Raw genomic sequence first — 51,361 nt, forward strand, 5'->3', positions numbered from 1 at the left:
CCGGACACCCGGTCCCGGCGGCGCCACCGCCCAAGTCGCCCCGCAGGCGCGGGTCCTGGCGCGCGCTGGAGCCGTTGCTCTGGCTCGGCCCCGCGATCCTCCTGATCCTGACCATGGTGGTCTGGCCGGTGGTCGAGATGGCCCGTACGTCCCTGACGCGGGTGAGCTCCACCGGCCTGTCACAAGGGTTCGCCGGACTCCGTAACTACACGGACCTGTTCGCCGAGGACGACCTGCCCGGAGTGCTGCTGCGCACCCTCGTCTGGGTCAGCGGCGTCGTCACCGTCACGATCCTGCTCTCTCTCGGACTGGCCCAGCTCCTCAACTCCCGTTTTCCCGGCCGCCGGTTGGTGCGGTGGGCGCTGATCGTGCCCTGGGCCTCGTCCGTGCTGATGACGGCTCTCATCTGGCGCTGGATGCTCAACGACTTCTACGGCGTGGTCAACCGGCTGCTCATGGACCTCGGCGTGCTGGAAGCCCCCGTCAACTGGCTGGCCAACCCCACACAGGCGCTGGTCGCGATGATGGGCGTGGCGGTGTTCGTCTCGCTGCCGTTCACCTCGTTCGTCCTGCTGGCCGGTCTGCAGGGCATCCCCGCCGAGGTGTACGAGGCGGCGCGCGTGGACGGCGCCGGTCCGGTCCGCGGCTATCTGGGCATCACCCTGCCGCTGCTGCGTCCCTCACTGGTGGTCGCCGCGATCATCAACGTCATCAACGTGTTCAACTCGTTCCCCATCATCTGGGCCATGACGCGCGGCGGTCCCGGATTCGCCACCGACACGACCACCACCTACCTGTACAAACTCGCATTCGACAACCAGTCGGTGGGGGAGTCGGCCGCCATGGCCGTCGTCAATTTCGGGCTGGTCCTCGCCGTGGTGCTGGTCTATCTCCGCGTCGTCCGCAGGCAGGAGGACACCGCGTGAGCACGACCGTCGGCACACCTGGCAAGGCCGCGCCGCGCCGGAGACGGCCCCGGCCGATGAGGCTGCGCACCGTCCTGCTCACCGCCGCCGGATGGCTGGTGGCGGTGGCGTTTCTCGCGCCCTACGCGGAGATGCTGCTGACGGCGCTCAAACCGACCCCCGAACTGATGAAGTCCCCACCGACCTACCTGCCCTCCCGCTGGCAGTGGTCGAACTTCACGCACATCTGGTCGCTCACCGACCCGCGGGTGGGGGACGCGCTGCTGTTCTCGCTGTACGTCGCCGGGGCGGCGACGCTGCTCACCCTGGCCGTCGGCCTGCCCGCCGCGTACTACACCGCCCGGCACCGCTTCCGCGGGCGCGGCGCCTTCCTGCTGCTCGTACTCGTCACCCAGATGTTCGCGCCGACCGCGCTGCTGGTCGGCATCTACCGGGAGATGGTCAGTCTCGACCTGACCGACACCGCCGAGGGCCTCATCCTGGTCAACGCCGCGTTCAACCTGCCTTTTTGCGTGTGGATCCTCAACGCGTACTTCGCGAGCATCCCCCGGGAGCTGGAGGAGGCGGCGTGGCTCGACGGCACCGGGCGGTTCGGCGCGCTCACCCGTGTCGTCCTGCCGCTCGCGATGCCCGGTGTGGTGACCGCGCTCGTTTACACCTTCATCGGCGCGTGGAACGAGTACGTCGTGGCGCTCACCGTCACCTCGTCCAGCAACCGGATGACCCTGACCAGGGCGATTCCCGGCTTCGTCACCTCGTACCACGAGCAGTGGCAGTACCTGTTCGCCACCTCGCTCATCGCGATCGTGCCCGTGGTGGCGCTGTTCGTCTTCGTGGAGCGCCACCTCGTCGCCGGGCTGACGGCCGGCGGTGTCCGCGGGTGACGCCGGAATCCCCATCACGGCCTCGACCGTCCTCGAGCAGGACTGTCACGGCGGCGGCGTGCGATGTCAGGCGCGGATGACCTCGACGCCGACCGCCGTGAACGACTCGGTCAGCTGATCGGAGGCGGCCTTGTCGGTCACCAGGACGTCGATGTCCTCCACCGGACAGATGCGGGCGAAGGCCCGCCGGTCCAGCTTGGAGGCGTCGGCGACCGCGACGACCTGCTGCGCGCGGCGGGCCAGCGCCCGGTTGATGCTGGCCTCGCCCTCGTGGTGGGCGGTCGCCCCGTGGGCCACGTCGATGGCGTCCACCCCGATGAAGACCTGGTCCAGCGCGATCTCCGCGAGCAACTCGGTGGCCAGCGGCCCGATCAGCTCGTACGACGCCGGCCGGGCCACCCCGCCGGTCACCACGAGCTTCACATGGCGGCGTACGACCAACTCGTTCGCGATGTTCAGCGCGTTGGTCACCACGGTGACCGCCGTCTCCGCACCGCCGGAACTCAGGTCGGCGCGGGTGGCCAGCGCCCGCGCCACCTCGGTGGTCGTGGTGCCGCCGTTCAACCCCACCACGGCGCCGGCTTTCACCAGTCCTGCGGCCGCGTGCGCGATCCGTTCCTTCTCCGGAGCGTTGCGTGCGGCCTTGTAGCGCAGCGGCAGGTCGTAGGCGATGGCGTTGATCACGGCTCCGCCGTGCGTGCGGGTGACCATCTGCTGACGGGCCAGCTCGTCGAGGTCACGCCTGATCGTCGCGGCGGAGACCTGCAACTCCTCGGCAGCCGCCTCGACTTCGATCCGCCCGTCGCGCGTCAGCATCTCGAGCAGCGCGCTCCACCGGGCCTGCGGTGCCGCCATGTCCCACAACCTTCTGTCGCTGGTGAGCGCCACTATGTGCGCGCCTCCATGAAAGCACAGAGCACGATCGGGCATGTTATGGACACCAAACGAGCAAAAGTCTGCACCTTTGCCAGACTTTCCATGCGGCCGCGACGGACGGCTGTCCCGTACCGGAACCAACTGAAACAGCACAAAACCCCAGATTCATGGGGTACCCGGACCTTCTCCGCGGTTGAAGACTGAAGTCATGAACACCTCGGACATCACCCTCAGCAAGAACAAAGACATCGTCCGCGCGTTCATCGACGCGCTGTTCACCAAGGGCGACCTCGGCGCGGTCGACGACTACCTGGCCGAAGACTTCGTCAATCACGACCCTCCCTTCGACGCGTCCGCCGACCGTGAGGGCATGCGCATCGCCGGCGCGCTGTTCCGCGAAGCGTGTCCGGACTGGCGCAGCGAACCCCATCTGATGATCGCCGAGGGCGACCTGGTCGTAGAACACTTCACGGCGACCGGCACACAACACGGGGCGCTGTTCGGAGTGCCGGCGCCCGCCGGGGGCCGCACCGTGACCCTGCGCGGAATCAACATCTTCCGAGTCCGGGACGGACACCTCGTCGAGCGGTGGGGCAGGCTCGACGAACTGGGCCTTCTGCGGCAACTGGGGCTCACTCCGTCGGCGGCGTAACGTGGAAACCATGGCAGGGGCGACGGCCGCGGCGGCGCGGCAGGAGCGCCAGGTGTCGCGCATTCTGGCGCTGTGCCGGGCGGGCCTGGACGCGGACGCGTTCCGCGCCGGCGTCCTGTCCCGTCTGCGCGGGATCGTGCCGGTGGACGCGGCGTTCTTCGCCACCGTGGACCCGCAGACGCTGCTGTTCACCTCCGCGATGGCGGAGGACCCGCTCGGTTCCGCGACACCACAGTTCCTGGAGAACGAGTTCGGGCAAGCGGACGTGAACAAGTTCGCCGCGCTGGCAGAGGCCGCTGATCCGGTCTCCTCCCTCGACCGGGCCACCGGCGGCCACCGCGAGACCAGCTCGCGCCACCGCGAGGTGATGGCACCGCTCGGGCTGGACGGCGACGAACTGCGTGCGGCTCTGGTCGTCCGAAACCGTTGCTGGGGCGTGCTGTGCCTGCACCGCCAGAAGTCGCCCACCGGTTTCAGCGCCGACGAACTGCGCCTGCTCCACCGTCTGGTCCCGCACCTCGCCGAGGGGCTGCGCGAAGCCCTCACCGGAGCGGCCTTCCAGGCGGCACAACCCGCTCCACCCGGCGGCAACACGACACCCGGAATTCTGATCCTCGACAGCACCCTCGCCCTGGTGTCCATGACCCCCGAGGCCGAGCAATGGCTCGCCGACTTCCCCGCCCGGCTGTGGCCCGGTTCGAGTGAGCTGCCGATACCCGTCCGCTCGGTCGCCGCCCACTTGTCCACCGCCGAGCAGGCGGAACCCTGGTCGTCGCGGCAGCCGTCGTCCGTACGTCTGCGCGGTCGCTCCGGCCAATGGCTCTCCCTGCACGCGACCCCCCTGCCCGACCCGGCCGGCCCCCGGATCGCCATCGTGATCCAGCCCGTCCCCCCGACCGAGCTCGGCTCCATGCTGCTCAGCGCCCACGGCCTCACCACGGCTCAACTGCGCGTCGCCGCCCTCATCCTGAGAGGCCATTCCACCCGCCAGATCGTCGCCGAACTGCACATCTCCGCCAACACCGTGCAGGAACACCTCACAGCGGCCTTCGACAAGTTCGGTGTCCGCAGCCGACGGGAACTGGTGGCCGCGGTGCTCGGCGGAGGTGAGGGACCACGCTGACCGCATCCGGCGGCGGGAGGAACCCGCAGGTGGCGGGAGTTGTCACCATCACCTCCGCCGACGTGGCACGGTCCGCGACATGACCGTCTCGGCGTGCGGTCCCGATACGAGGCCCGGCCTGCATGGTCACCATGAGACCGGCAGCTCGCGGACCCCGTGGACCGTGGTCCCCTGCCGATAGGCGATCCGCTCGTACGGCACAGTGACCCGCAGCCCGGGGAACCGCGCCAACAGAGCGGGCAGGGCTATCTGCAGCTCGACGCGGGCCAGGGGTTGTCCCAGACACTGGTGGACGCCGTAGCCGAAAGCGATGTGACGGCGAGCGTCGCGACCCAGGTCCAGCCGGTCGGGGAGGTCGAAGACATCCGGGTCGCGGTTGGCGGACTGGAGCGGCATGATGAGGCCTTCGCCGGCCCGGACGGTGACGCCACCGATATCGAAGTCGGCGGTGGCGACGCGGCGCAGCCCGAAATGCGCGACCGTCAGATAGCGCAGCAATTCCTCGACCGCGCCCGGCACCGACTCGGGTTCGGTGAGCAGCCGACGCGACTGCGCGGGTTCACGGAGCAGGGCCAGCGTGCTCAGACCGATCATGTTGGCGGTGGTCTCGTGTCCGCCGACCAGCAGGAGAGTGCCCATGCCGGCGGCCTCCTCCCTGCTCACCTCTCCGGTGCGGACGCGCTTGACGGCGAGTTCACTGAACAGGTCGTCGCCGGGATCGCGGTCCTTCTCGTCCAGCAGTCCGATGAGGTAGTCGCCCAGGGCCTGGCGGGCGGCGGCCACGTCCTCGTTGGTCGCGTTCATGTTCACGATGGTCCGGGAGTGCCGCTGGAACACGTCGCGATCGGCATAGGGGACACCGAACAGTTCACAGATCACCAGTGAGGGCAGTGGCAGCGCGAAATGCTCGATCAGGTCGACCGGCTGCGGGAGGCGGGCCATGCAGTCGAGCAGGTCGTCGGTGATGCGCTGGATGGCCGGTCGTAGCCGCTCGATGCTCTTGACCATGAACGTACGGGTCAACATGCGGCGGAGCAGGCTGTGGAGCGGAGGGTCGGTCGCGATGAACGTACCCGGGGGCGGTGCGGGCTCGTCCGGGCGGATGCCGGGGAACCCTGGTCTGGTGCGGTCGGCGCTGACCCGGGTTTCTGCGAGGACGGCGCGAATGTCGTCGTAGCGGGTCACCAGCCAGTGGCTTCGGCCGTCGACCAGCGACACGCGGCGGATCGGCCCGTCCTCGCGCCACTGGGCGAATTGGGGCGGTGGATCGAGGGGCGAGGAACCGCGGTCGAAGGGCAGCGGCGGGGCGTCGGACGCGAAGTCGGTCATGGGGAACCTCCGGTCGCGGAGTCACCTAACGGCGTAAGGTGACTGGAGGTGAGGCTACCCCGGCCAGGCCCCCGATATCGGCGTTATCCGGTCAAGAGGGAATCCACCAGATCGTCGGCGAGGCCGCACATGCTCTCCAGGTCGGGTGCGAGGGGCATCGCCGACCACAATCCGACGATCCCGTGCAGTCCAGCCCACAGCAGGCTCGCCGCCCGCTCGGCGGACAGCCGGCCGTTCCCTTCCGGCCCGGCCTTGCGGCAGGCGTCCACCGCCAGGGTCCACTCGTCCAGTACCTCGTGCACGGGGTGGCCGGGCAGCCGATGGCCGGTGGGGCCAGGGGCCGCGGGCGTCTCGATCTGCTCCACACCGAACATCAACCGGTACCGGGCGGGATTCTCCAGAGCGAACCGGCAGTAGCCGTGCGCCATCGCGCGCAAGGCGTCGACAGGATCGCCCGCGGGCTCCAGCAGCCGGGTGCGACGCAACTCGGCCGCGTGTGCCCCGTAAGCTCCTCGCATCACGGCGGCGACCAGTTCTGACCGGTCCTTGAAATGCAGGTAGATGCTGGGCGCGGCGATACCCGCCTCACGCGCCACCGCACGCAGCGACAGTGCATCCTCGCGCCCTGACTCCGCCAGCAACCGCGCGGCAGCCGCGAGGATGTCCCCGCGCAACCGCGCCCCCTCGCCCCAGCGGTTCGGTGTGCGAGGCTCGGACCGTCCGGACATGGGTCCCCTTCCGTTCCCGCACATCATCCATCGCCGGCGCGGCCATGTACGCCCCGATGCTGGTTGAGGCGGCAGTCCTGCCTCCGGCCCATGGGGTACGGGTCCCTGGCGTACAGCCGGTGGTGCCGGTCCGGGCGCAGGCGGAGCCTCCACTGCCGCCGGCGGGGTGGTGTTCCGGGACCGGCGTCGTTGGGCCGCATCCACGTCCACGCGCTGCGCCCTGGGTGTGACCAGGAGCATTTTGACCAGATCTAGATAGTTGCTCATGATATGGGAAGGCGCTGTCCGCATCCGGCAGAACGGCTTCGCCGGGGTGAGATGAGGAGCAACTTCCTCCTCAACAGCGCAGTGGTCACCCTCGGCGCGACACTGCTGACCCTCGTGGTGTCCTTCCTGGCCCCCTACGCCATCGTCCGCGGGACCAGCCGGGCCCTGCGCTGGGCGTTCAGCGTGGTCCTCCTGGGCCTCGCCATCCCGCTGCAGGCCACGATCATCCCGGTGTACTACCTGATCGCCAAGGCGCACATGTACGACACCCTGCCCGCGATCGTCCTGCCCTCGGCGGCGTTCACCATCCCGCTCACGGTGATCATCCTGGTCAACTTCCTGCGGGACATCTCCGACGAGCTGTACGAGTCCATGCGCGCGGACGGCGCGGGACACTGGCGCATGCTGTGGAACCTGGTCCTGCCGCTGTCCCACCCGGCCCTGATCACGGTCACGATCTACGACGCCCTGAACGTCTGGAACGGCTTCCTCTTCCCCCTGATCCTCACCCAGAGCCCCGACAAGCGGGTCCTGCCGCTGTTCGTCTGGAGCTTCCAGGGCGAGTTCACCATCAACGTCCCCGCGATCCTTGCCGCGGTCGTCCTGTCCACGCTGCCCATCCTCGCCCGTACCTCGTCGGCGGGCGCCAGCTGATCGGAGGACTCACGGCGGGCTTCGGCAAATGAGAAGCCGGGAGCCGGCGGCGACAGCGGGGCCACCGGCTCCCCCAGGGCGTCAGAAACAAGACAGTGGCCGCTGTGAGCGGCCCGAGCCGGCCCCGTGGCCGGCGGTCGGCGGGTCCGGGCGGACGGAAATTCCGTTGCCGTAACAACAGCGTCGTCGATCGAATGGGTCCATGACTCAGGACGCCCGGGCGGACCACGTGGAGCAGAACCGACGCTTTTGGGATGACGAGGCGGCTGCGTGGCATGGGCCGCTCGCCCGCGAACACTGGGCGCAGGTGGAGCCGTCCTGGGGACTGTGGGCCACCCCCGAGTCACAGGTCTCCCTGCTTCCCGACGGCATCGAAGGGATGCGCACCATCGAGTTGGGCTGCGGCACCGCCTACGTCTCCGCTTGGCTGGCCAGAGCAGGAGCCCACCCGGTCGGGATCGACCTCTCGGAGAAGCAGCTCGCCACCGCGCGCGCGATGCAGGCGGAGTTCGGCCTCGACTTCCCCCTGGTCCTGGGCGATGCCGAGAAGGTGCCCTACGAGGACAACACGTTCGACCTGGCGATCAGCGAATACGGCGCCTCGCTGTGGTGCGACCCCTACCGGTGGATCCCGGAGGCGGCCCGGCTTCTCGTTCCCGGAGGCCGGTTGGTGTTCTCGCGCTACTCACCACTGTTCGCGCTGTGCGTACCGCCCGAGGGACCGGCATCCACGACCCTGTCCCGCCGCCAATTCGGCCTGACTCGGTTGGACTGGGGGAGCCATGTGGAGTTCGTCCTGCCGCACGGCGAGATGCTCCGCTTGCTGCGAGCCTGTGACTTCGTCGTTGAGGACCTGATGGAGATTCAGGCGCCGCAGTCTGCGCGGGACTACCTGGAAGTCTCCGCCGACTGGGCCCGGCAGTGGCCCAGCGAGGAGATCTGGAAAGCCCGTCTGGCAGGCTGACAGCACCGCAGGCGCCGTCCATCGCCCCACCCGGATCAGCTTGGATGGGCCTGTGTCTCGGGTTGCGTGGCTAGGGCTCTTCGACGGGGTGCCGGAAGTGTTCGCCCACAACGTCGCGGAGCCGGCGTTCAGGATGCACGACGGGACACCGCGGGCGACCGTGTGCTTCTGGCGTGAACAGGCCGACTCCCTTTGGAGGGCCGGTACTACGAGTTCACCGTGGACATCGAGCCGCGTGATCACGGAGTTGGAAGGTGCAGTGCATGCCCTGACCGCACTGGCGCTCGCGGACGTTGTCAGGTTCTCCGCGACAAGGTGCTCTGGACGCCGGCGATCAGCGAGTCGATCTTCTGCATGCGGGGCACCCTGCCGGGGAAGAGCAGGGGGTGCCGGGGAGCGGTCTCGAGAACGATCGATTCTCCGGTGACGCTGATGGTGACGCGGGCGAACCACCGGACCCACGCACCCAGGTCGATTTCCCAGGAATCCGAGCGGTGGGGCCTCAACCCTCGTACGCCGGGCATGCACCGGATGGATTCGAAGATGTGATCACTGTGTTCGGAGGCACCGGCTGAGTCGAATGTGAGCCGCTGGACTGACCGCAAAGAGGCCCCTGTGATCGGCGGCGTCCGAAGTACGCGTACGAAATGCGCTCCGGTGAGGACTATCGAGGTCGTGGCAGCCGTGATGGGAGCCCTCTCCACGGCGTGCAGTGCGGCCTCGGGAACGGAGTAGTAGAACATCCCTTCCGGGAGCAGCAGGGCCGTCATGAGGACGAAGAGGAAGGCGAACTGCGCGGCCAGCATGACGATGCCGAACCCTGCCATGCTCCTCGCCCCCTTGTCTTCGCTGGGCGTCATCATCATCTCGCTCACGCTCGAAGGGTAAGACGCTGCTGAACAGGGCCGCCACTCAGCAAGCAGGACGCGGGGCACCGTATCCATATTTCGCTCGTGGCCTCTGCCCCGGCTCATCTACGGTTTCCGCGTGTCCGCTACGACAGCGTTGCCGCCCGCGGTGGCCGAGGAACTCCTGCATCCCCTCTTTCCCGCAGAGCCCGTCAGGGAGACGGTCCCGCGCACGGGCGGGGAGTTGAGCACCATCTTCGAGATCCGGTTCGCCGGGGCGGCGGAGCCGGTCGTCATCAAGATCTATGACGATCGATGGCGCTGGAAACAGGAGAAGGAGATCTACGTCTACGGCCTCCTCCGGCAGCACGGTGTCGGGCCGGTGCCCGCCGTGCTGCATCACGGGGACGCCGACAACACGCTTGGCCGCTGCTATACGGTGATGACGATGCTCAGGGGGCAGCCGTTGTCAGCCGTCAGTCACACCCTCGACAGGACGTCGTTGCCGGCGATCTATCGCCAGATCGGGGCCTGCATGGCCGCAGTCCACCAGATCCCGCAGGCCGCCTACGGGTACCTCACCACGCAGGTTCTGGATCCCGAATCGACGAACACGGCCTACATGACGCGGCAGTTCGACAAGAAGCTCAGGGAGTACGCCGACCACGGGGGCGATACGGCGATCGTGACGGCCATCGAAGCGAAGGTCGCTCGGCAGACCGAGCTGCTTGGTGCCTGCCGGCAGGCCGTGTTGTGTCACAACGACTTCCACGAGGGCAACGTCCTGGTCGCCGAGGACGGCGGCAGATGGCAGGTCAGCGGCTTCATCGACGTGGAAAACGCGATCGCCGCCGATCCGTTGACGGACCTGGCCAAGACCGACTACTACTGCGTCCACGACGACCAGGACAAGCGCGAAGCGCTGCGCGACGGCTACGGCACACTGCCCACCGACTGGAGCGAACGCGTCGGCCTCTACCGCCTCTACCACGCCCTGGAGCTGTGGGACTGGTTCGCCTCCATCGGCAACACGGCGCCGCTGAAGAGCATCGCCGACGACATCCGGCGGATGACGGCATGATCTTGGGTTTGAATACAAGCTCTGAGCTTGTCCTTTATCTACCCGCATGGCCTTGCAGCCGATCTAACGCTGATCGTGCGCTGGGTTGGGGAGCTTGGTGTATGTGCGGGTGTCGTGCGTATCGGTGACGTCGGTGACGACACCGGTTCAGTGTTCGGTGGGGATCTCGAGGATGCCCGTGGCGTAGATGCCGTCTTCGAGCATGTTCGCGGTCAGGTGGACGCCGGTGAGCTCTTCCGCGAGTGCGACGTAGTTCTCCAGGCCGTAGGCGCCCGTTTCGAGGTCGAACCCCGTCTCGCGCATGAGGTCAAGGAGGTGGTCCGGTGTGCTGCCTTCTCGATGGAGGGGACCTTCGAAGCGAGTGCGCAGCTCACCTTCCTCCCACCAGGAGAACAGAGACATGGCGTTCGGGCTGCGGAAGTGCGAGACACCGCGGGTGCCGCGAGTGGCGTGCTTCATCGCATCGGTGTGGATCTCGATGCCGCCGTTGATCTCGAGGGCCAGGACCCAATCGGCGCCTTCGTCGTGGACCAGGGTGACGCCGACGAACATGCGGTCGCCCCAGTCGTCCTGATCGTCCTGGAATTCGCGGTCCCGGGCGATGAAGTCATCGAAGCCCTCGCAGTCTTCCTGCGGCTGGGCGCCGATGCGATCGAGGTACTCACGCGGAGTGAGCCCGCGGACCAGCGTCACGGTGTAGCCCTCAAGCAGAAAGCCGCGGTGGAAGTCGCGGAGCCAGGAGCGGTCGGCCGATTCAGCGTTCATGGGTGGCCATGGTGCCAGGCGCCACTGACAGGCCACCGGCCAGCCGCCGCAGCCCGTCACGGCTGACTATCAGCCCCACTTGTTCTCCTGACCATCCATAGGCGCAGCGTGCTTGGCGACGGAACGGACGTGGCTTGCTCTGTATCTACCAAGATCTGCCGGGTCTGCCGATGGCCTTGAGGGTCTCGGGGCGTTTGAGGGTTTTGCCGACGTCGTAGCGGGGTGCGGGGTGCCGGTTCTTGGTGCCGGGTGGGCGTCCGGGGCCGGTACCGCGGAGTTGGGGAACACGGGCCGGACAGAGCAGGTGGGCGCGGATGTTCCTGAACCCCCGGCGGACCGACCCGGGCCGGGGTGAGGCGTTCGGGCTTGGTCGGCTTCTCCCAGGGCCGGCGGAGGTCGGCGGCTATCGGCCGGGCGAGCCTGAGCTGGGTGTGGGCGACGACCACGAGCCAGGTCCACCGGTCCGCGGCCTCGGGAGTACGGATCTTCGGAGTGGTCCAGCCGAGAATCTGCTTTCCGAACCTGAGGGCGGGGCGGGTCTGCCGCCGTCGTCGAGGGCGAGCGTCTCGCCCTACGACACCTCGGCCCCCTTCGCGCGGCACGGACACATCATCAGCTGGAAGGGGTTCACCGCTCACCTGACCGAGACCTGTGCTCCCGACGGCCCCAACGTGATCACGGACGTTGCCACCACCGCGGCCACCACCCACGACAGCCAGGTCCTGCCCGGCATCCATACCCGCCTCGCCCGACGCGGCCTGCTACCCGCCGAGCACCTGGTCGACACCGGCTACACCTCCCTGCCCCACCTGGAACAAGCCGCCCGCGAACACCAGGTCACCGTCTCCGGGCCGCTGAAGAGCAACCCCACCCGCCAGCACCGCCAAAACGAGGGCTTCGCCCGGGACGACTTCCACATCGACTACGACAAGCAGCAGGTCACCTGCCCCCAGGGACAGGTCAGCGCGGGCTGGCACGGCCCCTACCCGACCTCCTCGCCCACCGCGGCACCTCTGATCGTGGCACGGTTCACCAAGAGTCAGTACCGCCCCTGCCCGGCCCGCACCCAGTGCACCAGCACCGCCGACGACGCCGCACCGTGAGATTTCCCCCGCGAGAGCTCCGCGACCTGCAACTCCGCGTCCGCGCCGAGCAACAGACGCCCGAGTGGAAGACGCGTTACGCGGTCCGCTCAGGAGTGGAGAGCACCGTCAACGAGCTCGCCCACGGGCACAATATGCGGCGCTGCCGCTACCGAGGACAGGGAAAGGTCCACGTCCAGCACGTGTTGACGGCCATCGCGGTCAACATCGAGCGCCTCAGCGGACTGTCACCGGCTAAGGAAGCCCCCACACTCCGCCGGCCAACGGCCTTCCAGAACTACCTCGACCAGCGCGAGATCCTTCGCCTGAAGTCCTGGCGAACCCTGGGCAGTTGACTCCGCCGACACCAAGATTCCCGACAGAGTCAAGCTGAGCTTGAGTTTTGACCGCCGTCGTTGCAGCAGGGCCGGAGGTCAGTGCCTAAGGAAGAATCGGCGCATGCGCCTTTCCAGCTCGCTTGCTTCTGCCGATGAGATACGCACGTACCTCATCGGGCGGTTGAACCTCGCCCTACGCCGCCCAGGGATGTTCGGAAACAAGCCCGCCCTGCGGATGCTGCTGGACCACCTGCTGTTCGTCGAGGGGCAGCCCGAAGCCTGGCCGGAGCAGCAGAGGGCATGGGACGCGTGTGGGGCGTGGTCCAGCACTGGTGTGGCGGGCGCTTTTCGGGACTTCGTCCCCGCCCTCCCCTACGAGTACGGCATGGCGTCGGTCTATGCGGAGTTCGCGTACGACCGTGGATGGTTGAGGCCCGACCGGGTGCTGGCAGCCGACGAGTACCGTGCACTTCGAAGCGCGTGTGTCAATGGGCCGGGGAGGACCGTGTGTGGGGGGACGTCGTCGACGAGTTCGGAGCCCCGTCTGTGCTGTTCGGAGGGGCGAACCCTTTGTACGGCAAGACCCTCGGCTACCTCACGGAGGATCCGGAGCAATCGATGGTGTCCTTCCACCTCTGGAACGGAAGCACCCCGGATGCGGGGCCTTCATGGCCTCCGGGACGCGAGGAGCCCATTCTTCTCGCTGTGCGGTTTGGGGGCGGAGCCTTCCGCACGGCATTCATTTTCACCCCCGAGGGGGAGCGGCGCCGCCCGGAGCTCAGCGGACCGGTCGGGTAGCAGTTGATGGGTTACGGAACGTGGGCGGAACGAAGCGTTGAACCACCGGCGTTCCACAACCGGAGAACGACGACGGCCACGAGCGGTGGCCGAGTCAACCCTCAAGCTGAGTCACCGACACCTGACCGAAGGAAAAACGAAACCGTGCCGACGACCGCCCCGCCGGAACTCTCAAGGACGCCCAGGAGCGGGGCGTCGAACACCTCTGTCAACGGCACGAGAGGCTTGTCCGTTGCGGATGGCTATGTCGTCACGTGATCAGTGGCCAAGCTGGAAGACGTCATTGCGTGACATCCCAGCTGAACCGCTCCGGGACAGTCCGGAGCCTTCATCAGACCCGGAGCGGTCAGCCGTGGCCGGCCTGTCACCGGCCACGGTGACCCGGCTGACCAGGCAGTGGCAGGAAGACCACGCTGCCTTCCAGGACCGTGACCTGTCCCAGACCGATTACGTCCACGTGCGGGCCGACGGTGTGCACCCCAAGGTCCGGCTTGGCAAGGCCCACTCCTGTGTCCCGGTCCTGCTCGGCGTCCGGCCGGATGACAGCAAGGAGCTGATCGCCCTGGCGAGGGCCCGCGCGAGTCCACCGAGCCGCGGGCCGACCTGTTGTGCGACTGCTCACGACGCACCATGCACGACATGGAACTGGTCGCCGGACGGCGCCACGGGACTATCCAACGCACTGGCCGAGGGTTCCCCGCTGCCCGCCACCAGCGCTGCTGGGTCCACCAGCTCCGCAATATCTCGAAACCGTGCCGAAGTCGGCCCAGCCGGGCGCGACGAGGGTGATACAGAAGATCTACAAGGCTGAGGATCGGGACCATGCCGAGAAAGCGATCGAGGCGTTCATCTGCGCCTACTGCGCCTACTGCGCCTACTGCGCCTACTGCGCCTACTGCGCCTACTGCGCCTACTGCGCCCAGTGGCCCAAGGCCGTCGGGAAGATCACTGACGACACCGAGGAACTGCCGTCGTTCCACGGGTTTCCCGTTGAACACAGGAACCCTCTGCGGACCACGAATCCGGACGAGTCGACGTTCTCCACGGTCAAGCCCCGCACTAAGGTCACCCGCGGCGCCGACGGCCCGGCCGCGGCCCTCGCGATGGTGTTCAGTTCGTCGAGTCCGCCCCCGGCCCGCCGGTGCGCGATCGTTCAAGAACGATGTCCTGGTCGAGCGAGAGGGAGCAGCCGCGTGACTAAGATCCCGAGCGCCAGCAGCTTTGACAGCAGCGTCGAACTGGAGATTGTCCGGGTCGTCGTCGCGTCCCTTGAACAGGCCACTGTCAATGTGCGCTGCCTGAGGGGACCGGTCCTCATGGGTGCTCGCTTCAACTGCCTCGGCGATTCAGCACAAGCACTCGACCTGACACTGACGCGGGCCGTTGTCTACGGGCATCGAGTGCCACAACTGGACACCGGTCTCACCGCCTTCGTGACGCTACGAGGAGAAGGCGTCCAGCACGTCATGTCGGGCAGCCTGACCACCGGATGGCAGGTCCTCCGAGGCGACAACCCGATGCCTTGACCCAACGGGCCACAAGCATTGACTATTGCTCGTTGATCCGCTGGGCGCACTCCCCGGGGCCCGCCCCGGAGTAGTCCCGGATGCGTACCGACAGCTCAGCGGTGAGCCTGGCCGTATGAGGAAGCCCAGCGTGGTAGTCCATCCGTCGGACAGCAGGGGGTTGCGGGCGGTGACCGTCGATGGGGCCGCGGCCGGTAGCGCCTGGTCCCTCCGCGACCTCCGGAAGCAGCTTCGCCGGGCCGGGCTCTCAAGGGACATGAGTCTGGACGACGGCGCTTGGATTACCTGGAGCGGAGGCGGCAGTGATGTATGGCCGGACCGCTCTTGGCGCCGCCGCGTGGTCATATCCCTGATGGCCGCCGGGCTTCTCGCCTCCATGCTCCTGCTTGCCGACGTCGGCTGGGTGGACGCTGTTGGAGCGCCCACCTTCGCTGGACGCATCACGGGTTTTCTGTTCGTCTTGGCAGGTGTGACGCAGGGCCTCGCTGCAGCAGCTGTCTTCGACTATTGGGGCAAGCGGACACTGACTTACTCAGGGGCGCTGGTCCTCGTGGGCGTTCTCATTGCTCTCGCCACCGAGGGCGTCTTTCTAGCGGTTTGGCTCCAGGAGCGCGAGTACACGCCGTACGTCCCCGCCTTCTTCGTGATCTCCTTCTGGGCCCTGTGGGCTCTGTGGCTGTTGTGGCGGCAGCAGCCGTGGAAAGGACTCCCGCATCCCAAGGGCTTCACGGCGGGACTAACCGCCACCGCTGTCCTGGCCACCGCTAATTTCACCTATTCGGCTATTTATCAGCCTTCTGTGGCCAAGCTCGCCTTTTCTGTGGACATCGCATTTGGGAAGCCGGTGCCAGATCTAGGTCTGCCCGTTATCCATCTTCCGGTGCGAGTGAACATCAAGAACACCGGGACGGTACCTGCCTATGTGGTCGCGGCCGGATATCGTGTCACTGGAAGGACTTCCACATTTAAGGAGGATAGGAAACATTTCGAGCAGAATGAGTGGCGGGCTGCCGCAGAGGCGAACGTCGATACCGAGCTGCACGTCGACCCCGCCAGCTACCAGTCGCTGAATGTGGGGCTCTTCATCAGCCCCGGTCTGGTGCTGAACCCGGGTGAAACGGGGAGGTCTACAAATTTGGTCGAGATACCCAAGGATGCGAAATATGACGAGATCGCGGCTGTTGCGGGAATCGATCTAATTAGGGCCGATCGCGCAAGGGTCGACGGCCAATTCCTTGTTCCAGTATATTCATGGGCCGAGAAGGGGGATCGTCCGTTCGACTGCATCAATCCTTGCCCAGATTGCACCATGCATTATGGGCGACTCCACTATAGTAACAATCTTCTCAATGTGACGCGAAGGCCGCGTTATCTTGTCTCGATCCGTACATTGAACGAGTACGGCGGCGAGTCCGAGATCTACGTTAGTCCCTATAATTCCAGGGGGAAACTCTCGAAAGCGGAATCCCTTAGTCGATTCGGCGAGGCGGGTCGCATCAATGGGGCCACAGTGATCCCCTTCTCCGGCCTGCTTGCCCCGTAAGACCCTAATGCTCCCGTACATGCATGTGTACCAGGGATACTGCGGCGCCGGGCTGGATCCAGGTGGATGGGCGACGCGCGGTGCACGGGGAGATCGGTGGCCCGGGGTGTCGAGGCGCTCGGGGTCCTGGTGACGGCGATGAAGCGCCAGCCGCCGGACCCGCTCCGGCGTTTCCTCGGACTTGTTGTAGTGGGCCTGTTTGGCCACCATGCGTGCGGGGTCGCCGCGCGCCATCGTCCAGGCCGCCGGCGGTCGGCGGCAAGTCGGTCTCTACGGTCAGGCGGCTGGCCGTTGGCGTCGGCGACAACTGCAGGTGGAAGCGTAGATGCAGCGGCCGACGGTGCGTACAAGGTGCCGCGAACGACATGGGCGGTGTCCTGAACCGCGGCGCATAACGAGCCGTGGACGCCTCCTCCCGGCGCGGGCAGTGCCCGGTCGAGTGTGCTGCCGTACAGGCCATTGACTTGCCCGCAATCTGCCCCGACACTGGCGTGACTACGTAGTCAAAGCAGCCGCCCACCTGATCGCATTGTCTTGACTACGTAGTCACGGCATCGGACCGCGGGAGAGCGCATGGCCACGAGCAGAACCCAGGGGACCCCGGACGGCCCCGGGCGCCGCCGTCGCGGTCCTGGTATGACCGAGGTCGCCCGGGCCGCCGGTGTCTCGCAGAAGACCGTGTCGCGGGTGGTCAACGGGGAGCCTCATGTCAGCCCGGAGGTGCGCGACCGCGTGCTGAGGGTCATCAAGGAGCTGGACTACCGCCCCAACAACGCGGCGCGCGCCCTGCTCCTCGGCCGCTACCGGCGCATCGGCGTCGTCTCCCTCGGCACCGCCCTGTACGGCCCGTCGGCGCTGCTCATCGCGTTGGAACGGGCCATGCAGAAGGCGGGCTACTCCTTTGCCGTGTCCAGCACCCTGGAGGGACAGGGCATCTCCGTCGCCGTGGAGGCGCTGCTCGAACAGGGCGTGGACGGCATCGTCCTGTCCGAGCCCATCGACGACGGAACCCCGCTGACTCTCAGCGCGGACGTGCCCGTCGTCAGCCTCGCCGAAGGGCTGGAGCGCACCGGGGGTGCCAGCGCCGTCGTCGGCGCCGACGGCGTCACCGCCGCCCGGACCGCCACCGAGCACCTGCTCTCCCTCGGCCACCGCACGGTGTGGCACATCCCCGGCCCGCAGAACTGGTGGGCCGCCCGCGACCGCGTACGCGGCTGGCGGGAGGCCCTCGCCGCCGCCGGCGCACCCGAACCACCGCTGCCACCCGAGGGCGACTGGAGCCCGGCCTCGGGACACACGGTCGCCCGCCGGCTCGCGCAACTCCCGGACGTCACCGCCGTGTTCGCCGCCAACGACGACATGGCCATCGGCGCCCTGCGGGCCTTCGCCGAAGCCGGCCTGTCCGTCCCGCACGACGTGAGCGTCATCGGCTTCGACGACATTCCCGCCGCCGCCTACCTCTCACCACCCCTGACCACTGTCCGTCAGGACTTCGCCACCGTCGCCGAGCGCGCCGTCGAGGTGCTCACCGCGATGATCGAGGACCGACCGGCGCCCACCCAACACGCCACCACGGCAGTCGAGTTGACCGTACGGTCCTCCACCGGACCAGCCCGTCGGCCCGCCTCGCCCCGCCGCTGAACCCCCGGCGGAACGGCCCCGGCACGCCGGCCGCGGGCCCGGACCGCCCTGCCCGCCTGCGCCGCCCGGGACGGCCGCGCACGCCCACATCCCGTAGCCGCACCGCGTGAGGAGTCACGTGTGTATCCAGTACGCCCACTACCCCCAGTAGCCCAAGTACCCCCTCTTTCGCCGTCCCGCCGCGCCCTGCTGCGCGGCGCCCTCGGCCTCGGCACCGCCGCCGCACTCACCGCCTGCGGAGCCGGTGACACCACCGTCCGCACCTCCGGTGACGTGACGCTCTCCCTGTGGACCCATGACCCCGGATACGAGGCCTTCTTCCGCAAGGGCATCCCCGACGCCGACCGGCTCACCGACTTCCGCTACCACCTGAAGGTCACCCGCGCCGCCGCCCCCGACCTGGTCACCAAACTGCTCGCCCAGGCCGTCGCCGGCCGCGGCACCCCCGACACCGTCGGCTTCGAGATCGGCAGCTTCCCGCGCATGCTGCGCGGCGACATCGCCCCCCGCCTGCTGCACGACCTGACCCCCGACCTCGCCGCCGTCCCCGGCCTCAAGGAGGACCTGCTGCCCGCCCGTCTCGCCCCGTACAGCAGAGACGGCAGGATCTACGCCCTCGACTCCGACACCCCGATGGTCGTCTACTACTACCGCGACGACCTCTTCACCCGGTGGAACCTCCCCAAGAACACCGCCACTTGGGAGGAGTACGCCGAACTCGGCGCCCGTGTGCACAAGGACCACGGCGCGTCACTGTGCGTGGTCTCCACCGTGGGCAGCGACACCGGACAGGTCGTGCAGTCCTTCCAGATGCTGCTCTACCAGCGCGGCGGCGCCTTCTTCGACGCCGACGGAAAGCTCGTTCTCGACTCACCCGAAGCCGAGGAGGTGCTGACCTTCCTGGTGCGTGGCCTGCGCACCGGCTTCGTCATCGACATCTCCGACTACTACGGCGCCGCCATGCAGGCCGCCCTCAAGAGCGGCAAGGTCGTCGGCCTGCCCATGGCCATCTGGTACAAGAACTTCGGTCTGATCCCCAACGTGCCCGAACAGAAGGGGAAATGGCGGGTGCGGGCGCTGCCCCGGTTCGCGGGGGGCGGCGGGGCGACGGCAGCGCTCGGCGGCACCGGATTCGGCGTCGTCAAGGACAAGGCCAACACCGAGGCGGCCGTGGACTTCCTCCTCAACACCTGGCTCACCCACGACGGCCAGGTCCGCCGCTTCACCGAGACCGGCTATCTGCCCACCCGCCGCTCCGTGTTCACCGACCCCCGGCTCAACGCCACCGAGGACGCCTTCTGCGGCGGGCAGCGCCTCTTCAGCCTCTACCGCTCCCTGCTTCCGGACGTCCCGTCCTTCTACCAGAGCCCCGACCAGTCGATCCTCTTCGACGTCCTCGCCGGCAACCTCCTGCGCGCCTACCGCGGCGACCTCACCCCGCGCCAGGCGCTGAAACAGACCGCCGCCGACTACCACGACCAGGCCGGACGCTAGGAGGCCCCGCCATGACCACCGCCATCGCGGGCCACGCCCCCGCCGCCGACGACCGCACCGGGACGCAGGGCACCGCCCACCGCCCACGCCGCTCCTGGGCGCCGTACCTCTTCATCTCGCCCTTCTACCTCCTCTACGGCCTGTTCATGCTGGTGCCGGTCGGGGTGTCGGTGTGGCTGAGCCTGACCGAATGGGTCGGCCTCGGCACCCCGCACTGGGTGGGGCTGCGCAACTACCGCCTGCTCGCCACCGACATCAGCTTCCACCGAGCCCTGGGCAACACGGCCGTCTTCGTGCTCGTCGCCGTCTGCGTCGTCGTCCCGCTCGCGCTGCTGATCGCCCAGGCCCTCAACACCCGTGGCCTGCACGCCCGGGACCTGTGGCGCACCGCCTACTTCGTGCCGATCGTCGTCTCCCCGATCCTGGTCGCGCTCATCTTCGGGCTGCTCTTCGACCGGCAGTTCGGCCTGATCAACTCGGTGCTGCGGGCCCTGTTCGGCACCGGCGGGGTCGACTGGCTGGGCGATCCGAGCCTGGCCAAGGTGAGCATCGCCCTCGTCATGCTGTGGCGCTGGACCGGCTACCTCACCGTGTTCTTCCTCGCCGGACTCCAGAACGTGCCACGGGAGTTGTACGAGGCAGCCGCCCTCGACGGCGCCGGTCGCCTGCGCACCTTCACCACCGTCACCCTGCCCGCCCTCAAGCCGGTGACCGCGTTCGTCGTCGTCACCTCCTTCATCGGCGCCGCCCAGATCTTCGAGGAGCCCTATCTGCTCACCGGTGGCGGACCGGCCGAATCGACCCTCTCGGTGACGATGTTCATCTACCGGGCCGCCTTCCAGCGCCAGCAGTTCGGCTACGCGGCCGCCGCGGCCGTCGTCCTCTTCGTCCTGGTCTTCGGCCTCAGCCAGCTCTTCAACCGACTCCTCGGCATCGGGAGGGCCACCTCATGACACGCACCCGCATACCGCTGTACGGCTTTCTCGTCCTGCTGTTCCTGGCCTTCCTCGCCCCGCTGATCTGGGCGCTGAGCGGTTCCTTCAAACCACGCGGCGACATCTTCGCCAATCCGCCCGAGCTCATCCCCGACCCGTTCACCCTCGACAACTACCAACGCCTCTTCTCCGGGCAGCCGTTCTGGCGCTGGTTCGTGATGAGCACGGTCGTCGCCCTCGTCGCCACCACCGTATCCGTCTTCGTCTGCGCCCTCGCCGGCTACGGCTTCGCCAAGTTCCGCTTCGCCGGCAAACGCCTGCTGTTCGGCGTCATGTTCAGCTCGCTGTCGATCCCGTTCGCGGTGATCCTCGTGCCGCTGTTCGTGATCCTCGTCAAGACCGGCCTGGGCAGTCCGTGGTTCGCGCTGATCGTGCCGTGGGTGGCGCCCGCGTTCGGGATCTTCATGATGCAGCAGTACATCGTGCAGTCCGTCCCGGACTCGGTGCTGGAGGCCGCCCGGATCGACGGGGCGAGCGAGTTCGGCATCTTCCGCACCATCGTGCTGCCCCTGCTGCGACCCTCGCTCGGCGCGCTGGCCGTCTGGCAGTTCCTGCAGAGCTACAACAGCTTCCTGTGGCCGCTGGTGCTGGTCACCGACAGCTCCCAGTACACCCTGCCACTCGGCCTGCAGACCTTGTTCGTCTCCGAGCAGCGGCAGTACGACCTCGTCCTCGCCGGAGCCGTCATCGCCGTCGTACCCGCCGTCGCCCTCTTCGTCATCCTGCGCAAACAGCTCCTCGAAGGACTGTCCACGGGCGCCGTCAAGGGTTGACGAACCGTCAATCACCAATTGGAGAACGATGTTCCAGCTTCCTCGCCGGGTCCTGTTCGGCGCCGCCTACTACCACGAGTACCAGCCCTACGACCGCCTGAAGGACGACCTCGACCTGATGGCCGAGGCCCGCTTCACCGTCATCCGGGTCGGCGAATCGGTGTGGTCGACCTGGGAGCCGGAGAACGGGCGGTTCGATCTGGACTGGCTCCAACCCATGCTCGACGGCGCGCACGAGCGGGGCATCTCGGTGATCCTGGGCACGCCGACGTACGCCGTGCCGCCATGGCTGGCCCGCCAGTACCCGGAGATCACCGGCGAGACACGCACCGGTGAGCGCATCGGGTGGGGAGCCCGGCAGGAGGTCGACCTCACCCACCCGGCGTTCCGCTTCCACGCCGAGCGGATCATCCGCAGGATCGCCGCACGCTACGCCGACCACCCGGCCGTGATCGGCTTCCAGGTCGACAACGAACCGGGCCTGCATCTCCTCCACAACCACGGCGTGTTCCAGCGCTTCACGGACGAACTCCGCGCCCAGTACGGCGATGTGGAGACCCTCAACCGTGCATGGGGGCTCGTCTACTGGTCGCACAAGCTGTCCACCTGGGCCGACCTGTGGCGGCCCGACGGCAACGCCCAGCCGCAGTACGACCTCGCCTGGCGCCGCTTCCAGGCCCGACTCATCACCGAGTTCATCGCCTGGCAGGCCGACCTCGTCCGCGAGTACGCCCGCCCCGGCCAGTTCGTCACCACCTGCATCTCCTACGACCGCCCGGGCGTCGAGGACGACCAGCTCACCGCGAGCCTCGACGTCACGGCCGGCAACCCCTACTACACGATGCAGGATGCCCTCGCCCTGCCCGACCGGTCCCGCTCCGGCCAGGACTGGACCACCAACGGCACCTGGGCCCTGTACCGCAGCGCCGACCGCATGTACTCCTCCCGCCAGGAGCCGTTCCTCGTCACGGAGACCAACGCACAGGCGATCGGCTTTGCCTGGAACAACCGCCCGGCCTACGACGGCCAGTGGCGCCAGGCCGCCTGGGCACTGATCTCCCGCGGCGCCTCGATGATCGAGTACTGGCATTGGCACACCCTGCACTTCGGCGCCGAGACCTACTGGGGCGGCGTCCTCCCGCACAACGGCAGACCAGGCCGCGTCTACCGCGAACTGGCCGCCCTCGGCGCCGAGTTGGAGAAGGCCGGAGACCTGGTCGCCCAGCTCACCCCGGACGCCGACATCGCCTTCCTCTACGACGGCCCCAGCAAATGGGCGCTGCAAGGCCAGCCGCCCCTCCCGGACGAGGCCGGCGGCCCGGACGCCCGCTCGTACGAGAAGATCTTCGACGCCTTCTACCGAGGTGCCTTCGACGCGGGCCTGCAGTCCCGCATCCTGCACCCCGGCTCCCTCACCGACGCCGACGACAACCTGCCTCCGGTCCTGGTGGTCCCCGCCTACTACGCGGCCGACGACGCGATCCTCGACCGTCTGAAGTCCTACGCCGAGCAGGGCGGCCACCTGATCCTCGGCCCCCGTACCGCCTACGCCGACCTCGAGGCACGCGCCCGCGCGGACGCCCAGCCCGCGCGGCTGGCGGAAGCCGCCGGGGTGACGTACGACGAGTTCAGCAACCTCACCGAACCGCTGCCGGTCACCGGGACCGCCACCCTCGCCCTCCCGCCGGAGGCCCACGCCCTGCACTGGGCCGACGGCCTGTGTGCGCAGGGGGCCGAGGAACTGGCGGCGTACGTCCACCCGCACTTCGGTCGCTGGCCCGCGGCCACCACCCGCCCGCACGGCAGGGGCCGTATCACCTATGTCGGCACGGTCCCCGACCCGGCGTTCGCCCGCGCCCTGCTCGACTGGAGCACCCCGGCCGACTCCTGGCGTCCCACTCACCCGAGCGTCACCTCGACCTCGGCCACCGCCCGGGACGGCCGCCGGATCCGCTTCCTGCACAACTGGTCGTGGGAATCCGTGTCCGTACCCGTGCCCAAGCCCCTGCGGGATGTGCGGTCGGACGCCGTGTACTCCGACAGCGTGCCGCTGGGCCCCTGGGACGTGAAGGTGCTTGAGGAGGAGGGGGCGCGACCGGCCGAGCCGTCGGCAGGGTGAGTCTCGCCCCCCACGGAGCGGCCGCGGCCCGGCGGTGGCCGCTCGGTCCGGCACCCCCGGTCGGTCATGTTCTCCCCGCGTGCAGCGCGGAGTTGGCGCGCTCTGGTGCAAGCCAGCCGGGGGCACGGACACTGTGCACCATGGACAACAGCGCTTTGTGGGTGGCCGTGCTGACCGCGGCCACGGCGGTGGTCGCCAGTTGGGTGACGAACAGGGGCAACGCCCAAGCTGCGCGCATCCAGGCCCAAGCCGCCGCCCAAGCGGCGCACATCGCCCGGGAGCGCGAGGCGCGCAGAGCCACACAGCTGGATTTCATCGCGCAGGCCAACGAGATGGGGATCCTCTACCTGAGGATCCCCAAGTTCTTCGAGGAGGAGAACGATGCGGCGCGGGAGGCGTCGCTCGCCGAGCTCCGCGATCAACTGCGGGAATCGTACAGGCCGTTCCTGCGGTCCCTGGCTGTCGTCTCGTTGGAATGTCACCCCGAGCCGATAGCAGCGGCGAAGGCGGTCCACGCGGCCTCCAGCGCAGCCTACGGTCGTCTCATGGTCGTCGAGAGGGACGTACACGAGGCCGACAGTTTTCGCCGAGCCCTCGACACCTACCTGGCCTCGGTCGACTCGTTCATCGAAGCGGCACGCCAGGCCGAGCGCGAGACGTAGCCATCATGGGTCGCAGGACAACTCGGCACTCTCGGCGGGTCGTACCCCGGAGGGTAGGGCGGGCGAGGGGTGGGGGAGTATCTGCTCAGCCACCGTCTCTCTGTGAGGTTCCGTCATGCGCTCTGCCCGCCTCTCCGTGCCGCCGCTCGTGCTCGCCTGTCTGTTGTCGGCGGGGTGTTCATCCGTCCAACTCGGCACATCGACCTCGTCCAGTACACAGAGTCCGGCGGCAGGGGCGCCGCGCACGACGGCGCCGACCGGTAAAGGGAAGGCGATCGCGGTGGGGGAGGGCCCGCAGAAGCACTATGTGGTGCGGCAGCAGCCCGCCGCCCGCTCCTGCCACTACCGCTACGAGCACGGGGAGCCACTCGAGGACCCGGCGTGCACGCCGGGCGCGATATCCCCGGCGGTCACGCAGGCGAATCTGAAGTCGACCATATGCCGCAAGGGCGGCTACACCTCGGACATACGTCCCTCCGCCTATATAACGGGCAAGGAGAAGCGGCTCAACGCCGCGTCGTACGGCTACACCGGCCGCATGGGCGACGCGGAGTACGACCACCTGATAAGCCTCCAGCTCGGCGGTGACCCCAACGATCCGCGCAATTTGTGGGTGGAGCCCGCTGACCCGGGTCACAGGAAGGGCTCCGGGATCAACAACAGGAAGGACCCGGTGGAGACGAAGCTGCACACCGCGGTCTGCAAGGGCACCATAAGCCTCGCCGCCGCGCAGCAGGCCATAGTCACCGACTGGACCACCGCCCTCAGCCGCCTCCACCTGAACTGAGAAGGGGATCAGCCCTGCTTTCCCGCGCTGAGGTGTGTCCTGAGAACAACAGTCATCGCGGGTAGCAGGGCATCTCTCGGGTGGATTCCGGCTCAGTGGGCCATCACGGGCTCGCCCTCGGACGGCTCCAGAGCCCGGTTCGGGATCAGGAACGCTGTGATCAGCGCACCGACCACGAAGAACCCGGAGCCCCATGCCAGGGTGGCCGTGTAGCCCTCGACCCCGGCCTGCGCCGCGGCCAGCGCGCCGGGCTTGTGCGACGTCAGGTAGTCGGTCGCGGCCGACGAGGCGACGGTGGTCAGCAGTGCCGTACTGATGGAGCCGCCGATCTGCTGACCGGTGTTGATCAGCGCCGAGGCGACACCCGCGTCCTCGTGGTGAATGCCCGAGGTCGCCCCCTGGATCGCGGTGGACATCACCGCGCCGATGCCGAGACCCAGCAGGATCAGGCCGGGCATGATGTGGGCGGCGTAGGTGCTGTCCAGCTCGAGCCGGGTCAGCAGGGCCATACCGGAGGCGGCGACCAGGAAGCCGGCGCTGACGACGATCTTCGGGCCGACCCTGGGCAGCACCAGCGAAGGCATCGTGGTCGACGAAGCGACGACGGCCGCGACCATCGGCAGGAACGCCAGACCGGTCTTGATCGGCGAGTAGCCGAGGCTGGCCGCGAAGTAGTAGGTGAGGAACAGGAAGATCGAGAACATCCCCATGCCCAGCACGAACACGGCCAGGAACGAACCACCGCGGGTCCGGTCCAGCACGAGGCGCAGGGGCAGCAGCGGATGCGCGACCCTGGTCTCCAGCCAGGCGAACACCGCGAGCAGCACCGCGCCGGTGATCATGGAGCCGAGGGCGACCGGGTCGGTCCAGCTGGTGGACTCGACGTGCGCGAACCCGTAGACGACGGCGAACAGCGCGGCGCTCACCACGACGATGCCCGGAATGTCGAGTTTGGGCTTCTGGGTGATCACGGGCTTGGCCAGCAGCAGCAACGCACCGATCAGGGCGGGGACCGCGAAGGCGACGTTCACGTACATCACCCAGCGCCACGACGCCCATTCGGTGAGCATGCCGCCGACCAGCAGCCCGATCGCGCCGCCCGCACCACCCAGCGCACTGAAGATACCGAAGGCCTTCGCCCTTTCGGACGGTTCGGTGAAGGTCACGCTGAGCAGGGAGAGTGCCGCGGGCGCGAGCACCGCGGCGAACAGGCCCTGGGCCACACGTGCCGCGACGAGGATCTCGAAGCTGCCGGCCGAGCCGCCGACGACGGACGCGACCCCGAAACCTGCCAGGCCGATCACGAAGAGGGTACGTCGGCCCAACAGGTCACCGAGTCGGCCGCCGAGCAGCAGCAGGCTGCCGAACGCCAGGGCGTAACCCGTGATGACCCACTGCCGGCTGCCGTCGCTGAAGCCGAGGTCCTGCTGCGCCTCGGGCAGCGCGATGTTCACTACGGTCGCGTCGAGCATGACCATGAGCTGGGCCACGCCTATGACGACCAGCACCCACCAGCGCACGGCATGTGAGCCGCGAAGGCCCGAGTCTCTCTTTTCGGGGGCGGGCGCCCCGCGGTCGATGCTGGTACTCATTTTCTTCCCTTGTTTGGTGGGCATGACTGAAAGCCGTCTGGAATCTGATGGGTTTTCTCGCCGGTGAGGGTGAGGGTGAGGGTGAGGGTGAGGGTGAGGGTGGTGGGTGGTGGGTGGTGGGTGGGGGGTGGGGATTTCAGCCCTGGAGGGCCGCGTCGGTGTCCGCGATGGCCAGCTTCTTGTTGATGTCGATGCCGGCCAGTGCGCCGGCCGCTGCGGAGGCCCCGACCTGGGCGACCGGATCGGTGACGTTGCCGGCCACCCACACACCCGGCACCTCGGTGGTGCCGTCCGGGCCGGAGGCGAAAGCGCGGCCCACATTCGGCAGATCCCGCACCGGCAGGCCCAGTCCTTCCAGGCCCTGAGTGCGGGCCTGCATCTGCGGGACGACCGCGAGGACACGACGGGCCACTACCTGCCCGTCGGCCAGGCGCACCCCGGCGAGGTCACCGTCCTCGTCGTCGACGACCTCGGTGACCGGGGTGTCGATGACGCGGATGCCGCGGGCGGCGAAGCGGGCGCGGGTGTCCTGGTCCAGGTCGGTTTCGTGGGTGAAGTAGGTCAGGTCCTCGGTCAGCTGCCGGAACAACAACGCGGGGCCGATGGAGGCCGGGCCGGTGGCGAGGATGCCGATGGGCTCGTCGCGCACCTCCCAGCCGTGGCAGTACGGGCAGTGCACCACACTGTGCCCCCAGTGCTTCGCGAGCCCGGGCACCTCCGGGAGCACGTCCTTCAGGCCGGTGGCCACGAGGACGCGGCGGGCGGTGATGCGGCGGCCGTCGGCCAGGGTGACGGTGAACCGCAGGTCCCCGTCCGCCGACGGGGCGGCAGGCTCGGCCGAGACCACATCGCCGTGGACGACGCGTCCCCCGTACTGGCGCACCTGTTCCCGGCCGCGCCGGAGGAGCTCGGAGGGTGGGGTGCCGTCGAGGGCGAGGAGGCCGTGCACGGCCTCGGCGGGTGCGTTGCGTGGGGAGCCGCTGTCGATCACGACGACCGAGCGGCGGGAGCGGGCGAGGATCAGTGCGCCGTTCAGTCCCGCGGCGCCCCCGCCGATCACCACCGCGTCGACGGTCCCCTCGGCCAGTGCGTCGCTCGCGTACGCAGGAGTGGTCACAGCCGTGGCCTCCTGCTTTTCCTTGTCGGTCATGGTTCGGTCGACCCTTCGGGTTCTGGGTGGTTGCAGGGGGGCAGCTGTTCAGGAAGCCAGGAAGTGGTCGGCGACCGTCGTGGGCTGTTGTGGAGACCGGCCTGGAAGGCGTCGCAACGCCGGGCAACGCGGAGGAGCTCAAAGGCATGGGTTGCCCTCAAACGCGCCTGGCGTGCACGCGGCCTGTCCGGTGAGCTCAGGACCGTTGTGTACTGAACAGTCAGAAACCTAGATGTTCTGTACTGAGTTGTCAAATACGGCGGGTCGACCCTCGGCAAGGCATCGATCAGAGCGGGGCCGCGAAGGCGACGTTCACGTTGGGGAGCTCTCGAGCTGTGCTCCGACCTCGGCGACGCGGGGATCGCCGAAGCGGGCGAACTTGCTCGACGGCTGGTCGATGCTGATCTGCACGTGGCCCAGGGCGGTTCCGCAGATCGCGGGTGCGCAGCGGGTGGCTCTTTCCCATGCCCGGACGGGGTTGTGCGGGGGGTGTCGGTCGCTGCCGGGTCAGGCCGCGTCGAGCAGGATGCGTGCCATCTCGGCGGGGCGCTCCAAGGCGGAGAAGTGGCCGGTGCGGGGCACGGTGACGCGGTGGACGTCGGTCAGCGCGTTGGCCACGCGGTCTCGCTCGGCGGGCCGGGACCAGTCGTTCTCGCTGTAGACGAGGGTGACGGGTGCCGACACGCGCGGATAGCGCTCACGGGCCCGGTCGAATCCCTTGAGGCTGCGGAAGATTCCCCGGGACACCTTGGCGTAGCCCTTGCGACGGCCGCTTCTCAGGAGCTCGGTGATGAAGTCCTCGGGCAGCTTGGTCTTGTCGACGTAGCCGCCCTGCAGGATGGCTCGGAAGACGGGCCGCGGCTCGAGGGGGGCGAAGAGGGGGCCCAGCACGGGCATCCGCACGCTGGAGATGATGAGGCGGGAGAGCCAGTTTCCCCGCTCCCCGCCCTGGGGGTAGTCATAGCTGTTGAACGCCACGACCCGGCTGACCCGGTCCTTCAGGTCGATCGATGCCGACAGGGACAGGGCGCCCCCGAGCGATTCTCCCGACAGGGTGACGTCGTGAAGGTCCAGTCCGCGCACGAACTCGACGACCGCGGACCGCAGTTGCGGCTCCTCGTACTGTGCGCCGGGAACGATGTCGGACCATCCCATCCCGGGCAGGTCCAGCGCGTAGACCGTGTAGTGGTCCCACAGCAGCGGGATCACCCGCTGGAAGTAGTCGAGCTGGCCGCGCACGGTGTGCATCAGAACGAGGGCGGGGCCGGTGCCCACCGTGTAGTAGCGCAGCCGCGAGCCGTCGGCCCGGGTGAAGAACCGCACCTCGCCGCGGCCGTCGCTCCAGGTTCTCGCGTATGCCGCGTCGGGAGACTCGTTGCGTTCCATGGTTCTGTCCTTTCAGGTGCGGTCGCCCGCGGTGTGCGTCAAAGGCCCGCGAGGGCCGTGTCGGTGATCCCGTGGAGCGTCGACCGGTCGCACGGCCTGGCAGGTCGAACCTGACATTCACCACTGACAGCCCTGGTCGGCCAGGCTCAGCGCAGCGTGTCCGTCCAGTTCGCCGGCACACGCCCCGCCGGTCCCGGCGTGGGCTGGTCGGCTGGGTGGGCGTCCGGGGGAGCCAGGGCCGGACCGGAGTCGTACATCTCCGACGTCTCGAAGTTCCAGAACCAGGTCTCGCCCGGCTCGTAACTGCGGATCACCGGATGGCCGGTGTCCCGGAAGTGGCCGGTGGCGTGCTTGGAGGGTGAGTCGTCGCAGCAGCCGATGTGACCGCACTGGGCGCAGCGCCGCAGATGGAACCACCAGCCGCCGTCGGCGTCGCACTCGACGCATCCGGCACCGCTGGGCGGGACGCTGGGGTCGATGCCGGTGTCCATGGTCATGAGGGCTCCTGGGCCGGGTCGGGGTCGGTATCGGGCTTGGTGTCGGGGTCGGTGGCGGTGAGGGGGAGCAGTACCTGGAAGCGGGTGTCGCCGGGTACGGACTCGACTTTCAGGTCACCGTGGTGCTTGTTGACGACGATCCGCCAGGAGATGTCGAGCCCCAGCCCGGTGCCCTCGCCCACCGGCTTGGTGGTGAAGAACGGGTCGAAGATCCGGCCGCGGATCTCGGCCGGCACTCCCGGGCCCGTGTCGCGGAACTCCACCAGCAGCCGGTCGTGCACCAGAGCGGTGCGTACGGTCAACGTCCCTTCGCCGCCCGCGCTCCTGATGGCGAAGACGGCGTTGTCGATCAGGTTGGTCCACACCTGGTTGAGTTCGGCCGGGTAGGCCGGAATCCTCGGCACCGTACGGTCGTACTCCTTCACGACCTTGACCTGTGGGCCGATCTTGCCCGACAGCATCAGCAGCGTGCTGTCGAGGAGTTCGTGCACATCGGCGACCTGGTAGGGCGCGCGGTCCAGCTGCGAGTACTGCTTGGCGGCGTCGACGAGGTGCGAGATACGGGTGGTGGAGTCCTCGATCTCGGACATCAACAGCTCGGTCTCGACCGTGTAGTTGAGGCACTCGATGGCACTCGGCAGGATTTCCTGCTCGTCGACGGCCGTCGCGATCTGCTCCAGCCAGTCGACGTCGAGACCACCCTGCACGAAGGTCGGCGCGATCTGCCAGGCGTTCTGGACACCGTGGTCGTCGAGCCAGTCGGTGAGTTCGTCCTCCCGGTCGGACGCTTCGAGCGGGCTCAGTGCCGGCGCCTTCGAGACCCGCTCGGCCGTACGTTCCTGGAGGTCGATCAGGGTCTTCAGGGCGTCGCCCTGGTAGGTGCCCGAGGCGATGGCGCTGAGCTTGTGGCGCATTTGCGCGGCCCGGTTTCTGAGCGTCGAGGTGGCCCGTACGGCCGCCGCGGCCGGGTTGTTGAGCTCATGGGTGAGACCCGCGGACAGCGAGCCCAGCGCCAGCAGCCGTTCGCGCTGCCCGACGGCCCGCTGAAAGGTCTGCGAACCGAGGACGAGCCCCTCCAGGAGATGGATCGCCATCGGAAACCACTCGTGCATGAAGCTCGCGAACGACTCGGCGGGCAGCACGAAGAACCGCGTCGGCTCGGTCACCCGCAGCGAGTTCATGTACCGCTGCGGTTTCCCCTCCCCCACGTACGCCATCACGGCCCCCGCATACACCCCCGCTTGGGACGTGCGGCTCACCTCGATGTCGTCGCTGCCCACCCGGCGTGACATGACGACCGTGCCCTCGATCATCACATAGAAGCAGGCCGCCGGGTCCCCTTCGGTGAACACCGGCCCGGGGTCGAACAGTTCGACCCGTCCCTCGCCGCACAGCCTGTCGATCTGATCGGCGCTGAGCTTCTCGAAGAGGAACAGCGAGCTGATCTCCGCCGTGCTGCACGGCATCAGCCGCCCGCTCATGACTGCTCCAGGTATCGGTGTACGAGCATCACTGCCATGGCTCCCTCTCCGACGGCGGACGCGACCCGCTTGGCGGACTCCGCGCGTGCGTCCCCGGCGACGAACACGCCGGGGATGTTGGTCTCCAGGTGGTACGGCGGCCGGTCCAGCTCCCAGTTGGCCGGTGGCCGCCCGTCGGCGGTCAGATCGGGCCCGGCGAGGATGAACCCGCGCTCGTCCCGCAGCACCGTGCCCTCCAGCCAGTCGGTCAGCGGGGCCGCGCCGATGAACACGAACAGCCACTGCGCGTCGACCAGTTCGGTCTGACCGCTCGTCGTGTCGCGCAGCGTCAGCTGTTCCAGGTGGCCGTCGCCGTGCGCGGCCTCGATGACCGTGTGGGCCCGCACCGAGATGTTCGGCGCCTCGTTGATCTGCTGGATCAGATAGTGCGACATCGACGCGGTGAGGTCCGCTCCGCGCACCAGCAGGGTGACCGACTTGGCGCCCCTGGACAGGTACATCGCCGCCTGCCCGGCCGAGTTGGCGCCGCCGACGATGTACACGTCGTGGCCCTGGCAGGCGGCGGCCTGGGTGAGCGCGGACCCGTAGAACACCCCGCGGCCCGACAGCTCGGTGGCGCCCGGCGCCTCCAGCTGCCGGTACGACACACCGGTCGCCAGGATCACGCTGTGCGCCGCGACCTGCGACCCGTCCGCGAACCGTACGAGCCGCGCCGCCCCGCTGCTCTCCAGTCCGGTCACCTCCCGCGCGGTGAGGATCTCGGCGCCGAACTTGGTGGCCTGGCGTCGCGCCCGGTCGGTGAGCTGGCCGCCGGACACCCCGTCCGGGAAGCCCAGATAGTTCTCGATCCGAGAACTCTGTCCGGCCTGTCCGCCGGTCGCCGAGCGCTCCACGAGCACCGTACGCAGGCCTTCGGAGGCGCCGTACACGGCCGCGCCCAGCCCGGCCGGCCCGCCGCCGATGACGACCAGGTCGTAGAAGTCGGCCGTGGGTGTCGTCGCCAGCCCCACGTGCGCGGCCAGTTCGGGCACCTCCGGCTCGACGAGCGCCCTACCGTCCGCCGTGATCACCACCGGCAGCCGCTGACCGTCCTCGCCCGCGGCCGCGAGCAGCCGCTGCCCCTCGGGCTCCTCGGTGGAGTACCAGCGGTAGGGCACCTGGTTGCGGGCCAGGAACTCCCGTACGTCAGACGAGCGGGCCGACCACCGGTGACCGACGACCTTGGTGCTCGGCACCGGCCGGAAGTCACTGCACCGCCACGCCTCCAGCAGGTCGTCGAGCACCGGGTAGAGCTTCTCCTCCGGCGGGTCCCACGGCTTGAGGAGGTAGTGGTCGAGGTCGACGACGTTGATCGCGTCGATCGCCGCGTTCGAGTCCGCGTACGCGGTCAGCAGCACGCGCCGGGCACCCGGATAGATGTCCAGGGCGTGTTCGAGGAACTCGATGCCGTTCATCTGGGGCATCCGGTAGTCGGCCAGGATCACCGCCACCAGGTCACCGCGCAGCTTCAGCTCACGCAGCGCCTCCAGCGCGGACTCACCGGACTCCGCGCGCACGATCCGGTACGAACCGCCGTAGCGCCGCCGCAGATCACGGGCGACGGCCCGGGACACCCCGGGATCGTCGTCCACGGTCATGATGACGGTCCGCGCAGCGTCCGCGGCCTGTGCCATACGTCCCCCACCTCGAGTGATCGGATCACCGGTCGGCGCCTGCTCGGTGCCGCGCCGCCTTACAGCCATCGTTTGTTCGTCGCCCTTGGTCTCGCCGCGAGGGTCGAGTGATCCGCTACTCGGCCCATGCCACGATCCGTTCCGCGATCGCCTCGGGGGCCTCGATGTGCAGGAAGTGACCGACGTCGGGGACGACCTCCATCGCGTGCGGGGCGGCGAACCGATGTCGGTCGTCGACCTGCGGGGGGAGGATGCAGTCGTCGTCGGCACCGTGGAGGTGCAGCAGGGGCACCTCGATCGGCTGAGACAGGCGGCGCGCCGCCTTGAGCATGCCGGGTCGCATCATCTCCCGGTAGTACTTGATGGGCGCGGGCATGCTCGCCCGCAGGTGCTCGTGCAGCTCCGCCCGGACAGCTGGATCGAGCGAGAGGCCGGGCGACCACTGACGCCAGAGGCGGTCGATGAGGGCGAGATCGCGGGCGGTGGCCATCCAGCCGCTTCCCGGCAGTTGAAAGAGCCCCATGTACCAGCTCCGGCGTAGCTGGGCGGGGCGCGGCCGGCTTATGAACGTGAGCGGGTGGGGGATGGCGAGCGCGACCGCGCGTTCGATCCGCTTCGGCGCGGTGACGCAGGCGTCGTATGTGATCATGGCGCCCCAGTCGTGGCCGATCAACTCCACGGCTCGCCCGGGGGACCAGCGGTCGATCAGCGCGAGCACGTCGCTGGTGAGGGATGCGAAGTCGAACGGCCCCGCGGTCGGGGACGGCGCGTAACCGCGAAGCCAGGGTGCGACGACATGGCGTCCGCGGCGGCCGAGCTCGGCGAGGAAGGGCTTCGCGGTCGGCGGATGGTCCGGGAAGCCGTGCAGGACGAGCGTCGGCTGACCATCGGGATCACCGCCCTCCAGCGCGTGAAAGGTGCCGTGTGGCAGGTCGAAGGTGACGCGTTCGAACTCCATGCGTGTCAGCCTTCTCCAAGAGCGGTCGGACGAGAGACGCTCATGCCGGCTTCGGTGTCTCTGGTTTTGGACATGCGCGACTCCTCGGGCGCCGGGTGTACTGCGGGGTCAGCCGGCCAGTCGGTTGAGCTTGCGGATCTGTCCGTCGAAGGTGCGCGAGGGCACGAACCGGCGTAGGAGGCTGACGCGTCTGGCCATCGGGCCGGCGGGGTACCGGAGCTTGGGCTTGGAGTCGGTGGCGGCCGTGACGATCACCTTCGCGACAACGGCCGGGTCGTCGGCGGTGCGCAGGGCCGTGGACAGCACGTCTCGGGAGACCTCCCGCTGCGCGGCGTAGACCGGCAGGGGCGAGTCGGGTCCCATGCTGCTCGCCTCGAAATTCGTGCTGGTGTAGGCCGGCTCGACCAGCAGCATCCGGACGCCGTGCTCGCGAAGCTCGTGGTCGACGGACTCGGAGTAGCCCTCGACCGCATGCTTGGTGGCGGCGTAGACGGCCATGAAGGGGGCTGGGACCTGACCCATCATCGAGGAGACGTTGACCACGCGGCCACTGCCCTGGGCGCGCATGTGGGGCAACACCGCGTTCGTCATCCGGATCACGCCGAAGACGTTGATGTCGAAGACCTCCTTGGCCTGGTTGATCGAGCTCTCCTCGCCGGCGCCGACCGCGCCCACGCCTGCGTTGTTGACCAGGACGTCGATCCGGCCGAACCGCTCGATCACCTCCTCGACCAGGGAGCGGACCGACTTGTCGTCGGCCACGTCGAGATCCAGGAACGTCACCCCGGAGAGCGGCTCGGCCTTCGCCGCGTTGCGGCTCGTGCCGACGACCGCGAAGCCGGCGCTCACGAGGGCGAGCGCCGCCGCCCGCCCGATTCCGGAGGAGGCGCCCGTCACTAGGGCCACAGGGGGAGCCGTCTGCATGGTGGTTCCTTCGGTTGTGCTCATGATTTCGTCGGGCGCTGTGCGGGGTCGCCTGTGCTCAGGTCGACACGTCCGCACCGGTCCTGCACGTCCGGACCAAGCCTGTCCGGTGAGCTCAGGACGGTTCTTTACTGAACAGTCCGAAACCTAGGCAGTTCTGTACTGAGTTGTCAAGAAGGGTGGGTCGGATTTACCTTCTTTGCATGGCCAGACCACGAAGCTTTGACCGCGACCAAGTCCTCCATGCCGCCGAGCGGCAGTTCCGCGCTGCGGGCTACAACGGCACGAGCGTCGACGACATCAGCGCCGCCACCGGCCTGGGCCGAGGCAGCCTCTACGCCGCGTTCGACGGCAAGCACGGCGTGCTGCTGCAGGCGATGACCGGCTACTTCGCCCGGCTGGCGCAGGGTCCGCGGAAGATGCTCGACGGACCGGACGAGGGTGCCCTGGAACGACTGCACGCATACCTGCTCCGCGCCGTCCACGGGGTGCCACTCGCCGCCGACGTACCGCCCGCCTCCGACCGGGCGGGGGCGGCCTGCTTCGCCGCCAAGATGGCCCTGGAGATCGGCGCCTCCGACCCCGAGGTGAGACGCCTGGCCAACGAGTGCTTCTCCGTGGTCGCGGCGGCGGTGGCCGAGTGTTTGCGAGCGGCGCAGCGCAACGGCGACATCGACCCCGACGCGGATCCCGACGACCTCGCGTACCTTCTGCTGTCCGTCGTCCGCGGGAGCGATGTCATAGGCGCGTACGGCCACAGTCCCGCCCGCCTGACCTCGATCGCGGAGAGCGCGTTCGCCTTGCTGCCTCGCCCGCGCCACACCTGAGAAGGGCACGGCCGGCCTCGTCGCACAGGCATCTGACGCGGTCGGCCCCCCTTCGACGCCGCGGAGGTACGGGCCCGTATGGGTGGGCACTTCTCGGCACTGCTCGGCGCTTCGGGCGAATACCGCAACTCACGTGGACGGAGTGTGGCTGCCACTGCCGCCCGGCTGCCCGGCGCCGGCGTTGGTGGCTGCCCAGCCGGCGAGGAGCTGGAGCCTGTCCGCGTCGGCGGTGCCCGGCTGGGCGGTGCAGATGGTCAGGGAGTGCGCCTGGTTGGTGGAGACCGGGAGGTCCAGAGGCTGGTAGGTGAGTACGCCGCGCCGTCCCAGTCGTCCACGAAGTCGTGGGAGTCCTCGTCGAGGAACCAGAACCGGGCGAAGTCGGGCCGCCCGCGACGGTCCGTGGTGGGACTGCCGAACACGGGGGACAACAGGGCGCGGGCGAGTGCGTTGCTGGCCACGATGTCCAGGTGGCCGTTGGTGACGAAGGCCGCGGACAGGGTCATGGAGTCCAGCAGCCACTGGACGTGGGGCGGGACGTCGACGGCCTTGCGGCGGCGCCGGGGCGCGGGGCTGGGCTGGGGCGGCTTTGGCGAGGTCGAACAGGTAGGTGCGTTCGACGTCGTCCAGCCGCAGGGTGCGGGCCACAGCGTCGAGGACGTCACCGGAGACGCCGCCGATGTGGCCCTTCTCCAGCCGGGTGTACCACTCGGTGCTCACTCCGGCGAGAATCGCGACCTCCTCGCGGCGCAGCCCCGGCACCCGGCGCCGGCCGACCGCGTGCTCCCCGAGACCCTCCCCGAGGACCCGAACCCGGTCCTGGCGCGCTTCTTCGAGTGGACCGCCCCCACTCCGATGTCGTTCTTCGGCTTCCAGCTGATGACCGACATCGACATGCTGGCGCCCCGCAAGGCCCTCCTGGTGGTCGGCGCCGACGCGCACTCCCGCTACTACTCCGAGGACGTCCAGACGATGTCGCCCGAGAACATCGAACTCGTGAGCGTCCAGGGCGCCGACCACGTCGATCTCTACGACCAGACGGACATCATCCCCTTCGACACGCTCGACGAGTTCCTCACCAAGAACCTCGCCTGACCTGGACCGTTCCCGTCACTCGGCGTTCTCGTCGGGTCGGTCGGACGAGTGATCCTCGGTCGCGGTCAGCCGTATCGCTGCAGCAGTCCGTCCACGTACGCCTCCAGCCGTTCTCCCAGCACCTCGGACGTCAGATCGTCCCGCCCCAGTTCACGCCACGGCCCGGCCAGCTTCGCCGCGTCGGGGCAGTAGTGCAGGGCGTCGAGCAGCCGCCAGTACAGGTGGTCGGGGTCGTCGGCGAGGCCGCGCCCTCCGTGTGCCTCGTACCGCTCGCGGAAGTCCAGCCCGTACGCCGGCCCGTGCAGCAGCGCGAGCGCTGTCGAGCAGTGCGCCACGTCCAGGTCTGCGGGACCCCACGAGGTCTCGACCCAGTCCACGACGCCGGTGATCCGCAGCTTGCGCCCTGTTCCCGTGAAGAGCACGTTTCCGGGGTGGAAGTCACGGTGCAGAAAGCAGCCTTCGTACGGCGGCGGGTCGCGGCGGATCACGTCGACGGCCCGCTCCCACAGAGGGCCGTCCGGGGTGCGGACGCGTTGCGGGGACGTCCATGCCTGGTACGTGCGCGGTCTTTCGTCCGGTACGACGCCGTGGATACGGACGAGCTGGGCCGCGAGCAGGTCCAGGCGCCGGTCGAGGTCGTCCTCGTCCACGCGGACGCGGCCGGGCAGCGCGGACATCAACAGGGTCGGGTGGTCGCAGTGTTCGGCCGTGGCGTCCACGGCGACGAAATCGGGCGCGGGGATGCTCCCCTGCCCGGTGAGCAGTGCCAGGACGGACGCCTCGCGGGCCAGCAGCCCGGGCCCGTGGTGACGGAAGAACGGTTTCACGAAGGTCCGTTGCACCAGGCCCGTGCCGTCGTCAAGCGTGAGCCGGCGCATCTGGGAGCTCCAACCACCCGACAGGAGGCGCGAGTCGGTGACCTTGCGGCCGCTGCCGAGCTGCTTGGCGATCCACGCACGCGTAGCCGACCAGCCCTGGTCGTCGAGGCCGGCCAGCACCGCCTCCACGAACCGCCGCCGGTCGTCGCCGTGATCGCGGAACCATATTCCCAGCTGGTGCTGTGCGTCCGGAAGGTCGAAGCGCGTGTACTGGGCGCGGGCAGCGAGCGCGTCCTGTACGGCCTCGGTCACCGCGGCCGGGATCACTGTGTCCGTGCCCGGCACGACGAGCACCGCCCGCCCGTCGTACGCCCGCAGCACCTGAAGCGCGGATGCCTCCAGCCAGCTGTCCGGCTGCCGGATGATCCCGCTGAACCGCCCGTTCCCGTCCCCGAAAGGCACGTCCCACGCCTCGGCGGTGTACACGCCGGGCGCGCACAGCCCCAGCGCCGTCACCCGATCCCCGTAGTGGGCGACGAGATCCGCCACCGTCTGCCCACTCATGCTGAAACCCACCAGGACCAGCGGCCCCTCCGCTCCGCCATACGCGTCGACCACCGCGACGGCCTGCTCGAACCGTCGCCGCAGGCTGAGCTCACTGAGTTTTCCGGAGCTTTCGCCGTGCCCGGAGAAGTCGAAGGCGACCCCTCGGTGGCCGCGGGCCACGAACTCCTGTACCAGCGGGAGAAGTCGCTCCATGCTGCTGTCGCCCGCCCCATGCAGCACTACGGCGGTGACCCCGGAAGGATCGCCGCCGTACACACCGCTGAGCCGTTCACCGTCGTGGTCGAGCGTGAAGTCGAAGAGCATGCCCCCTATTCACTCACGACGTGGCTCCTGTCTTCCGGGAGTGTCACCGCCGGCGTCACGCACCGCACCCTCGCCCGACCTCTCGCCGGCATTGACCGGCCTGGTTGTGGGCGGGAGTTCGGTGGTGAGCACGTCGGCTTCGCTCAGAGCAGGCCGCGTGTGCGGGCGTTGGAGATGAGCTGGGCGCGGTTGCGGGCGGCGAGCTTGTTCATCATCTCCCGCAGGTATGTCTTCACCGTGTTGACCGAGAGGTTCAACTCATCGCCGATCTCGGGGTTGGTGTAGCCGGCCGCGACCAGGCGGAGCACGTCGTACTCGCGGGCCGTGACCGGGGCCGTGGAGGGGGCGGACCGCTCGGCGCGGAAGGTGCCGGTGCGCACGACGCTGCGGATCGCGTCGCGCACCGCCGTGCCGTCGGCGTCCTTGACCAGCAGCCCGCAGGCTCCTGCGGCCAACGCCGGTGCGACGGCGGCGTGTTCGGGGAAAGCGGTGAAGAGCAGGACGCGGCTGTCGGGGCTTTGACGGTGCACCTGGGCGACGACGTCGGCTGCGGGGCTGTCGGGGAGCCGCAGGTCGAGCAGGACGATGTCGGGCCGCTCCCTCGCGCACAGCCGGACGGCGTCGGCGCCGGTCTCGGCGTGACCGACGACGAGCAGGTCGGGGTAGCCGTTCAGCTGCGCCGCGACGCCGTGGCGGACGACCGGGTGATCGTCCACCAGCACGATCCGGGTGGGACGGGTCGTCAGCATGGCAGTCGCGCCCGCCAGATGGTGCCGCCGTCGGGGTCGGAGACGACACGGACGACGCCACCCAGCCGGCCGAGGGCCTCGGCGCTCTTGGTGAGGCCGAGGCCCGGCTCATGGTCGGGGCCCAGCCCTACGCCGTCGTCGTGCACGGCGACCGTCAGCAGTCGGCCGCTGCGGCCGACCGACACGGTCACGGCACTCGCCCGAGCGTGCTTCTCGACGTTCAGCAGCGCCTCCCGCACCGCTGCCAGCAGCGCCTGCGACCGGGACGGGGGCAACTCGGCGGGAACCTCGTCCAGGACGACCAGTTCGGCCGGGACACCGCTCCGATCGGAGAAGGCCGCGCAGTCTGTGCGCAGGGCGACACCGAGGGCCAGTGCGGCGGGGGACGAGTGCAGCATGCGCAGGGACTCGCGCAGTGCGCTGGTGGCGTCCGCGGCCTGGCGCTGCAGACGGTCCAGCCGCGCACGCAGCTCGGGGTCGGTGCTCGCCGATTCGGCGAGGTTGGCCATCCCCGAGCCGATGGCGAACAGCAGCGCGCCCACGCTGTCGTGGAGTTCCGCCGCCAGTCGCTGCCGCTCCTCGTGGACGGCGATCTCCCGGGTCAGCCGGGCGCGCTCGGCGATGGACAGGGCGAGGGCGGCCTGCGTGGCCACGTGCGAGGCGCGTTCGACCTCGCGGTCGCCGAAGGCGCCGTCGTGGCGTGGCCCTACGGCCAGCACTCCCAGCGACTCGCCGTCCCGGACCAGGGGCACCGCCAGCAGCCTGAGCACGCCCTCGGTGGCCATGTGTTGGTCGAAGGTGTGGGTGATTCTGGCGCTGCCGAAGTAGTCGTCGACCCATTCCGCCCGTCCCGACCGGTGCACCTTGCCGGTCAGCCCCGTGCCGGGGGGCACCCGCAGCGCCCGGAGGATTCCCGTGCGCTGGCCGACGACCTGCTCGATGCTCAGCTCCTCTCCCGCACCGGGCCGGGCCGCCCACGCCACCTGAGCGTCGTCCGTCAGGAGCGTGAGGGCGCGGCGCAGCGCCTCGCCGCGATCCAGCGCGACGAGGAGTTCCGCGTACTGCTCGCTGAGCTGGAGCAGGGGGTGGGGGTCCCGCATACCGTCATCAGACACCGCACCCGCCGTGGCTGTCACCACTCGTACCGTTTGATCAGCTCTCGCCGCATGATCTTGCCGGTGGAGGTCTTGGGCAGGTCGTCGACGAAGCGGACCGTGCGTGGCCGCTTGTACGCGGCCAGCGACTGCCCGGCGAAGGCGATCAGCTCCTCCTCGGTGGCGCGTGCTCCCGGGGCGAGGACCACGTACGCACAGGCCAGTTCGCCCCTGACCGGGTCGGGCACCGGACCGGCGGCGACCATGGCGACCGCGGGGTGTGCGGCGAGGACGCGCTCGATCTCGGCCGGGTAGACGTTGTAACCCCCGGTGATGATCATGTCCTTGCGGCGGTCGACGATGAAGACGTGCCCGGTCTCGGTCATGGAGGCGATGTCGCCGGTGTGCAGCCAGCCGTCCGGCTCGATGGTCTCGGCGGTGGCCTGCGGGTTGCCGTGGTAGCCGAGCATGACGATCGGGCCGCGCACCATCAGTTCACCGGGTTCGCCGCGGGGAGCGTCGCGCGTGACGTCGTCCAGGTGCGCGATGCGCACCTCCACACCGGGCAGGGACACGCCGATCGAGCCGGGGACGGGCGGGGAGTGGAGGGCATGGGTGGTGCCCAGTCCCGCGATCTCCGTCATTCCCCACAGCTCGATCAACGGGGCGCCCGAGCGGGACTGCCACCGCTCGATCGTCGAGAGCGGGATGGTCTGGCCGCCGACCGTGCACCGGGTCAGGGAGGACAGGTCGGCCGTCGCCAGCGCCGGGTCGGCGAGCATCATCGCGTACATCGCGGGCACGCCCTCGAACATCGTCGCGGAGTGCTCACCGATCAGCCGCAGCGCCTCGCCCGGGGTGAACCGTTCCATCAGCACCACGGTGCCACCGGCCAGGAACGTGCCGTTGATCACCACGTTGCCGTAGACGTGCGGGGCGGGCAGCGCCGTCACCACGACATCCGCGGACGTACGGCCGTGCATCGTCCCGGTCAGGGCGCAGTTGAGCAGCACTGACCGATGGCTCTGCACCGCGCCCTTGGGGTGCCCGGTCGTGCCGGAGGTGTAGCCGATCGTGCAGGCAGCGGCCGGGTCCGGAGCGAAGGCGGGGACCAGCCCGCCCTCGGCGAGCAGTTCACCGAAACCGACCGCACCCTCGGGCGGATCGTCGAACGCCACGACCGTTGTCAGGCCCGGCAGATCCCGGGTCAGAGCGAGTACGTCAGCCGCCTGCCCGGAGCTGGTGAACACCGCGGCCGCGTCACAGTCACGCAGCACGAACGCCAGCTCCTCCGGGGTGAGCATGACGTTCACCGGATTCACCACCGCCCCCGCCTTGAGCGCGCCGTGGTAGGCCACCACCCACTCCCACCGGTTCTGGGCGTACAGGGACACCGGCTGCCCCGGCCGCACACCGCGCGCAGCCAGCGCGGCGGCGACCCGGTCGCTCTCCGCGTGGAGTTCGCCGTACGTCATCGTGCGGGACGCCGTCACCAGGGCGACCTTGTCGGCGTAGCGCGCCGCCGTACGGCGCAGGATGCCTCCCGGCGAGACCACATCGTCCACCGTGCACCTCCTCCTCGTCTGGATCGAGAAGACAGCAGATCCAGCCGGTCAGGCACACCCGAACGGGTGAGACCGGCCGCATGACGCTTCTTTGCGCGGAGGGGGCGACGCCTCGTCGACCAGCACCTCGTTCGCCCCGACCTGCACGAGCAGCGGAGGCAGCCCGGATCGCCCGGCCGACTCCTCCGCCACTTCCCGTCAGCCCGGGATCACCGGCAGGATGATGCGGGAGGGGCGGTCGGGGTCGTGGAAGACCTGCTGGCGGGCGGTTCGTGGTGTGGTGGCGTTGTCTTCGGGTTCGCCTGTGTTGAGGTTGCGGTCCCAGCGGGGGAAGTTGCTGGAGGTGATCTGGACGCGTATGCGGTGGCCTGCCCGAAAGACGATGCTGGTCGACCAGAGGTCGACGACGTGTTCGGCCGGCTCGCCCGGTGTTGCCTCCCGTACGCGCAGGATGCCGTCGGTCACGTTGCGGGAGAGGCCGTGCTCGTCGACGTCGCACAGGCGGGCCACCCAGTCGGTCGAGGGGCCGTCGGTGGCGGCGTGGAGGACCGCCTTGATGCGGCCGGTCACCTCGGTGTCCTCGGTGAGGGGTTGGGTGGTGAAGACCAGGACGTCGTCGCGTGCCTCCACGGCCACCTGGTCGAGCGGTCCGGGACGGAAGTCGTCGCCGATGAGGAGCGCGCCGCCGGTGGTGGGTACCGGCTTCATGGGGTCGTAGGTGAAGTGTTCGGGCTGTTCGTCTGCGGTCGGTGGCTCGGGGGTCAGGCGGCCGTTCGTGCGCAGGTGGAAGTCGGTGTCCACGGCCCGGGACGGGGGCCATTCGGTTTCCTCGCGCCACTGGTTGGCGCCCATGACGAACAGCAGTACCTTGCCGGTGTCCGGCTCCAGCGGCTCGCCGGCGCCGATCGTGCGCTGGAACCAGTCGAGTTGGAGGCCGTTCAGGGGTCCGCGCATGCCCATGAAGGCGGAGTTGGCGGCGAAGCCGAAGTTGATGTCGCCGATGACGTGCTGCTGGTTGGTGTGGGTCCACGGCCCCATGACCAGCGTGGCGGAGCGGCCGGCGCGGCGCATGGCGGTGAAGTTGTCGAGGGTGCCCTGGGCGAAGATGTCGTACCAGCCGCCGACCTGGAAGGTGGGCAGGTCGACCTCGTCGTGCCGGCCGGTGACGGTGCAGGACTGCGCCCACTCGGGCTCGCGGCGGGAGCGCTCGTAGCCGAGTTCGGGCAGGTCGTGCCGGGCGAACGCGGGGAACCGTCCGGCGGGCAGCTCGCCGTACCCGCCGCCCGCCAGGCCGTCGAGATCCTTGACGAGCCCGCCGAGGCCGCCGACGAGGGCGGCGGGGTCGCTGCCGTGCCGGCGCATGAGCACGTCGGCGCCCATCATGAGGGTCCAGGGTGCGGTGATGCCGAGTTCGATGGCGCCGCCGCGTGTCCACAGTCCGTCGTCGGGATCGGACCATGTGAGCATCGGTGCGATCGCCTTCAGCTCCGGTGGCTTGGCCAGGGCCGCCATCCACTGCGTGTTGCCGAAGTAGCTGGCGCCGATCATGCCGACGGAGCCGTTGGAGCCGGGCAGGGCGGCGGCCCACCGCACGGTGTCGTACCCGTCGCTCTCCTCGTAGGTCCATGGCTCCCACGCGCCCTCGGAGGCGAAGCGGCCGCGGGTGTCCTGGAGGACCACCATGAAGCCACGCCGGGCCGCCGCCAGGGGATCGAGGACGGCGATCGCCAGGGCCATCTGCTTCCCGTACGGCAGCCTGCTCAGCAGGACCGGCCAGGGCCCGGTGCCGACGGGACGGTAGACATCCGCGCGCAGCACGGTGCCGTCACGCATCTCCGCGGGTACGTCGCACTCGATCTGGATCTCTGTCATGGGCTGCTCCTTTGCCTGCCACGACGCCTTCTCGAGCACATGTTGAGGGGCTCCGCCTGTGCGCGGCACCCCCGAACGGGGGTGCTCGCGCGGCGGTTGCGGGACACCTACTTACGCTGCGCCATCAGGCAGGTCGGGCTGACATGGCGGATCAGCGCAGTCCGGCGAAGAGGTCGTTCTCGGGTATGGCAGCGCCGGTGGAGTCCTGGACACGTACGAAGGTCTCCATGCCCATCAACTCGCCGAACCGTTCCTTGCCCATCTTGAGGAAGAAGATGTTCTCGCCCTGACTGGCGTGTGCGGCCAACGCGTCGAACTTCTGACCGCTGAACCCGGTCGTGTCCACCCACGTGGTGATCTCATCGTCGGGGAGGCCGATCTCGGCCAACGCGGCGGCCTCGGCAGGATCCGGCTCCGGCATGTCCTCACCGAACTCGCGCATGACCTCGCCGAACTGCCGCATCGCCGAGCGGGGCATGGTCGTCCAGTACACCTTCGGTGTCAGCGTGGTCATCTCCAGCGCGGCCATCGTGATGCGGTGGGCCTGGATGTGGTCGGGGTGGCCGTAGAAGCCGTTCTCGTCGTAGGTGACGACGACATCGGGTCGGTAGTGCCGTATGAGTTCCGCGAGCCGGGCCGCGGCTTCCTGCACGGGGGTCTGCCAGAAGGATCCGGGGGCGTCGTTGCCCGGCCAGCCCATCATTCCGGAGTCGGGATAGTCCAGCATCTCCAGATCGCTGACCTTCAGGACGTCACAGCTCGCCTCGAGTTCTCGACGACGCAGCGAGGCGACCGCCACCGGATCGTGCCCGGGCTCGCCCGGCTTGACACCTCCTGGTCCGTCACCGCAACTGCCGTCGGTACACGTCACGAGAACCGTGCGGACGCCTTCCGCCGCGTATCGCGCGAGGACCCCTCCGGTTCCGGTGGCCTCGTCGTCGGGGTGGGCGTGTACCGCCATGAGCGTCAAGGGCCGGTCAGCCATGAAGCAGTCCTCCTGCAGACATATCTCTTGGTACGAGTGGTACCAGTGCTACTCGTGGTACGAGTGCGCGGCGACGTACCGTGCTTCCAGGGTCCGGATCCTGGTGGTCGGACGACCTTATGGTCCCCGAGTTCCCCGCTCCGGCGGCACCGGCCCCTCATTGATGCAACCGTGCCGACGGGACCGGCTGTTCCCGGCAGGGCCGCAAGGCGAGACAGGAGTTGCCGGCCGGGGGTTCAGCCGTGGGGGCCCATGCCGCGCAGAAACGTGTCGACGACGAGCGTGGCCAGTGCGTCCGCGTTCTGGCGGACCTGGTCCGGGTCGAGATCCGCGCCGCCTCCGTGCTGCGCCTCGTCGACGAGGGCGTAGTACACCCGCCGTGCCCACAAGAGGTCCGTGTCCGGCGCGAGGAGCCCTTCGCGCTGGGCCCGGGCGAGGAACTCGAGGGCCCCGGCGTTGACCTCGGACCAGATCACCGACGTGAGGGGGGTGTCGGCCAGAGGGTGACCGAGGGTGAACCGCCGGACGCTCTTGATCCGCAGTACGTTCGCCGTGACGCGGTGGAGCGCCACGAGTGGTGGGGCGGTGTCCATGTGGGCGTCCTCTACGGACTCCATGAGCTGCTGCTTCGCCGAGGCGGCGAGTGCTTCGATGAGGGCCTGGCGGCTGGCGAACCGCCGGTGCACGGTTGTTCTGGCCACTCCCGCCTCCTCCGCGATCTGCTCCATGGAAGCCCCGGGGTCTTTGGCGAGGACCTGCTCGGCCGCCTCCAGAATCGCGCGAACACTGCGCGCGGCATCGGCCCGCAGGGGTCGGCCCATGACTTATCCACTCCCGTTGTCGATCCGTGATGCACCGAAGACCATACGCGTGACCTACCGATTTGTACTGATTTGCATCAGTGCTGTTGCATGGGAATGTAAAATTGCGACAAGCGTGATGCGGTTAATGGTTTGAACTGCTACATTCCTGTTTTAGATCATGGACCTACCCTCGTGATTCGGCTCCCTCGGCCAGTGGTTTGCGAAGTCAGCGGAGCGGAGTCCCTCTGGTCCTGGCCTATGTGCCTGATGGCGCCCCCTAGAGAACGAGCCCTCGGGCGAACCGGAGGAATGACACGGTGGAGATCGAGCTGCGGATCAATGGATCCGCCCGAAGACTGGACGTCTCACCGCAGGTGAGTCTGCTCGACGCGCTGCGCGAGTACCTGGGCCTGACCGGTACCAAGAAGGGCTGCGACCAGGGCGCGTGCGGGGCCTGCACCGTGCTGGTGGACGGCCGGCGGATCAACTCCTGCCTCGCACTGGCGGTGCAGTACCAGGGCCGGGACATCACGACCATCGAAGGCGTCGACCACCCGCTGCAGGCGGCGTTCGTCCGCACGGACGGGTTCCAGTGCGGCTACTGCACGCCGGGCCAGATCTGTTCGGCGATCGGCATGCTCGCCGAGCACAAGGACGGTGCGCCCAGCGCGGCGACCGAGCACCTCGCCGACACCGGCGAACTGGACGACGCGGAGATCCGGGAGCGGATGAGCGGCAACCTGTGCCGCTGCGGCGCCTACAACGGCATCGTCGCCGCGATCAAGGAGGTCGCGAAGTGAAGTCGTTCTCCTACCTCAGTGCCCCGGACACGGTCACGGCGCTGCGCACGATCGCGGACGGCGAGGACGTGAAGTTCCTGGCGGGCGGCACGAACCTCGTCGATCTGATGCGCGAGGGCATCGAAGACCCGGGAACGGTCGTGGACATCACCCGCCTGCCGCTGACCGGGATCGAGGAACTCCCCGACGGCAGTCTGCGGGTCGGTGCGCTGGTGACCAACAGCGGGCTCGCCGCGGACCCTCTCATCAGGACCCGTTATCCGGTGCTGGCGCAGGCGATCCTGCTGGGGGCCTCGGCCCAGCTGCGGAACATGGCGACCGTGGGCGGGAACCTGCTGCAGCGCACCCGCTGCATGTACTTCTACGACGAGACCTCCGCGTGCAACAAGCGCGCACCCGGCAGCGGCTGCGACGCGATCGGCGGGTTCTCCCGGGGCAGCGCGGTGCTGGGGGCGAGCGAGCACTGCAACGCCACGCATCCGTCGGACATGGCGGTGGCGCTGGTGATGCTCGACGCGGTCGTCGAGGTCGAGAGCGTACGCGGCATCCGGCGTATCCCGGCCGCCGAGTTCCACACGCTGCCCGGCGATACCCCGCACATCGAGACGGTGCTGGCCGCCGACGAGCTGATCACGGCCGTCGAGCTGCCGCCGGTGCCGGTCGCGGCGCGCTCGCGCTACCGCAAGGTCCGCGACCGGGCGTCCTACGCCTTCGCCCTGGTCTCCGTCGCCGCGGCGCTGGCCGTCGAGGACGGCGTGGTCACCGAGGTCCGCCTCGCACTCGGCGGCGTCGCGACCAAGCCGTGGCGGGCGCGCGTCGCCGAAGAGCTGCTGCTCGGCGCCGAAGCCACCGACGAGAGCTTCGCCCGCGCCGCCGCTGCCGAACTCGCCCCCGCCCTGCCCCAGTCCGACAACGCCTTCAAGATCGACCTGGCCCAGAGGACGGTCGTGGCCGTGCTGCGGAACCTCAACGCCGAGCGGAGCGCATCATGACCACACAGACCAGAACGGGTTCCGAGCACGGCGCGGACGCGTCCGTACCTGTCGGGGGCGCGGTCGGCCGACCGGTCGACCGCCGGGACGGCCACGCGAAGGTGACCGGGGCGGTGCGGTTCTCCGCCGAGCACCCGTATCCGAACCTCACGTACGCGACGCTGGTGCACGCCACAGTCGCCCGGGGCACGATCACCGGCATCGACACGGCCGCAGCGGCCGCAGTGCCGGGTGTCGTGGCTGTCCTCACCCACCTCAACGCACCGAGGATCCGCCCGGCGCGTAACCACAACATCGTGCGGGACCTGGGACCGAGCGTGTCGGGGACCAGCCTCGACTACCTCAACACCGATCAGGTCTTCTGGGACGGTCAGCCGATCGCCGTCGTGGTCGCGGAGACCTCGGCCGCGGCGAACGAGGCCGCCCCGCTCGTGGAAGTGACGTACGAGCCGCTGCCCGCGCGGGTGGACTTCACTGTCGAGCACAAGAACGCCACCGCGGCGAAGGGCGACCTCACGTTCGCCGGCCACTCGAAAAAGGGTGACGCGGAGGCGGCGCTGGCGGCTGCGGAGGTTTCGGTCGACTTGCGCTACACCACGCCCGGCCTGCAGCACAACGCGATCGAGCCGCACGCGACGGTCGCCGTCTGGGACGGTGACCACCTCACCGTGCACGACACCGCCCAGGCCATCGACCAGACCAGCCGCTACCTGGCCTGGCGGTTCGGTGTGCCGGCGTCCCACGTCCGCGTCCGTGCCGAGTTCGTAGGGGGCGGCTTCGGCGGGAAGTTCGCCGTCTGGCCCGGCACGGTCATCGCGGCGATGGCGGCCAAGGCAGTCGGGCGGCCCGTGCGCCTGGCGCTGAGCCGCAGGGCCGTCAGCCGCGTCACCGGTGGGCGTACCGCCTCGACCAACCGGATCGCGCTCGGTGCGACCCGCGACGGTCTGCTCACCTCGCTGATCCAGGACAGTATCACCCGCACCGGCTCGGCCGGGGGCCTGCTGGAGGCGACCAGCTCGCCGGCCCGGCACCTCTACGGCGCCCAGAACATGCTGACCCGGCAGAACCTCGTCGCCATGGATCTGATGCCCAACACCTGGCTGCGCGCCCCCGGCGAGGCGATCGGCAGCTTCGTGCTGGAATCGGCGATGGACGAACTCGCCTACGAACTGTCCATGGATCCGATCACCCTCCGGCTGCGCAACGAGCCCGCGACGGATCCCACGGGTGGCAAGAAGTTCTCCCAGCGGATGCAGCGCGAAGTCTTCGAGACCGGTGCCGAACACTTCGGCTGGGCGCACCGCACCCCCGAACCCCGTTCCATGCGGGACGGCGAGTGGCTCGTCGGGATGGGCATGGCTACCGCCTACCACCCGGTCGTGCGCCTGGTCGCCGACGTCAAGGTGCGGCTGAGCGACGACGGCAGCGCGCTCGTGCAGTGCGGTTTCCACGAGATGGGCATGGGCGCCGCGACCGTACAGGCACAGATCGCCGCGGACGCGCTCGGCGTCGCCTACGAGAAGGTCCAAGTCCAGTACGGCGACTCGGCCCTGCCGTCCGGCCCGATGGCCGGCAACTCCAACCAGACGGCGACGGTGGCCACCAGCGTCCTCGCCGCGTGCGCCGAGCTGACCCGGAAGGTGGGCGCCCTGGCCCGGCGTACGGGCACGACCGGTCAGGGACCGGCGGCCGCCCTGCGCGCGGCGGGGCGTCCGTTCATCGAGGCCTCGGTCGGATCGGACACCCGGCTGGGAGCGCTGGGCACTCAGGGTCGCTTCCTGGCCAACTTCCTGAAGGACCAGCGCTGGTCCAAGGCCGCCCGTGGCGCGCAGTTCTGTGAGGTGCGGGTGAACGCCGACACCGGCGAACTGCGGATCTCGCGCTGGCTCGGCATGTTCGACGTCGGCCGCGTCATCAACCCCAAGACCGCGGCCAGTCAGCTGCGTGGCGCCGTGGTCATGGGCATCGGTATGGCGCTGTCGGAACAGAGCCTGATCGATCCCCGTAACGGGCGCACCATGAGCGCCGGGCTCGACTCCTACTACGTGCCCGTGCACGCCGACATCCCCCCGATCGACGTCGACTGGCTCGACGAGCCGGACAAGACGATGCCCCTGGGCATCATCGGGCTGGGCGAGGTCGGCATGACCGGCGTGGCGGCCGCGATCGCGAACGCCGTCTATCACGCGACGGGCAAGCGGATCCGGGATCTGCCGATCACGCTGGACAAGCTGCTCTGACGGCGGCCCGTTCGCGCACCACGACACGACACGAAAGCAACCTGCATGCTGGACATGGCGGACGAGTTGAACCGCTGGCTCGAGGAAGGACGCGACTTCGCCGTGGCCACGGTCGTTGCCGTCAGCGGCAGCGCACCACGCGGGCCGGGCGCCGCGCTCGCCGTCGACGCCGACGGCACCGCCATCGGCTCCGTGTCCGGCGGCTGTGTGGAAGGCGCGGTCTACGACCTGTGCGCTCAGGCGCTCGCCGACGGTGAGACGGTGCGCGAGCGGTTCGGCTACAGCGACGAGGACGCCTTCGCCGTCGGCCTGACCTGCGGCGGCGTCCTCGACATCCTGGTCACCCCGGTGCGCGCCGACGGACCGGACAGGAAGGCGCTCCAGACGGTGCTGTCGGCCGCCGTCCGGGGCGAGGCAGTGGCACTCGCCCGCATCGTCCACGGCCCGGCCGAGCTCCTGGGACGGGCGCTGGCGGTCCGCCTCGACGGATCGTACGAAGGTGACCTCGGCGGACGCCCGGACCTGGAGCGGGCCGTTGTCGACGAAACCCGCTCCCTGCTTGACGCCGGCCGCACCGGCACCTTCGCCATCGCGCAGGACGGCTCCCACTGCGAGCCAGCCCTGAGCGTGTTCGTCGAGTCGAGCGTGCCGCCGCCGCGCATGATTGTCTTCGGCGCCATCGACTTCGCCGCCGCGCTGGTGCGTATAGGCAAGTTCCTCGGCTACCACGTCACCGTGTGCGACGCCCGGCCCGTGTTCGCCACTCGGACCCGCTTTCCCGAGGCCGACGACATCGTGGTCGACTGGCCGCACCGCTACCTGCACCAGACCGACACCGACGACCGCACGGTGGTGTGCGTCCTCACCCACGATGCCAAGTTCGACGTACCCCTCCTGGAAGCGGCTCTGCGGCTGCCGGCCGCCTACATCGGCGCGATGGGCTCCCGCCGCACCCACGCCGACCGCGACCGCAGACTCCGCGAAGCCGGCCTCACCGACGCCGAACTGACCCGCCTGCACTCACCCATCGGCCTCGACCTCGGCGCCCGCACACCCGAGGAGACCGCCCTGTCCATCGCCGCCGAGATCGTCGCCACACGCCACGGCGGAACAGGCCTGCCCCTGAGCAAGTCGCACACGCCGATCCATCACGGCACCGCAGCGCGCCGATGCCTTCCCGGGGACGGTGGTGGTCGATTTGAATAACGAAAATGATCGGTTTAGTATTAACGGGAAACCGGTCGGTTTCCCCCTGTGGGGCGTCCGCAGGTTCCCGGTTCGGCGATGGTGCCGTCCGGTCATCTCCCGATGTAACTGTGTTGTCCAGGCCGGAGTAAGTCATGAATGGAATGCATCCCTTCCGCGTGCTGCGTGCGAGACCCCTGTGGATCGCCAGCGGCGTGATCACCGGTGTCCTCGCGCTGCTGTTCGCCGTGCTGTATGTCGGCGCCAACATCGACCCGGCCGGTCACATGAAGGACCTGCCAGTCGGGCTGGTCAATGCCGACAAGGGGGCTGCCGTCGGCGGTAAGCAGGTCAACCTGGGGGCCCAGATCACCGACTCGATCAAGAAGTCCACCGCGGGCGGGGAGAAGATCGACTGGAAGGTGATGGACGAGAAGGAGGTGAAGGAGGAACTCGGCAAGGGCAAGCTCTACGGAGCGCTGGTCGTGCCCGCCGACTTCACGTCCTCGGTCACCGCCCTGACCAGCACCACGGCCGCGGAAACCCCCGTCCGACCAACCCTGACAGTGCTGACTAACCAGTCCGCCGGCAGCCTGGGCTCCAGCCTGGCCCGGGTCGCGACGACACAGGCCGCTGAGAGCGCCTCGCTCAACATCGGCAAGGGGCTGACCGCGCAGATCGGCGCCCAGCAGGCGAAGCTGCCCGCCGCGGCCCGCGTCCTGCTCGCCGACCCGGCCGCCGTCGCGGTCAAGGACGGGCATCCACTCGACTCGCACAGCGGCCTGGGCCTGACGGCGTTCTACTACGCGCTCGCCCTCGTGGTGTGCGGCATGCTCTCCGCCAACGTGATCAGCGGCCAGGTCGACCACGCCCTCGGCTACACCCACAACGACATGGGCCCCCTGCGCCTGCACCGTCCCCTGATCCGGGCGACCCGAGTGCAGACCCTCGCC

The 51,361-nt window shown here is 69.0% G+C and carries 46 protein-coding genes and 2 pseudogenes; 25 read left to right on the forward strand and 23 right to left on the reverse strand.

The window, feature by feature from the left end; genetic code table 11:
- Together ABZT17_RS32660 and ABZT17_RS32665 are read left to right on the forward strand one after the other, a co-directional pair.
- Positions 1–926, forward strand: a 926-nt coding sequence (locus tag ABZT17_RS32660) for a sugar ABC transporter permease (RefSeq protein WP_356354196.1), incomplete at its 5' end; no start/stop codon positions are given.
- A complete protein-coding gene (locus ABZT17_RS32665) occupies positions 923–1,810 on the forward strand; it encodes a carbohydrate ABC transporter permease (protein ID WP_356354198.1) in 888 nt (295 codons plus the stop codon). The genes ABZT17_RS32660 and ABZT17_RS32665, both read left to right, overlap by 4 nt.
- A 66-nt stretch (positions 1,811–1,876) precedes the next feature.
- Here the strand turns inward: ABZT17_RS32665 and ABZT17_RS32670 are convergent, their stop codons facing one another.
- Entirely contained in the window at positions 1,877–2,665 is a 789-nt protein-coding gene (locus ABZT17_RS32670) for a DeoR/GlpR family DNA-binding transcription regulator (protein WP_356354200.1), read from the reverse strand.
- 229 nt (positions 2,666–2,894) lie between these two features.
- Here ABZT17_RS32670 and ABZT17_RS32675 point away from each other — a divergent pair, with 229 nt between their 5' ends.
- Both ABZT17_RS32675 and ABZT17_RS32680 read left to right on the forward strand, forming a co-directional pair.
- The gene (locus ABZT17_RS32675) at positions 2,895–3,338 is read left to right on the forward strand and encodes an ester cyclase (RefSeq protein ID WP_356354202.1); all 444 of its coding nucleotides are present in this window, start codon (positions 2,895–2,897) and stop codon (positions 3,336–3,338) included.
- 10 nt (positions 3,339–3,348) lie between these two features.
- Positions 3,349–4,461, forward strand: coding sequence for a LuxR C-terminal-related transcriptional regulator (locus ABZT17_RS32680; RefSeq protein ID WP_356354203.1), 1,113 nt, complete (start codon positions 3,349–3,351; stop codon positions 4,459–4,461).
- A gap of 126 nt (positions 4,462–4,587) precedes the next feature.
- On the opposite strand, the gene ABZT17_RS32685 is transcribed toward ABZT17_RS32680, so the two are convergent.
- Both ABZT17_RS32685 and ABZT17_RS32690 read right to left on the reverse strand, forming a co-directional pair.
- A complete protein-coding gene (locus ABZT17_RS32685; RefSeq protein WP_356354205.1) occupies positions 4,588–5,790 on the reverse strand; it encodes a cytochrome P450 in 1,203 nt (400 codons plus the stop codon).
- 83 nt (positions 5,791–5,873) lie between these two features.
- Positions 5,874–6,518, reverse strand: a complete 645-nt coding sequence (locus ABZT17_RS32690; protein ID WP_356354207.1) for a TetR/AcrR family transcriptional regulator — start codon at positions 6,516–6,518, stop codon at positions 5,874–5,876.
- 318 nt (positions 6,519–6,836) lie between these two features.
- On the opposite strand from ABZT17_RS32690, the gene ABZT17_RS32695 reads away from it, so the two are divergent.
- Entirely contained in the window at positions 6,837–7,439 is a 603-nt protein-coding gene (locus ABZT17_RS32695) for a carbohydrate ABC transporter permease (RefSeq protein ID WP_356354208.1), read from the forward strand.
- A gap of 202 nt (positions 7,440–7,641) precedes the next feature.
- Positions 7,642–8,403 (forward strand): class I SAM-dependent methyltransferase, encoded by a 762-nt coding sequence (locus tag ABZT17_RS32700; RefSeq protein WP_356354211.1) that lies wholly within the window; start codon positions 7,642–7,644, stop codon positions 8,401–8,403.
- A gap of 296 nt (positions 8,404–8,699) precedes the next feature.
- On the opposite strand, the gene ABZT17_RS32705 is transcribed toward ABZT17_RS32700, so the two are convergent.
- Complete coding sequence (locus ABZT17_RS32705; RefSeq protein WP_356354212.1) at positions 8,700–9,278, reverse strand: hypothetical protein; 579 nt, start codon at positions 9,276–9,278, stop codon at positions 8,700–8,702.
- 112 nt (positions 9,279–9,390) lie between these two features.
- Between ABZT17_RS32705 and ABZT17_RS32710 the strand changes: the two genes are divergently transcribed.
- Positions 9,391–10,332 carry an aminoglycoside phosphotransferase family protein gene (locus tag ABZT17_RS32710; protein WP_356354214.1) on the forward strand — a complete coding sequence of 314 codons (942 nt, stop codon included), beginning with the start codon at positions 9,391–9,393 and terminating at the stop codon, positions 10,330–10,332.
- A gap of 147 nt (positions 10,333–10,479) precedes the next feature.
- Here the strand turns inward: ABZT17_RS32710 and ABZT17_RS32715 are convergent, their stop codons facing one another.
- Positions 10,480–11,097 carry a DUF6461 domain-containing protein gene (locus tag ABZT17_RS32715; RefSeq protein ID WP_356354216.1) on the reverse strand — a complete coding sequence of 206 codons (618 nt, stop codon included), beginning with the start codon at positions 11,095–11,097 and terminating at the stop codon, positions 10,480–10,482.
- A 145-nt stretch (positions 11,098–11,242) separates the two neighbouring features.
- A pseudogene (locus ABZT17_RS32720) lies at positions 11,243–11,612 on the reverse strand (transposase); the annotation flags it as partial.
- A 156-nt stretch (positions 11,613–11,768) separates the two neighbouring features.
- Between ABZT17_RS32720 and ABZT17_RS32725 the strand changes: the two are divergent.
- From ABZT17_RS32725 to ABZT17_RS32780, 12 genes are all read left to right on the forward strand, one after another.
- Positions 11,769–12,200: a hypothetical protein gene (locus ABZT17_RS32725; RefSeq protein ID WP_356354218.1), complete on the forward strand. Its 432-nt coding sequence runs from the start codon at positions 11,769–11,771 to the stop codon at positions 12,198–12,200.
- The gene (locus ABZT17_RS32730) at positions 12,197–12,535 is read left to right on the forward strand and encodes a transposase (RefSeq protein ID WP_356354220.1); all 339 of its coding nucleotides are present in this window, start codon (positions 12,197–12,199) and stop codon (positions 12,533–12,535) included. Before ABZT17_RS32725 ends, ABZT17_RS32730 begins: the two co-directional genes overlap by 4 nt.
- A 1,024-nt stretch (positions 12,536–13,559) precedes the next feature.
- A complete protein-coding gene (locus tag ABZT17_RS32735; RefSeq protein WP_356354222.1) occupies positions 13,560–14,126 on the forward strand; it encodes a transposase in 567 nt (188 codons plus the stop codon).
- Positions 14,068–14,841 (forward strand): hypothetical protein, encoded by a 774-nt coding sequence (locus ABZT17_RS32740; RefSeq protein ID WP_356354224.1) that lies wholly within the window; start codon positions 14,068–14,070, stop codon positions 14,839–14,841. The genes ABZT17_RS32735 and ABZT17_RS32740 overlap by 59 nt, the downstream gene beginning before the upstream one ends.
- Positions 14,842–15,097: 256 nt before the next feature.
- Positions 15,098–16,384, forward strand: a complete 1,287-nt coding sequence (locus tag ABZT17_RS32745; protein ID WP_356354226.1) for a hypothetical protein — start codon at positions 15,098–15,100, stop codon at positions 16,382–16,384.
- Positions 16,385–17,020: 636 nt separating this feature from the next.
- The gene (locus ABZT17_RS32750; protein ID WP_356354284.1) at positions 17,021–18,025 is read left to right on the forward strand and encodes a LacI family DNA-binding transcriptional regulator; all 1,005 of its coding nucleotides are present in this window, start codon (positions 17,021–17,023) and stop codon (positions 18,023–18,025) included.
- A gap of 120 nt (positions 18,026–18,145) precedes the next feature.
- The gene (locus ABZT17_RS32755) at positions 18,146–19,519 is read left to right on the forward strand and encodes an ABC transporter substrate-binding protein (RefSeq protein ID WP_356354228.1); all 1,374 of its coding nucleotides are present in this window, start codon (positions 18,146–18,148) and stop codon (positions 19,517–19,519) included.
- An 11-nt stretch (positions 19,520–19,530) separates the two neighbouring features.
- Entirely contained in the window at positions 19,531–20,472 is a 942-nt protein-coding gene (locus ABZT17_RS32760; protein ID WP_356354230.1) for a sugar ABC transporter permease, read from the forward strand.
- A complete protein-coding gene (locus ABZT17_RS32765; protein ID WP_356354232.1) occupies positions 20,469–21,287 on the forward strand; it encodes a carbohydrate ABC transporter permease in 819 nt (272 codons plus the stop codon). Before ABZT17_RS32760 ends, ABZT17_RS32765 begins: the two co-directional genes overlap by 4 nt.
- A 28-nt stretch (positions 21,288–21,315) precedes the next feature.
- Positions 21,316–23,406, forward strand: coding sequence for a beta-galactosidase (locus ABZT17_RS32770; RefSeq protein ID WP_356354234.1), 2,091 nt, complete (start codon positions 21,316–21,318; stop codon positions 23,404–23,406).
- Between the two features lie 140 nt (positions 23,407–23,546).
- Complete coding sequence (locus tag ABZT17_RS32775) at positions 23,547–24,068, forward strand: hypothetical protein (protein ID WP_356354236.1); 522 nt, start codon at positions 23,547–23,549, stop codon at positions 24,066–24,068.
- A gap of 115 nt (positions 24,069–24,183) precedes the next feature.
- The gene (locus tag ABZT17_RS32780; RefSeq protein WP_356354238.1) at positions 24,184–24,855 is read left to right on the forward strand and encodes a hypothetical protein; all 672 of its coding nucleotides are present in this window, start codon (positions 24,184–24,186) and stop codon (positions 24,853–24,855) included.
- 92 nt (positions 24,856–24,947) lie between these two features.
- Here the strand turns inward: ABZT17_RS32780 and ABZT17_RS32785 are convergent, their stop codons facing one another.
- The 8 genes from ABZT17_RS32785 to ABZT17_RS32820 all read right to left on the reverse strand — a co-directional run bounded on the left by ABZT17_RS32785 (position 24,948) and on the right by ABZT17_RS32820 (position 34,516).
- Positions 24,948–26,447, reverse strand: a complete 1,500-nt coding sequence (locus tag ABZT17_RS32785; RefSeq protein WP_356354240.1) for an MFS transporter — start codon at positions 26,445–26,447, stop codon at positions 24,948–24,950.
- A gap of 136 nt (positions 26,448–26,583) precedes the next feature.
- Positions 26,584–27,597, reverse strand: a complete 1,014-nt coding sequence (locus ABZT17_RS32790) for an NAD(P)/FAD-dependent oxidoreductase (protein WP_356354242.1) — start codon at positions 27,595–27,597, stop codon at positions 26,584–26,586.
- Positions 27,598–28,104: 507 nt separating this feature from the next.
- Positions 28,105–28,983 (reverse strand): alpha/beta hydrolase, encoded by an 879-nt coding sequence (locus tag ABZT17_RS32795; protein WP_356354244.1) that lies wholly within the window; start codon positions 28,981–28,983, stop codon positions 28,105–28,107.
- 146 nt (positions 28,984–29,129) lie between these two features.
- Complete coding sequence (locus ABZT17_RS32800) at positions 29,130–29,480, reverse strand: UBP-type zinc finger domain-containing protein (protein WP_356354246.1); 351 nt, start codon at positions 29,478–29,480, stop codon at positions 29,130–29,132.
- A complete protein-coding gene (locus ABZT17_RS32805) occupies positions 29,477–30,961 on the reverse strand; it encodes an ATP-binding protein (protein WP_356354248.1) in 1,485 nt (494 codons plus the stop codon). Before ABZT17_RS32805 ends, ABZT17_RS32800 begins: the two co-directional genes overlap by 4 nt.
- Positions 30,958–32,634, reverse strand: coding sequence for an FAD-dependent oxidoreductase (locus ABZT17_RS32810; protein WP_356354250.1), 1,677 nt, complete (start codon positions 32,632–32,634; stop codon positions 30,958–30,960). The genes ABZT17_RS32805 and ABZT17_RS32810 overlap by 4 nt, the downstream gene beginning before the upstream one ends.
- Before the next feature lie 115 nt (positions 32,635–32,749).
- Positions 32,750–33,592, reverse strand: coding sequence for an alpha/beta hydrolase (locus tag ABZT17_RS32815; protein WP_356354252.1), 843 nt, complete (start codon positions 33,590–33,592; stop codon positions 32,750–32,752).
- 108 nt (positions 33,593–33,700) lie between these two features.
- Positions 33,701–34,516 carry an oxidoreductase gene (locus ABZT17_RS32820; protein ID WP_356354254.1) on the reverse strand — a complete coding sequence of 272 codons (816 nt, stop codon included), beginning with the start codon at positions 34,514–34,516 and terminating at the stop codon, positions 33,701–33,703.
- Between the two features lie 203 nt (positions 34,517–34,719).
- Between ABZT17_RS32820 and ABZT17_RS32825 the strand changes: the two genes are divergently transcribed.
- The gene (locus ABZT17_RS32825) at positions 34,720–35,343 is read left to right on the forward strand and encodes a TetR/AcrR family transcriptional regulator (RefSeq protein ID WP_356354255.1); all 624 of its coding nucleotides are present in this window, start codon (positions 34,720–34,722) and stop codon (positions 35,341–35,343) included.
- 254 nt (positions 35,344–35,597) lie between these two features.
- Here ABZT17_RS32825 and ABZT17_RS32830 read toward each other — a convergent pair whose 3' ends face one another.
- The 9 genes and pseudogenes from ABZT17_RS32830 to ABZT17_RS32870 form a co-directional block, all read right to left on the reverse strand.
- Positions 35,598–35,846 carry a hypothetical protein gene (locus ABZT17_RS32830; RefSeq protein WP_356354257.1) on the reverse strand — a complete coding sequence of 83 codons (249 nt, stop codon included), beginning with the start codon at positions 35,844–35,846 and terminating at the stop codon, positions 35,598–35,600.
- Between the two features lie 157 nt (positions 35,847–36,003).
- Positions 36,004–36,360: pseudogene (locus ABZT17_RS32835) on the reverse strand (hypothetical protein); the annotation flags it as partial.
- A 140-nt stretch (positions 36,361–36,500) separates the two neighbouring features.
- Positions 36,501–38,123: an alpha/beta fold hydrolase gene (locus ABZT17_RS32840; protein ID WP_356354259.1), complete on the reverse strand. Its 1,623-nt coding sequence runs from the start codon at positions 38,121–38,123 to the stop codon at positions 36,501–36,503.
- A gap of 143 nt (positions 38,124–38,266) precedes the next feature.
- On the reverse strand, positions 38,267–38,872 hold the full coding sequence (locus tag ABZT17_RS32845) for a response regulator transcription factor (RefSeq protein ID WP_356354261.1): 606 nt from the start codon (positions 38,870–38,872) through the stop codon (positions 38,267–38,269).
- Positions 38,866–39,972 carry a GAF domain-containing protein gene (locus tag ABZT17_RS32850; protein WP_356354263.1) on the reverse strand — a complete coding sequence of 369 codons (1,107 nt, stop codon included), beginning with the start codon at positions 39,970–39,972 and terminating at the stop codon, positions 38,866–38,868. The genes ABZT17_RS32845 and ABZT17_RS32850 overlap by 7 nt, the downstream gene beginning before the upstream one ends.
- A 32-nt stretch (positions 39,973–40,004) precedes the next feature.
- Positions 40,005–41,531 carry an AMP-binding protein gene (locus ABZT17_RS32855; protein WP_356354266.1) on the reverse strand — a complete coding sequence of 509 codons (1,527 nt, stop codon included), beginning with the start codon at positions 41,529–41,531 and terminating at the stop codon, positions 40,005–40,007.
- A gap of 198 nt (positions 41,532–41,729) precedes the next feature.
- Positions 41,730–43,403, reverse strand: coding sequence for a CocE/NonD family hydrolase (locus tag ABZT17_RS32860; protein WP_356354268.1), 1,674 nt, complete (start codon positions 43,401–43,403; stop codon positions 41,730–41,732).
- Positions 43,404–43,554: 151 nt separating this feature from the next.
- Positions 43,555–44,388: a PIG-L family deacetylase gene (locus ABZT17_RS32865; RefSeq protein ID WP_356354270.1), complete on the reverse strand. Its 834-nt coding sequence runs from the start codon at positions 44,386–44,388 to the stop codon at positions 43,555–43,557.
- Between the two features lie 236 nt (positions 44,389–44,624).
- Positions 44,625–45,209 (reverse strand): helix-turn-helix domain-containing protein, encoded by a 585-nt coding sequence (locus tag ABZT17_RS32870; protein WP_356354272.1) that lies wholly within the window; start codon positions 45,207–45,209, stop codon positions 44,625–44,627.
- A gap of 299 nt (positions 45,210–45,508) precedes the next feature.
- Here ABZT17_RS32870 and ABZT17_RS32875 point away from each other — a divergent pair, with 299 nt between their 5' ends.
- From ABZT17_RS32875 to ABZT17_RS32895, 5 genes are all read left to right on the forward strand, one after another.
- Positions 45,509–45,991 (forward strand): 2Fe-2S iron-sulfur cluster-binding protein, encoded by a 483-nt coding sequence (locus ABZT17_RS32875; protein WP_356354274.1) that lies wholly within the window; start codon positions 45,509–45,511, stop codon positions 45,989–45,991.
- Positions 45,988–46,983 (forward strand): xanthine dehydrogenase family protein subunit M, encoded by a 996-nt coding sequence (locus ABZT17_RS32880; protein WP_356354276.1) that lies wholly within the window; start codon positions 45,988–45,990, stop codon positions 46,981–46,983. Before ABZT17_RS32875 ends, ABZT17_RS32880 begins: the two co-directional genes overlap by 4 nt.
- The gene (locus ABZT17_RS32885; RefSeq protein WP_356354278.1) at positions 46,980–49,223 is read left to right on the forward strand and encodes a xanthine dehydrogenase family protein molybdopterin-binding subunit; all 2,244 of its coding nucleotides are present in this window, start codon (positions 46,980–46,982) and stop codon (positions 49,221–49,223) included. The genes ABZT17_RS32880 and ABZT17_RS32885 overlap by 4 nt, the downstream gene beginning before the upstream one ends.
- A gap of 45 nt (positions 49,224–49,268) precedes the next feature.
- The gene (locus ABZT17_RS32890) at positions 49,269–50,429 is read left to right on the forward strand and encodes an XdhC/CoxI family protein (RefSeq protein WP_356354280.1); all 1,161 of its coding nucleotides are present in this window, start codon (positions 49,269–49,271) and stop codon (positions 50,427–50,429) included.
- Between the two features lie 134 nt (positions 50,430–50,563).
- Positions 50,564–51,361, forward strand: a 798-nt coding sequence (locus tag ABZT17_RS32895; RefSeq protein ID WP_356354282.1) for a YhgE/Pip family protein, incomplete at its 3' end; no start/stop codon positions are given.

Origin of the sequence: Streptomyces sp. NPDC005648, assembly GCF_040605395.1 — a bacterium.
GTDB lineage: Bacteria > Actinomycetota > Actinomycetes > Streptomycetales > Streptomycetaceae > Streptomyces.

Coding starts and splice junctions, on each gene's coding strand:
- ABZT17_RS32825 (WP_356354255.1), top strand. CDS start 34,720: ATGGCCAGACCACGAAGCTTTGACCGCGACCAAGTCCTCCATGCCGCC.
- ABZT17_RS32795 (WP_356354244.1), bottom strand. CDS start 28,983: ATGGAACGCAACGAGTCTCCCGACGCGGCATACGCGAGAACCTGGAGC.
- ABZT17_RS32760 (WP_356354230.1), top strand. CDS start 19,531: ATGACCACCGCCATCGCGGGCCACGCCCCCGCCGCCGACGACCGCACC.
- ABZT17_RS32775 (WP_356354236.1), top strand. CDS start 23,547: ATGGACAACAGCGCTTTGTGGGTGGCCGTGCTGACCGCGGCCACGGCG.
- ABZT17_RS32800 (WP_356354246.1), bottom strand. CDS start 29,480: ATGACCATGGACACCGGCATCGACCCCAGCGTCCCGCCCAGCGGTGCC.
- ABZT17_RS32885 (WP_356354278.1), top strand. CDS start 46,980: ATGACCACACAGACCAGAACGGGTTCCGAGCACGGCGCGGACGCGTCC.
- ABZT17_RS32870 (WP_356354272.1), bottom strand. CDS start 45,209: ATGGGCCGACCCCTGCGGGCCGATGCCGCGCGCAGTGTTCGCGCGATT.
- ABZT17_RS32675 (WP_356354202.1), top strand. CDS start 2,895: ATGAACACCTCGGACATCACCCTCAGCAAGAACAAAGACATCGTCCGC.
- ABZT17_RS32700 (WP_356354211.1), top strand. CDS start 7,642: ATGACTCAGGACGCCCGGGCGGACCACGTGGAGCAGAACCGACGCTTT.
- ABZT17_RS32830 (WP_356354257.1), bottom strand. CDS start 35,846: ATGACCCTGTCCGCGGCCTTCGTCACCAACGGCCACCTGGACATCGTG.
- ABZT17_RS32680 (WP_356354203.1), top strand. CDS start 3,349: ATGGCAGGGGCGACGGCCGCGGCGGCGCGGCAGGAGCGCCAGGTGTCG.
- ABZT17_RS32745 (WP_356354226.1), top strand. CDS start 15,098: ATGAGTCTGGACGACGGCGCTTGGATTACCTGGAGCGGAGGCGGCAGT.
- ABZT17_RS32820 (WP_356354254.1), bottom strand. CDS start 34,516: ATGCAGACGGCTCCCCCTGTGGCCCTAGTGACGGGCGCCTCCTCCGGA.
- ABZT17_RS32735 (WP_356354222.1), top strand. CDS start 13,560: ATGTCGTCACGTGATCAGTGGCCAAGCTGGAAGACGTCATTGCGTGAC.
- ABZT17_RS32815 (WP_356354252.1), bottom strand. CDS start 33,592: ATGGAGTTCGAACGCGTCACCTTCGACCTGCCACACGGCACCTTTCAC.
- ABZT17_RS32840 (WP_356354259.1), bottom strand. CDS start 38,123: ATGCTCTTCGACTTCACGCTCGACCACGACGGTGAACGGCTCAGCGGT.
- ABZT17_RS32770 (WP_356354234.1), top strand. CDS start 21,316: ATGTTCCAGCTTCCTCGCCGGGTCCTGTTCGGCGCCGCCTACTACCAC.
- ABZT17_RS32695 (WP_356354208.1), top strand. CDS start 6,837: ATGAGGAGCAACTTCCTCCTCAACAGCGCAGTGGTCACCCTCGGCGCG.
- ABZT17_RS32785 (WP_356354240.1), bottom strand. CDS start 26,447: ATGAGTACCAGCATCGACCGCGGGGCGCCCGCCCCCGAAAAGAGAGAC.
- ABZT17_RS32860 (WP_356354268.1), bottom strand. CDS start 43,403: ATGACAGAGATCCAGATCGAGTGCGACGTACCCGCGGAGATGCGTGAC.
- ABZT17_RS32765 (WP_356354232.1), top strand. CDS start 20,469: ATGACACGCACCCGCATACCGCTGTACGGCTTTCTCGTCCTGCTGTTC.
- ABZT17_RS32780 (WP_356354238.1), top strand. CDS start 24,184: ATGCGCTCTGCCCGCCTCTCCGTGCCGCCGCTCGTGCTCGCCTGTCTG.
- ABZT17_RS32790 (WP_356354242.1), bottom strand. CDS start 27,597: ATGACCGACAAGGAAAAGCAGGAGGCCACGGCTGTGACCACTCCTGCG.
- ABZT17_RS32850 (WP_356354263.1), bottom strand. CDS start 39,972: ATGCGGGACCCCCACCCCCTGCTCCAGCTCAGCGAGCAGTACGCGGAA.
- ABZT17_RS32670 (WP_356354200.1), bottom strand. CDS start 2,665: ATGGCGGCACCGCAGGCCCGGTGGAGCGCGCTGCTCGAGATGCTGACG.
- ABZT17_RS32690 (WP_356354207.1), bottom strand. CDS start 6,518: ATGTCCGGACGGTCCGAGCCTCGCACACCGAACCGCTGGGGCGAGGGG.
- ABZT17_RS32715 (WP_356354216.1), bottom strand. CDS start 11,097: ATGAACGCTGAATCGGCCGACCGCTCCTGGCTCCGCGACTTCCACCGC.
- ABZT17_RS32845 (WP_356354261.1), bottom strand. CDS start 38,872: ATGCTGACGACCCGTCCCACCCGGATCGTGCTGGTGGACGATCACCCG.
- ABZT17_RS32685 (WP_356354205.1), bottom strand. CDS start 5,790: ATGACCGACTTCGCGTCCGACGCCCCGCCGCTGCCCTTCGACCGCGGT.
- ABZT17_RS32805 (WP_356354248.1), bottom strand. CDS start 30,961: ATGAGCGGGCGGCTGATGCCGTGCAGCACGGCGGAGATCAGCTCGCTG.
- ABZT17_RS32890 (WP_356354280.1), top strand. CDS start 49,269: ATGCTGGACATGGCGGACGAGTTGAACCGCTGGCTCGAGGAAGGACGC.
- ABZT17_RS32750 (WP_356354284.1), top strand. CDS start 17,021: ATGACCGAGGTCGCCCGGGCCGCCGGTGTCTCGCAGAAGACCGTGTCG.
- ABZT17_RS32865 (WP_356354270.1), bottom strand. CDS start 44,388: ATGGCTGACCGGCCCTTGACGCTCATGGCGGTACACGCCCACCCCGAC.
- ABZT17_RS32810 (WP_356354250.1), bottom strand. CDS start 32,634: ATGGCACAGGCCGCGGACGCTGCGCGGACCGTCATCATGACCGTGGAC.